Raw genomic sequence first — 56,956 nt, 5'->3', positions numbered from 1 at the left:
TGTACGTCTTTCTCACCCGCACGTACCTGGGCCGCAGTTTCCGCGCCTGTGCGATGAATCCGCAGGCCGCGGCGCTGATGGGCATTCCCTCGTCGGTGATGCGCGGCCTGGGTTTCTTCCTGTCGGGCGCGGTCGGCGCCATCGCCGGCATCATCATCGCGCCCATCGCGCTGATGCAGTACGACAGCGGCGCGGCGCTGGGCATCAAGGGCTTCGTCGCCTGCATCATGGGCGGCTTCGGCAACCCGGTGGGCGCGGCCGCCGGCGGCCTGCTGCTGGGGCTGCTGGAAACCTTCTCGGCCGGCTACATCAGTTCGGGGTTCAAGAACGCCATCGCGTTCGTCCTGCTGCTGGCCTTCCTGCTGGTGCGCCCCGGCGGACTGTTCGGCGAATTCGACAAGGTGAAGCGATGAAGAAACTTCCACTGCTGCTCACGCTGGCCCTGCTGGCCGCGGTCTACGCCACCGGCAACGCCTATCTGATCAACCTGTTCGTCGTCTGCGCGATCTATGCGCTGCCGGCCATCGGCCTGTCGCTGCTGGTCGGGCATTGCGGACAGATCTCGCTGGGACACGCCGCCTTCGTGGGCATAGGCGCCTACGCCGCCGCCATCGCCTCGCAGCGCTGGGACATGGACCCATGGCTGGCCGTGCTGTTCGCCGCGGCGCTGGCCTGCGCGGCCGCCTGGGCGGTGGGCAAGCTGGTGTTCCGGCTGCGCGGCCACCACCTGGCCATGGCGACGCTGGCGCTGGGCATGATCGTCCACACCGTGCTGGTCGAATGGCATGACGTCACCGGCGGCCCCGACGGCATCAGCGTAGCGGGCGTGCTCAAGGTGGGCAGCCTGGAGCTTGCCTCGGACCCGGCCTTTTTCGTGTTGGGCTGGCTGGCCGTCATCGTCGCGCTGATCCTGGCCGACAACCTGATCCGCTCGCCCTTCGGGCTGGCCCTGCGCGTGGTCGGCGAAAGCGAGCTGGTGGCCGGCTCCATCGGCATCGCGCCGGCGCGCGTCAAGCAGCTAATCATGATGGCCAGCGGCGCGCTGGCCGGACTGTCGGGCGGCCTCTACACATTCTGGATGGGCTACATCAGTCCGGACCCGTTCAACGTGGCGTTCTCGATCAAGCTGCTGCTGATCGTGGCCCTGAGTGGCTTCACGGGCACCTGGCGCACGCTGATCGGCGTGTTCTTCGTGGTGCTGGTCAGCGAGGGCATGAAATCGTTCGGCCACCTGGACGTCATCCTGTACGGCCTGCTGCTGATCCTGACCATGCTGTTCCCGGTGCAAAGACTGGGCGACCCGCTGCGCCACCTGCTCGCCCGCCGGGCCAACCGCGCCAAGGCGCCCGTCATCAAGGCCAATGTCCTATGAATAGCTCCGCAATCATGCTGGACGTCCAGCGCGTGGGAATCCGGTTCGGCGGGCTGCAGGCCCTGGACGATGTGTCGTTCCAGGTCCGCCGCGGCGAAATCCTCGCCCTGATCGGCCCCAACGGCGCCGGCAAGTCGACCTTGCTGAACATCGTCTCGGGCGCGCTCGCGCCCGGCCAGGGCAAGGTCTGTTTCGAGAACGAGGACGTGACCGGCCTGCCCGCCCATGAAGTGAACCTGCGCGGCCTGGCGCGCACCTTCCAGGCCGCCGAGATCCTGACCGCGTTGACGGTGCGCGAGAACGTCATGGCCGCCGGCGTGCGCCGCAGCGGCAGCGGTTTCCTGGCCGGGCTGGCCGGCCTGGGCTGGAAGACGGGCACGGCGCAGACGCTGTCCGACCAGGCCATGACGCACCTGAAGACGGTGGGCATGGCGGCGCTGGCCGATACCTCGGCCGCCCAGCTGACGGCCGGCCAGCAACGCCTGCTGGCCGCCGCGCGCGCCCTGGCCTCGGGCGCCCGGCTGCTGTATCTGGACGAACCCGGCGCGGGCCTGAACAGCGTCGAGAAAGACATGCTGGCCGGCGCGATCGAGCAGATCCGCGCCAACGGCGCCACGGTCGTTTTCGTCGAACATGATCTCGCCTTCGTGGGCCGGCTGGCCGACCGCATCGTGGTCCTGAACCACGGCCGCATCCTGGCTCAGGGCGAGGCCGCGGCGGTGCGCGCCGATCCCGCCGTCATCGCCGCCTACCTGGGCAATACCGAGATCCGCCCGGGCCTGCGTCCCGAGGCCGCCAATGCCCAGGCCGCCTCGGTGCTGGAGATCGACCGGCTGTCGGTGCGCTATGGCGCCCTGCAGGCGCTGTCCGACGTATCGCTGCAGGTGCGCCAGGGCGAGATCGTGTCGCTGATTGGCGCCAACGGCGCCGGCAAGTCGACCCTGCTCAAGGCGGTCGCCGGGCTGCTGCGCCCGCAAGCGGGCCGGATCGCCTTCAACGGCACCGACCTGGCCGGCGTGCCGGCCGAAGCCCGCACCGGCGCAGGCATCGCGCTGGCCCCCGAGGGGCGCTCGCTGTTTCCCAGCCTCACGGTGCGCGAGAACCTGATGATGGGCCACTACGCCTGCGTGCGGCGCGGCGGCGTCATGCAGTTGCTGGCCCCGCGGCGCGAGACCGTGGCGGCGATGAACCAGGTCATGGAGGAAATCACCGCGCTGTTCCCGCGCCTGGCCGAACGCATGCACCAGCAGGCCGGCACGCTGTCCGGCGGCGAGGGTCAGATGCTGGCGATCGGCCGCGCGCTCATGAGCCGCCCGAAGCTGCTGATGCTGGACGAGCCGTCGTTCGGCCTGGCGCCGCAGATCGCGCGCGAAATCCTCGAATCGCTGCCGCGCCTGACCGAGCGCGGCCTGACGGTGCTGCTGATCGAACAGAACGCGCGCGCCGCGCTGCAGGTGTCCGACCGCGGCTATGTGCTGGTCAACGGCCGGCTGGTGGCGCAGGACACCAGCGCCAGCCTGCTGGCGCGCAGTGACATCGGCGAAGCCTTCCTGGGCTGGGAAGGCGCCGACACCCCGACCCGGAGACAGGCATGAATTCCCTCGACACCCTCGATCCGCGCGACGCGGCCGCCTGGCGCGCCGTGACGGCGGTGCGCCCCGTGCTGGCGGGGCTGCTGCCGGCGTGCGAGGCTTTCGCGTACCCGGCGCGCACGTTGCTGCACGCCGGCCCGCCCCTTCCCGGCGACGGCGAGATACCGTGGCCGATGCTCAACTCCATCGTCAACGCGGCGCTGTACGAAGGCTGGGCCGTCGACCGCGCCGACGCGCTGTACGGCGTGCGCACCGGCGCCATCCGACTGGCGCCGGCGCAGGACCACCGCTGCGTCGTGCCGCTGGCGGCCATCCTGTCGCCCAGCCAGCACGTCCAGGTGGTGCGCGACGCGGCCGGCCGCGCCGGGCCGTGCCATGCCGCCCTCAACGGCGGCAACCAGTGGCCGATCCGGCTGGGCCGTCCGGAGGCGGAAGTGGCCGAACACCTGCGCTGGCTCAACGGGCCCTTCGCCGAACAGTTGCGTGCCGGCTGCGAGGCCGGCATCGACCTGATCGAGCTGGCCGACCAGGCCCTGGCCGCGGGCGACGACTGCCATGGGCGCACCCTGGCCGGCACGCAGGCGCTGGCGGCACGGCTGCGCGCGCTCGGCCATGCGCCCGAGGACTCGGCGGTGGCCGTCTACCTGGCGCAAGCGCCGGGCTTTTTCCTCAATCTGTGGATGGCCGCCTCCAAATGCATGCTGTCGGCGGCCGAAGGCATGGCCGGCAGCAGCCTGGTGACCGCGATGGGCGGCAACGGGCGCGAAGCCGGCATCCAGCTGGCCGCGCTGCCGGGACGCTGGTTCAGCCGACGCTGCGGCGCGCCGCGCGGCGCGCTGGAACCCGGCCTGTCCGGCGCGGAACCGCTGCCGGCCATCGGCGACAGCGCCGTCGTCGAGGCCCTGGGCCTGGGCGCCATGGCGATGGCGCATTCGCCGGCGCAGCAGCAGGCCCTGGGCGCCTACATGCCCGAGCCGGCCGCCGCGCTGGGCGCCGCCCTGCTCGGCCCGGCCCATCCCGCCTTCGAACGCAGCCATCCCCGCATGGGGCTGGCCGCGCGCGCCGTTGCCGCCACCGGCAAGGCGCCGGTGGTGGCGCTGGGCATGCTCGACAGCCTGGGCACGGCCGGGCGCATCGGCGGCGGCATCTGGACGGCCGACCCCGGCCTGTTCGTCCACGCACTCGAATTCATGGCGCAGCACCAACAAGGGGAATCACAATGAAACTGTGGAAAATCATGGCGATCGCGGCGCTGGCCGCCGGCCCGGCGCACATCGCGCTGGGCCAGGACATCAGGATCGGCGCGCTGCTCGAAACCTCGGGCGCCATCGCCTCGCTGGGGCAGCCCACGCTGGAAGGGGCCCAGCTGGCCATCGACCAGGCCAATGCCGCGGGCGGCATACAGGGCCGCAAGATCGTGCTGGTCAACGTCAACAGCGAAAGCGACAACACCAAGACCGTCTCGGGCGCGCGCCGGCTGCTATCGCAGGAGAAGGTGTCCGCCGTCATCGGCCCGGTCAGCTCGGGCTCCAACTTCGCCGTGGCCGACGTGATCGAGCGCGCCAAGGTGCCGATGATCGCCAACGGCGCCAGCCGCGGCATCGTGCTGCCGCCCGAAAAGCGGCGCTATACCTTCATAGCGCCGCTGACCGACGAGATCGTGCAGACGGTGATGCTGCGCGACATGCAGGCGCGCCGCATCACCAAGGTGGCGATGCTGCACTCGGACGTCGCGTTCGGCACCAACGGCCGCGATACGCTCAACCGCCTGGCCGCCCGGTACGGCGTGCAGGTGGTGGCCACCGAGACCTTCGGCCACGCGGACACCGACATGACGCCGCAGCTGACCAAGCTGCGCGGCAGCCCCGCCCAGGCCATCGTGATCTGGGCCACCGGCCCCGGGCTGGCCATCGCCACCCGCAACCATCGCGCGCTGGCCATCGATACGCCGCTGTACCTTACCCACGCCGCCAACGACTTCAACTACCTGCGGCTGGCCGGCGAGGCCGCCAACGACATCCTGCTGCCGTCGTCCAAGCTGTACGTCGCCGGCTCGTTGCCGTCCGATGACGCGCAGAAGGCCGGCCTGCAATCGTTCGTGGCCGCCTATACCAAGAAGTACGGCAAGCCGCCGGCCACCTTCTCGGGCAACGGCTACGACTCGGCCAACCTGCTGCTGCAGGCCATGCGCACGGCCGGCAGCGACCCGGCGGCGCTGCGTGCGCAATTGGAGAAAGGCGAGCGCTACGTGGGCGTGACCGCCATCTACGCCTACGGCCCCGAAGATCACTTCGGCGCCAAGGCGGAAAGCGTGCGCATGCTCACGGTCAGGAAGGGCGCGTTCGAGCTGGCCGCGGCGCCCTGAGCGCCGGCCGCGCCGGCTCAATGGGCCTGGATGACCAGTTCGTCGACCAGCTCCGAGATGTGCTCCACGATCGCGGCGGCGGCGCGCGGATAGTGATAGCGGAACGAATACGCCGCCACGATATTGGGTTGACGCACATGCGATTCGAATGCGCGCGACACGATGCCGCCCATGCCCGGCAGGGCATTGGGCGGACAGAAATTCAGGAGCGAGAAGCCATGGCCGGCCGCCACCATGCCCAGCAGCATATTGATCGACAGCACCGAATGGGCAATGCGCGGAATCGCGCCGTTGGAGCTGAAGGCCGTCAGCATGTATTCGCGCGTGCGCGGCAGGTCGAGCAGGATCAGCGGCTCGGTATTGAGGTCGCTGGTGGCCAGCGTCTCCTTGGCCGCCAGCGGATGGGAGGCGGGCAGCACCACCTGCAGCGGTGCGGCGCGCAAGGCCACCAGCTTGATGCCGGAAGGGATCTCGAAGTCGTACAGCACCGCGATGTCGAGCGTGCCCGTGCGCAAGCCTTCCAGCAGGTACTCGTGGTGGCCCTCGAACCAGGCCAGGCGCACGCCGGGCAGATGCTGTTGCACGCGCGTGAGCAAGGGGGGGATGACGAACGGCGCGAAGGTGGTGAGACAGCCCACGCGCACCTGCCCATGCGGTTCGCCGCGCCCTTGCAGGCTGCCCAGCCCCCAGGCTTCCTGGAGGATGCCCCGGCACTGCACCGCGAAGGCGCTGCCCTGCTCGGTGAGGATCAGCCCGCGCGCATGGCGGCGGCGAAACAGCTGTACGCCCAGCAAGGTTTCGAGATGGGCGATGGCGGTCGATACCGCGGGCGCCGATACATGCAATGCCTGCGCGGCCTGCTGCACGGATTCGCATTCGGCGGCCGCCAGGAAATACGACAACTGCCGCAACGAAAAATCGGGCGCCCGCAATGCCGTGTCCTGCGTGTGCGAAGCAGTCGAAGCCACGTTTCTTCCCCATTGGATTTCCGGCTGCCGTCGTGCGGCGCGTTCCGGAAAATTTGTTTGGCACAAGGTATAGAGGAAGCGCGGCCATGACTATTGGTATTGCCCCGATGCCATCGCCGCGCCACCCCGCGCGGCGCCTGCGCATGCGGGTCCAGGCGTGCCTGGGCGATGCCGGCGGGCTGCGGCTGCCCGGCGTCGCGCTCATCGGCAGCGCCGGGCCGGGCGCGCGCGTCGCGGCGTTGGCCACGCAGGCAGCCGCGCCCGGCGCCGAGATCGAGATCGACCCCGGCCAGGCCTGGTCCGTGGTCGACGGGCTGGACGAGCAATCCGCCTTGCTGCTGTCCGTGCTGTGGCCCGGCGCATGGATCGCCCTGGTGGAGATCGGCGGCCTGCGGGCCGGACAACAGGTGCTGGTGCACGAAGCCGATACGCCGCTGGGCCTGCTGGCCACCGTGCTGGCGCGCCAGGCCGACGCCAGCGTGATCGCCGCCGCGCGCACCGCCGGGGGCATTGCCGCCGCCTTGCGCGCCGGCGCGGCCGAAGGCGTGCTGTACAGCGACCCGTGGCCCGAGCTGGCGCGCGAGCACGGCGGCGCCGATCTGGTTTTCGACCCCAGCGCCGGCCGTTACGCCGCCGCCTCGCTGCCGTGCGCACGGCGCCGCGCGCGCGTGCTGGCGCTGGGCATGCACGATGGCCCGGCCGGCCCGCCGATCGGCGCCGCGCAACTGCTGCGCCGCCAGGCCAGCCTGGCCGCCGCCGGCTGGGACCCCGCCCGCGACGCGCCGGCGCTGCAACGCGCCTGGCGCGCGCTGCCGCCGCACTGGCCGCGCGTCGCGGCGCTGCTGCCGCTGCGCCCACCTTCCCTTTCCACCAGCCAGGAAGCCCTTCCATGACATCCCTGCATCACACGCCGCCCCTGTCGGCGCAGGCCACCCGCGCGGCCGTCCTAGGCGGCCGCGCCAGCGCCGAACTGCTCGAACCCTGCCTGGCGGCGATCCGCGCCCACGAACCGGTGGTGCATGCCTGGCGCGAACTCGACGTCGACGCCGCCCGCGCGCAGGCGCGCCGCCTGGATGCGCACGCCGCGCGCGGGCTGCTGGCCGGCGTGCCCATCGCGGTCAAGGACATCTTCCTGACCGAACAGTTTCCCACCCGCTATGGCTCGCCGATCTACGAGCATGGCATCGCCGGCACCGACGCCGATTGCGTGGCGCGCGCGCGCGCCGCCGGCGCGCTGGTGCTGGGCAAGACGGTCACCACCGAGTTCGCCTATTTCACGCCCGGCCCCACCGCCAACCCGCGCGACCCATCGCGTACCCCCGGCGGTTCGTCCAGCGGCTCGGCCGCCGCCGTCGCGGCCGGGATGGTGCCGCTGGCCTTCGGCTCGCAGACGGCCGGGTCGCTGATCCGGCCCGCCTCCTATTGCGGGGTGTTCGCGCTCAAGCCCACGCACGGGCTGCACAGCCTGGCCGGCGCCAAGGCCATGGCGCCCTCGCTCGATACGCTGGGCTGGCTGGCGCGCGAAGCCGGCGACCTGGAGCTGATGCGCTGCGCGCTGGCCGGCGAGGACTACCGGCCGCTACCGGACGCCCGGCCGGACGCGCTGCGCCTGGGCGTATGCCTCACGCACGAATGGCATGCCATCGAACCCGACGGCGCCCAGGCCTTCGCGCAGGCGCAAGCGCTGTGCACGGCGGCCGGCGCGCAGGTCGCGCCGCTGGTGCTGCCCGATACGCTGCAAGGCCTGATGCAGGCCCAGCAGACCATCATGGCCTACGAAGCCGCGCGCAGCCTGGCCGCCGAATGGCGCGACGCCCGCGCCCGGCTGAGCCCGGCCATGCAGGCCCTGATCGAAACCGGCCTGGGCTGCGACGCGCGGGCCTATGCGCAGGCGCTTGCGCTGGCCGCGCGCGGCCGCGCCCATCTCGAACACGCCATGCGCGACCTGGACGCCGTGATCGCCCCGGCCGCCCCCGGCGAGGCGCCGCCCGGCCTGGCGCGCACCGGCGACCCGGTCTTCAGCCGCGTCTGGACCCTGCTGGGCCTGCCCTGCGTCAACGTCCCAGGCCTGAGCGGCCCCAACGGCATGCCCATCGGCGTGCAACTGGTCGGCCGGCCGACCGACGAGCGCCGCCTGCTGTCCGTCGCCGCCGCCCTGCACCGCGTGTTCCATCCGACAGGAGCCCAACAATGAAACTCGTCGTCCGTGCCGTCACCCCGCTGACCGCCGAAATCCGCCACTTCGAACTGGCCGCGCCCGACGGCGCCGCCCTGCCCGCCTATACCCCCGGCGCCCACCTGAGCGTGCATGTCGTGCTGCCCGACGGCACGCCCGCGCGGCGCGAGTATTCGCTGCTGGGCGACGGCTCGGCCACCGCCAGCTATGACATCGCCGTGCAATGCCGCGAGCCCGCGGCCGGATCGGCCTGGATGCACCGGCTGGCGGTCGGCGACCGGATCGAGGCCGAACCGCCCGTCAATGCCTTCGCGCTGGCGGCCGACGCCGCCGAACACGTGCTGATCGCCGGCGGCATCGGCATCACCCCCATCCTGAGCATGGCGCGCCATCTGCGCGGCGCGGGCGCCGCTTTCACGCTGCATTACGCCGGCCGCGCCCGCGCGGCCATGGCCTTCGCCGAGGAGGCCGCGGCCATGGGCGCCGCCTGCCGCCTGTACCACGACGACGGCGCGCCGCTACAGGAGGCGCTACCGGCCATCCTGGCCGCGCCGGCGCCGGGCCGCCACCTGTATGTGTGCGGCCCGCGCGCGCTGATTGCCGATACCGTGGACGGCGCGGCCGCGGCGGGCTGGCCGCCCGCCAGCGTGCACTACGAACTGTTCCAGGGCGCCCTGGCCCTGCGCGGCGACCAGCCCTTCGACCTGGTGCTGCGCCAATCCGGCATCACCGTGAACGTGCCGGCCGGCCAGACCATGCTCGACGCCTTGCTGCAGGCGGGCGTCGAGCCCCTTTATGACTGCCGGCGCGGCGAATGCGGCATGTGCCTGACCCCGGTGCTGGAGGGCAAGCCGGACCACCGCGACCACTACCTGTCGCCGCGCGAACGCGAGGCCGGCGACGCGGTGTGCGTATGCGTCTCGCGCGCCTGCGGCGCCAGCCTCACGCTGGACCTGTGAGCCCATCGCGCAGCCCTGTAAACTAGCGCACACGGTGGCTGCGCGCTCCAGCGCCCGGGCCTGCATGAACGAGGTGTTTCGTGATTTTCATCTTCCGCGGCGATGAACTGCTGGTGCGCGAAAGCGGCATGGACCTGCCCGACGACGATACCTGTGCGCAGGTGGGCGTGCGCTTCGAGCTGATGCAACAGATCTGGCTGACGCACGACCCGCAACTGCGCACCACGCACGTGGCGCGCGATACCGTCGCGCCGCCCGGCTACGCCTTCCGCAAGCTGCGCGCGCTGCTGTCCGAACTGGGCGAACGGGCGCCGCTGGCCGGCCGGGCCTTCCAGATCGCCGAATGGGTGCGCACCCATCGCTACTGCGGCGTCTGCGCCACCCCCATGCAACATGCCCGGCACGAACTGTGCCTGCAATGCCCCGCCTGCGGGCTGCATGCCTACCCACGCGTCTCGCCGGCCATGATGGTGCTGATCAAGCGCGGCGAGCACATCCTGCTGGCTCGCCATGCGCGCTACGCCACGGCCCGCTATACGGCGCTGGCCGGCTTCGTCGAGGCCGGCGAAAGCATCGAGGAGGCGGTGCACCGCGAAGTGGAGGAGGAAGTCGGCCTGCGCGTGCGCGACCTGCGCTATTTCGGCAGCCAGTCCTGGCCTTTCCCCCATTCGCTGATGATCGCCTTCACGGCCGAATACGCGGGCGGCGACCTGCGCATCCAGGAAGACGAGATCGCCGAGGCGCGCTGGTTCGGCCCGGGCGAGCCCCTGCCGGACATCCCCATGCGCGAGTCCATCGCCGGCCGGCTGGTGCGGGCCAACCTGCCGCCGGGCATGGCGTCCGACTGAGCGCGGCCGCCGGCGGCGCCGCCCTCAACCGCGCGTATCGGCGCGGGCGATGCCCTGGATGGCCTGGGTGGCCAGTTGCGTGGCGACGCGCTGCCGAAAGCCCGGGCTTTCGGTCTCGCGCGGCCGGTACCAGACCGTAATCCAGTTGAGGATGCCGAGGATGCCCTTGGCGGCAATCGAATGGTCCGCCTGGGCGAAGTGCCCGCTGGCCATGCCGTCGCGCACCACCTGGCTGAACAGGCCCTCGTAGACGTCGCGCATGGCGATGACTTCGGCCAGCGCCTCGCGCTCCATGGGCGTGGTGCTGACGGACTGGTGCAGCTCCACGCCCTGCACCGTCACGCGCTGGTAGTGAAGCGAATCCATCATCAGCATGGCGTGCAGGTACGCCATGCGATACAGCTTGTCGCGCGGATCCAGCGAGGCATCGAAGGCCACCGGCACCTGGGTCTTCAGGTTCATCACCATCGCGCACTTGTGGACCGCGAAGAACAGGTCGGTCTTGCTGCGATAGTGGTAGTAGACGCTGCCCTTGGTCGCGCCGATCTGGCTGGCGATCACATCGATCGATGTGGCGGCGAACCCGTAGGTCGTGAACGCCTTGGCCGCCGCATCCAGCAGCTTGCGTTGGACGGCGGGCATGTCGTCATAGTCGATGCCCACCCAGTTTTCGAGTTCGGGGGTAAGGAGCACGGCGTCTGCAGGTAGGAGTGGTCCGGACCGGGTGCACAGTATAGCGGCAAACTATCGCCGAACCGGGACGCGCCGATCCCGCCCTTATTACGAAAAAGAAAAATACTACCAAGTATCACGTTGTCATTCCGACCTATCGATAACCATTAGATCGAACATCGAGATGCAGCAATTTTGATTATAAGCATATGATTTTAAAGAATTAATTTCAAATACGCCGGCACCATTCCGCACTCTTGCAAAAAATACCCGGAACTAGAATACTAAGTAGTATGTTGATTTTGCCAGGCCGAAACCGGCCCTGGCGGCCGGAGAGAGGCAGAGGAATGGACGGACCGTTGAGCGGCGTACGGGTGCTGGACATGACGGCGGCGCTGTCAGGCCCGGTGGCCACCCAGATCCTGGGGGACATGGGCGCCGAGGTGATCAAGATCGAGCCGCCCGAGGGCGACAGCATCCGCGACCTGGGCCCGGCCCGGCATCGCGGCATGGGCGCCATGTTCCTGCACACCAACCGCAGCAAGCGCAGCATCGTGCTGGACCTCAAGCTGGAAGCCGGGCGCGAGGCGTTCAGGCGCCTGGCCGGCACGGCCGACGTATTCGTCTGCAATACCCGCCCCAAGGCCATGGCGCGCCTGGGGCTGGCCTATGCGGATATCGCCGCCACCAACCCCGGGCTGGTGTACCTGAACATCGTCGGCTACGGCAGCGCGGGCACCCATGCCGACAAGCCGGCCTACGACGATCTGATCCAGGCCGCCGCGGGCATCGCCTCGCTGCGCGCCGACGGCGATCCAGCGCGCTACGCCCCCATCGCCCTGGCCGACCGGGTCACCGGCATCCTGGCGGCCAACGCGGTGCTGGGCGCGCTGTACCACCGCGCCCGGACGGGCGCCGGCCAGCACATCGAAGTCCCGATGTTCGAATCGATCGCCTCGCTGGTGCTGGCCGACCATATGGCGGGGCTCAGCTTCGAGCCGCCGATCGGACCGCCGGTATTCGACCGCTACGCGTCCATACGCCGGCCGTTCCAGACCCGCGACGGCTTTCTCTGCATGATGGTGCTGACCGATAGGCAGTGGCGCGAATTCTTCCGCGCCGTCGGCCGGCCCGAAGTCATGGACGACGCGCGCTTCGGCACCATGGCCCAGCGCACCCGCAACCTGGAAGCCCTGTACGCCATCGTCTCGGCAATCATGGCCACGCGCGACACCGACGACTGGGTGGCCCACCTGGAAGCGGCCGACATCCCGGTGGCGCGGATCGAGAGCGTGGCGTCGCTTGCCGCGCACCCCCACCTGGCGCAGGCCGGCTTCTTCCGGACCGTGGAACACCCGACGGAAGGGCCGATACGCAGCATGGCGTGCGCCAGCACCTGGTCGGCCACCCAGCCGGCGGCGACCCGGCCCGCGCCGCGGCTGGGCGAGCACAGCCTGGAGATATTGCGGGAAGCCGGTTTCACCGAGGAACAGACGCAGGCGATGTTCGCCAGCGGCGCGGCAAGAGGATACGAATCATGAAGGCAGTCGTGTGCAGGGAGTACGGCGGTCCGGACATCGCCGCATACGAGGAAGTGCCGGCGCCGGCGCTCGCGCCGGGCGCGGTGCGCATCCAGGTGCGGGCGTGCAGCGCCAGCTTCGCCAGCCTGCTGGTGATGGAGGGCAAGCACCAGAACCGCGCGCCGCTGCCCCTGATACCGGGCACCGAAGTCGCCGGGGTGGTCACCGAGCTCGGCGCGGGCGCCACGCGCTTTCGCGTCGGCGACCGGGTGATCGCCGGCGTGCAATCCGGCGGCTACGCCCAGGAAGTGGTGGCCCCCGAAGCCACGGTGTTCGATCTGCCCGCCGACGTGCCGTTCGAAACCGGCGCCCAGTTCCCCACCATCTACGGCACCGCCTATGGCGCCCTGCAATGGCGCGCCCGGGTGGAACCCGGCGAGGTCGTGCTGGTGCATGGCGCGGCCGGCGGCAGCGGGCTGGCCGCGGTGGAAGTGGCCAAGGCGCTGGGCGCCACCGTCATCGCCACGGTGGGCTCGGACGCCAAGCAGGCCATCGTGCGCGAGCATGGCGCCGACCATGCCATCAACTACCGCACGCAGGACTGGCGCGCCGAAGTGCTGCGCCTGACGGGACAGCGCGGCGCCGACGTCATCTACGACCCGGTCGGCGGCGAGACCTTCGACGCCTCGCTGCGGTGCATCGCGCCGGACGGACGCATCATCCCGATGGGGTTCGCCAGCGGCGCCATCCCGACCGTGCCGGCCAACATCGTGCTGGTGAAGAACATCAGCATCCTGGGCGTGTATTGGGGCTATTACTTCGGCTGGGGACGCCACCCGGTCAAGCCCGGCAACGACGCCCGGATGCGGGCCGCCTACGCCCAGCTCTTCGAATGGACCCGCCAGGGCAGGATCCGGCCGCGCGCGCACGCGGTCATGCCCCTGGCGCAGTTCCGCGCCGCACTGCGCATGATCGCCTCCCGCGAAGCGATCGGCAGGATCGTCATGCAACCGCAGCAATAGCGCCCGCGGCCACTCGCCGGCCGCGGCGCCCACAAGACCAGAGGAGACAAACATGTTCACACGCATCGCCCTGATGGGCGTGGCCGCCATGCTGGCTGCCGCTCCCGCCGCCCACGCGCAGGACAAGTACCCGAGCCGGCCGATCACGCTGGTCTCGCCCTACCAGGCCGGCGGCACCACGGAAACCTTCGCCCGCCTCATCATCGACGACGTGGCGGCCATCCTGGGCCAGCCCATCGTGGTCGAGCAAAAGCCCGGCGCCGCCGGCACCATCGGCGCGCGCTTCGTGGCCACCAGCAAGGGCGACGGCTATACGCTGCTGGCCAACACGTCCCAGCACGTCATGTACGAAGGCATGTTCAAGAACCTGCCGTTCCGGCCCATGGAGGATTTCCGCCCGGTCGGCGTGCTGGGGTCGGCGCCCATCATCGTGGTGACGGGCGAGAACTCGCCGTACAAGACCTTCAAGGACGTGCTCGACGCCGCCAGGACGCGCAACCTCACCTTCGCCTCCGGCGCCCAGGGCTCGCTGCCGCACCTGACCGGCGAGCGCGTCGCCGTGCAGGGCAAGCTGAACATGACCCACGTCCCGTTCAGCGGCACCGCGCCCGCGCTGACCAACGTCATGGGCGGCCACGTGGACCTGCTGTATTCCACCGCGGCCAGCGTGATGTCGCAGATCCGCGCCGGCAAGCTGCGGGCGCTGGCCGTCTCGACCAAGGAGCGCATGCCGGAACTGCCCGACGTGCCCAGCATCGCCGAGATGGGCATGCCCGGCTTCGACGTGACCGCGTGGTACGCCGTGTGGGCGCCCAAGGACACCAGCCCCGAGGTCGCGGACGCCATCAACCAGGCCATGCGCGAAGCCTCGGCGCGCCCGGAGGCGAAGAAACGCATGGCCGCGCTCAGCGTCACCCCCAGCACGCTGACCGCCGCGCAGTTCGCCGCGTTCGCCGAGAGCGAGCGCAAGACCTGGCTCGACGTCATGCGCCGCGCCAACATGCAGCCGGCCAACTGACATGGAGCAGGCGGACGAAATCGATGTGCGCGTGGCCGACCAGGTGGCCTGGGTCACCATCAACCGGCCGCGGCGCATGAACGCGCTGGCCCGCGCCACCTTCGCGCGGCTGGTCGAGGTCTCGCTCGAGCTGGACCAGGACCCCGGCGTCAAGGTGGTGGTCTATACCGGCGCGGGCGAGCGCGCCTTCTCGGCCGGCGTGGACCTGAAAGAGCTGGACGCGGCCGGCCGCATGACCCACCCCATGGGCGGCCCGGCGCGCAACCTCAACGAGGTCGTGCTGGAAATGGCCACCCCCACCATCGCGGCCATCAATGGCGTGGCCGCCGGCGGCGGGTGCGAGCTGGCCCTGGCCTGCGACATCCGCGTGGCCGCATCCACCGCGCGCATCGGCCTGCCGGAAGCCCGGGTCGGCATGGGCGCCAATTTCGGCAGCGTGGTGCTGCCCCAGCTGATCCCGCGCGGCGTGGCGCTGGAGCTGCTCTACACCGGCGACCTGATCGACATGGCGCTGGCGCACCGGCTGGGGCTGGTCAACCACGTGTTCGAGCCCGCCGAGCTGATGGCGCGGACCGCCTGCCTGGCGCGCCGCATCGCCGACAACGCCCCGCTGTCGGTGCAGCGCATGAAGGCCGTGGCCTTCAAGAGCATCGGCCTGCCCACCACCGCGGCCCTGCGGCTGTCGGTCGGCCCCGACCCCTACAACAGCGCAGACAGGCTGGAAGGCGCGCGCGCCTTCGTGGAAAAGCGCAAGCCGCGCTTCCAGGGCCGATAGCCTCCCGGCGCGGACGACCACAGCGTCGTCCGCGCCCCGCGCCCCGGCCGGACACGCCTCTTCTCCCCCGGCAATGCCAGCCCTTTGCAGGGCCCGTCCCCATCCCGATACGCGGGTGTCTGTCCCGCACGGGCACTGACATCCGCGGCAGGGCGCGCCTGTCCCCGCCGGGACAGGCGCCCGCCGTACGCATCGGACACCTGCCGCGCATCGACGGGATGCCCGGCCGCCGGACGTGCCGGCCCGTTTCTTCGGGTAAATACTATATAGGAGCATAGTGCACGCCCGCACTAAACTATATAGGACTAGAGTAGCACCCGGCCAAACCCCGCTCGCTTCGGCGTCATCAAGGACGACCCCATGAATGCTCAAGTAAACACCTTCACGCCCTTGTCATGCTCGGAACCCGGCAAGCCCGGCGCTCCGCCCAGGCCAGGCGCCAGCCTCGACAACCAGGTCAAGATCTCGTTCCAGGGCGTCAGCAAGACCTATGGCGGCCGGGGCCGTTCGGGCAACCGGACGCTGGCGCTGGACCGCATGGACGTGGACATCAAGGCCGCCGAGATCGTCACCGTGCTCGGCCCCACCGGTTGCGGCAAGTCCTCCACGCTCAACCTGATCGCGGGCTTCGAGCAGACCAGCACCGGCTCGCTGCTCATCGACGGCAAGCCCATCGACGGCCCCGGCCCCGACCGGGCCGTGGTGTTCCAGCAGCCTTCGCTGTTCCCGTGGCTGACGGTCATGGAGAACATCACGCTGGGCGTGAAATGCCGCGGCATCCCCAAGGACACCTACGAGCCGCGCGCCCGGATGCTGCTGCGCGAAGTGGGCCTGTCGGGCTTCGAGAAACACTATCCCTACCAATTGTCGGGCGGGATGCAGCAGCGCGTGCAGATCGCCCGCGCGCTGATCTCGGAACCCAAGGTACTGCTGCTGGACGAGCCGTTCGGCGCGCTGGACTACCAGACCCGCATCCTGATGCAGGAACTGCTGCTGCAGCTGTGGCAGGAGCACAAGCCCACGATTTTCTTCATTACCCACGACGTGTCCGAAGCCATCTTCGTGGCCGACCGGGTGCTGGTCATGAGCCATCGCCCGGGGCGGATCAAGCTGGCGGTCAATGTCGACGCCGACAAGCCGCGCAATGCCGACTTCCTCTCCACGCCCGAGTTCATCAGCCTGCAGCGCGACCTGCTGCATGCCGTGCAGGAAGAGGTGCACGCCAACAAGAACCGTCCTCCCATGGCCAAGGCCGCCTGACTTCCTCCGCAGAAGGAGTACGACCATGCAATCCTGTCTACGCCTGGCGGCGTCCCTGCTGTCCGCCGCCCTGCTCTGCCTGCCCGCGCCCGGCGCCGCGCAGACCGCCACCCCCGCCAAGAAGGAACTGCTCAAGTTCAACTGGGGCGCCCCCACGGCGGACTACTACGCCCTGTACGTCGCCAAGGACCAGAAGCTGTTCGAGGAAGTGGGCCTGGAGCCCAACTTCTACTTCTTCCCGTCCGGCGCCCCCCTGCTGGCCGGCTTGAAAAGCAAAAGCCTGGACGTGATCACGACCGGCCTGGCCACCGTATTCGCGCTGGGGCAGAACGTCCCCCTGAAGCTGATCTACTGGGAACTGGACCATGCCGCGGCCGAAGGCCTGGTGGTCGACCCGGACGCCGGCATCAAGAGCTACAAGGACATCGCGAAGGCCAAGGCGATCGGCGCGCCTTCGGGCACCTGCGCCCAGGTTTCGCTGGTGCTGATGGCCAAGGAGCTGAACCTCAAGTATTCGGACCTCAACATCATCAACATCGCGCCGCCGCTGTACGGCAATGCCTTCAAGAGCAAATCGATCCAGGCCGCCGTGGCCTGGTCGCCCTACTCCAGCATTCTCAACGCCGACAAGCTGCCGGTGGTCAACTGGGCCAGCGACTACACGCCGGACCAGGGTGTGTGCCCCGGCCTGACCGGCGTGCGCACCGAGTTCATGCGGCAGCATCCGGACATCGGCCTGAAGCTGGTGCAGGTGCAGGCCAAGGCCATGGACATGATCCGCAAGGACCCCGAACTGGGCATCGGCGTGCTGATGAAATACCTGTCGGTCTCGCGCGAAGTGGCCAGGCACATCTACGACCGCGAGTTTTCGCGCATCCCGTCCTACGCGCAACAGATCGACCCCGCCTCGCCCTACTCGCTGGCCGCCAAGAACGCGGGCCTGGCGCGCAAGCTGCTGATCGCCAGCCAGGCGCTGGCCGAAGTGGGCACCATTCCCGCGCCCCTGACGCCGCAGGCCATCGACGAAGCGATCGATCCGAGCGCGATTCAACGCTACATGAAAGGAGAGCGCAAATGAGCGAGCGCGTTGCCGTGGAAGGCCGCCAGCCGGCCATTTCCCCCACTGTTTTCTCGGTGGCTTCGGTCGTCGGCCTGCTGGCCATCTGGACCCTGGTCACCAACCTGGGCCTCGTGGGGCCGGGCTACCTGCCCAGTCCGCAGGCCATGTTCGCCCAGCTCGTCACCCTGGTCGAGCAGGGCTACGGCGGCAAGCCGCTGTGGGACCACGTCGGCGCCAGCCTGTTCCGCGCGCTGGTCGGATTCGCGATCGGCGTGCTGGCGGGCGTGCCGTTCGGGCTGTTCAGCGGCTACCACAAGGCCGTCGGCGCCATGATGTCGCCCATCATGGCGTTCATCCGCCCCATTCCGCCGATCGCCTTCATCCCCATGGCGGTGCTGTATTTCGGCCTGGGCGAAACGGGCAAGGTGGTGCTGATCGTCTTCACCGCCTTCAACTACTCGTTCGTCAGCGCCCAGGCGGGCGCCCTGTCGGTGCCCATGTCGTACTACCGGGCCGCCGAGTCCATCGGCATGACCAAGCTGCAGATCTTCTGGCGCGTGGTGTTCCCGTCCTCGATCCCCCACATCTTCACCGGGCTGAAGGTGGCCATGGCCCTGAGCTGGGCGGTGGTGGTGGCCGCCGAACTGGTGGGCGCGCAGAAGGGCCTGGGTTTCATGATCTCGGACGCGGCGCAGCTGTTCCAGATTCCCGTGGTGTTCATCGGCATTGCGCTGATCGGCCTGATCGGCTTGGTGCTCAACGTGATGCTGACCGTCGCCGAGGAAAAGATCGTGCACTGGAAAGGGAGGTGACCGCGCGCATCGCCCGGCACACCCACTGTGTTGTGACGCCATGACAAGGAGCAGCAAGGCCATGGATACGGACGCCATTCGCAGCGAAATCTTCAGCCAGTTGACCCGGCCGGACAACAGCGGCATACCCAAGTATCGCCGCCTGTCCAACATCCTGGTGGAGGCCATCCGGCGCGGCGTCTGGCAGCCCGGCGACCGGCTGCCAGCCGAGGAGCAGCTCACCGAGATGACGCCGTTCAGCCTGGGCACGGTGCAGCGCGCCCTGCGCGCGCTGACCGACGAGGGATTGGTGATCCGCATGCAGGGGCACGGCAACTTCGTCGCCGACCAGCAGCGGCAGATGGCCGACCCCTGGCACTGCCGCTTTCTCGACGACGACGCCGACGGCATCGTGCCCATCTACTCGAAGGCGGTGCAGCGCGCCGTGGTCACGCCATCCGAGACCGGCCCCTGGCAGCGCTACCTGCACAGCGGCAGCGTCATGCGATTGGACCGCATCATCAACGTCAACGACGAGTTCCGGATATTCAGCCGCTTCTATGCCGACCGCGAGCTGCTGCAGCCGCTGTGGCATGTGCCGCTCGAGGACCTGGACGGCGCCAACTTCAAGGACATCATCATGCGGCAGGTCGGCCTGCCGATCACCGAGATCGACCGCAGCGTGCGCATCCGGCGCATCGATGCCCAGGCGGCCCGGCTGATCGGGGTCGCGCCGGAAGCCACGGTCCTGTTCATGCAGGCCGTCGCCCGCGCCGGCCGCGACGCGTGCATCTACTACCAGGAGTTCTACATCCCCGAGACTGGCCGGGCGCTGCAGTTGCCCGAGCAACGGCCCCGGGTCCATGGGCGCTGAAGCAGGGGCGCCCCTCATTGCAGACAGAGCCCGCAGACGGGCGGAGACAAGCATGACATCGAAGCAAGGCCGACACACCGCTTTCCTCACCAAGGCTGCCGCGGCCGCCGTACTGGCCGCGGGCAGCGCCGCCAGCCTGGCGGCCGACCCGCCCAAGCTGCTGAAGGTCAACTACGGCGCGCCGACCGCCGACTACTACACCCTGTACGTCGCCAAGGACCACGGCCTGTTCGAGAAACACGGCCTGGAGCCCAACTTCTTCTGGTTCGCCTCGGGCGCCCCCCTGCTGGCAGGCCTCAAGAGCGAAAGCCTGGATGTCTTCACCACCGGCCTGGCCTCGGCGTTCGCGCTGGGCCAGAACCTGCCCGTCAAGCTGCTGTTCTGGCAGCTCGACGACGCGCCGGGACAGGGCCTGGTGGTCTCGAAGGACTCGGGCATCGACAGCTACCGCGACCTCAAGAAGGCCAAGGCCATCGGCACGCCGTCGGGCACCTGCGCCCAGGTGGCGCTGGGCCTGATGGCGCGCAAGGCGGGCATCGCCATGAAGGAGCTGAACGTCGTCAACATCGCCCCGCCGCTGTATGCCAACGCCTTCACCAGCAACTCCATCGACGCCGGCGTGACCTGGGCGCCGTACCTGCAGTCGGTGGCCGAGCGCGGCTACAAGATCGTCAACTACGACACCGACTACGACGGGATCTGCCCCGTGATGACGGGCGCGCGCACCAAGTTCCTGCAGGAGCATCCCGACGTCGGCCTGAAGCTGGTGCAGATCTCGGCCGAAGCGCAGCAAATGGTGGCCGACAACCCGCAACTGGCCATCGACGTGCTGGAAAAATACCTGAAGGTCTCGCCGGCCGTGGCCAAGGCGACCTACGAGCGCCTGTGCTGCGGGAACTTCCCCACCTTCAGGCAGCAGGCCGACCCCGAATCGCCCTATTCGCTGGTGTCCGACAAGGGCATCGTCGCCAAGCTGCACACCGCCACGCAGATCCTGGCCGAGGCCGGCACCATCCCGCAGGCCATCTCCCGGGAAACGGTCGCCGCATCGATAGACGCCTCGTACGTGCGCCAGTACCTGGCCAAGCAGCCCGGCCGATAGCCGCCGGTCCGCGCCGCCGGGCGCAGGCCTTTTTTATTTTCCCGTTACATCCTATATAGGTATATAACACTATGCAGCCTGTCTCCCTTACCCTGCGGCGCGCGCTCGCCGCCCTGGGCCTGGCGGCCGCCGCGGCCGTGCCGGCCCAGGCGGCGCAGGACTGGCCCGACCGTCCCGTCCGGCTGATCGTGCCCTACCCCGCCGGCGGCGGCGTCGACTTCGCCGCCCGGCTGATTGCATCGGACCTGAGCAAGCAGACCGGACAGAATTTCATCGTGGAAAACCGCACCGGCGCGGCCGGCACCATAGGCGCGCAGGCCGTGGTGCAAAGCACCGCCGACGGCAACACCGTGCTGTTCGCCTCGCCCGCCGAAGTCCTGGTCAGCCGCATCGCCGGCCAGAAAACCTCGTACGACGCCAGCAAGGACCTGCAACCGGTCACGCTGGCCGGCGAAACGCCGCTGGCCGTGGCGGTCAACCCGGCGGTGCCGGCCCGCACGCTGGCCGAACTGATCGCGCTGGCCAGGAAAGACCCGTCCGCGATCTCGTACGGCACGCCGGGCACCGGCAGCACCATGCAGTTCGCCGGCGAGGCCCTGAACCTCGCGGCCGGCATCAGGATGCTGCATGTCCCCTACCGGGGCGCGGCGCCCGCCATCGCCGACCTGCTGGGCAACCAGATTCCGGTGGCCGTCGTCGGCGTCCCGCCGCTGGTGGCGCATCACAAGAGCGGCAAGCTGAGGATTCTCGCGGTCACCGGCAGCCAGCGCATCGCCGCCTTGCCGGACGTGCCCACCGTGGCCGAGGAGCTGGGCGTGGCCGACTACCGCTACACCAACTGGTTCGGCGTCTATGTGCCCGGCAATACGCCCGCGGCGGTCGGAGGCAGGCTCGCGGCGCTGATCCACGACTCGGTGCACCGCGACGCCATCAAGGCCCAGCTGGCCGAACAGGGCGTGGAGCCGATCGGCAACAGCACGCCCGAGTTCGTCCAGTTCCTGGCCGGCGAAAAGGCGCGCTACGAGGCCGTGCAGCGCAAGAGCGGCATACGGATGGACTGAGCGCGCCGGTGCTCAGTCGGTCAGCTGGTCGGGGATGCTGAGCACCCGCTTGGTCGGCGGGATGAAGAACTTCTGGTAGTAGATGCAGCGCTCCTGCCCCATGCAGGCCACCACTTGCAAGGCGATGCCGGCCGCGTAGGGCGGCGTCTTGGTGTAGCCCGCCACGGCGGGATCGAACGGCTCCATCGCGACGAAGTGGTCGATCTTGGTGACCGGGACGTTCAGTTCCTGCGTGATCTGCTTCTTGAAGTTCAGGCCGTTGAGCTTCTCCATCGGCGTATCCCACAGCGACGGGAATACATTGCGGTCGACGTAGAAGCGCGTGAAGACCTCGAATTCATTGCCGACGTTGATGGTGCGCTCGATCAGGATCACCCGCGCGCCGGCCGCGGTATCGAAATAACGCTGCCATTCGCCCTCGCCGCTGGCATGGTCGCGGCTGATGATGGTGGAATACACGGGCAGGAAGCTGACGCCGTCGTCGGCCAGGAAGCGGCAATGCCAGGGGTCCTGGATGCGCAGCTGCTGCTGCGCGACGAAGGTTCCCAGGCCGTGTTCGCGCACCACCAGGCCCTGGTCGACCAGGATGCGCAGCGCGCGCTGCACCGTTCCCAGGCTGTAGGAGGTCATCTGGACCAGGTCGTCCTCGGTGGGCAGGCGCTCGCCCGGCTTCCAGTGGCCGGATTCGATGCCTTCGGCAATCGCATTCAGGACCAGGCGGTACTTGGGAATGCCGCTGTAGTTGGGGCGGTGCAGCTGGTCGAACACCGCGGGCCGCTCGGCATTCACCACGATCTGCCCGCCGGCCGGCGTAGAACGTCGAAGACTCGTATTCATAAGCACATATCTGGATATCCCCGACGAAAGGGCGTCGGACGGCTAGCCCCCATATTATCTTATGCGCCCGCGCGCGCGCCGCGGCGCGGCCTCAGAACGCCGCGACGGCCACCTCGCCGTTGAGCAGCCCGCGCACCGTCGCGCCCACCAGCAGGGCCAGGACGGCGCTGAGCACCGCCGCCAGGAAGCCGGCCAGGGCGTGGAACACGAGGGCATGCCCGCCGTGCTCGGCGAACGAGAACGTGGCCAGCGTAATCGCGGCCAGCGGAAAGGAATACGACCAGGCCGCCAGGCTGAAAGGCAGGCGCGCGAAGCGAGGCGCCGCGGTAGACAGCAGCAGCGTCCAGAACAGCGAGATGTAATACAGCACCCGGGCAAACCCGTCCAGCGACCCGGTCAACGCCATGTACGCCAGGAACGCCACCGCCGGCGGCGCGATCATGATGAACAGCGTGGGCGTGAGCGCGCGGGCCAGCGGCGCGCCGAACATCAGGCGGTGCAGGATGATGGCCTTGAGCACGATCCAGAAGACGATGCCCAGGCTGAAGAAGAACCATGCGCACTCGGCCGGCGCGAAACGCACGCCCGCGATCGGGATGACGATGTTGCCGACCACCGGCACGAACCACGATGGATTGACGTGCTCGAGCTGGTAGTGGGTATGGAAGATCCAGCTGCGCACGATGATCAGCGTGAACCCCAGGTGCGCGATCGCGCCCAGCCACCACAGCGCCGCGGCGGCGCGCGGCGCGTCGTCCGCCCAGGCCGTGCCGATCAGCACCACGCCCAGCGAGATCGCCGAGAAGAACGCCAGCTGCACGGGATGGGCCCATTCGCGCGCGACCTCGCCCGGATGGCGCAGCAGCCGCAGCAGGAACAGCGCCAGCAGCACGCCGTACACCGCCGCCACGGCCACCTGGACGGCCAGCGCCGCCTGCAAGGGCAGGCCCCAGACCTGGTGCGCCTTGCGCCACACCATGCCCAGACCCGACAGGCCCAGCACGGAGGCGAACATGGAAACCGGAAAGCCGGCCAGGAACGTGGCGCCTGCGCCTGCCGGCGGCAACGCCATCGGCAGGCCCCGCTGCGTCTGCATGGAGTGTCCGGCCGGCGCGGCCGCCCGGTCGCGCGGCCGGGCCATGGATGCCATCAATCGAACTTGTGCACCGCCCCGGGCGCGGGGCTGAAACCCAGGTCGCCGCGCGCGATCACCGCCTCGCGCCCGCCGTTGTGCTCCAGCAGTTCGGCCTGGCGCGCGCGGGCGCGCCGGTCGACCTCGACCGGATCGCACAGTTGCCACAGCTTCTGCTTGCACAGCGCCGCCACGTCCGCGTACTCGGGACGGCCGGCCAGGTCTTCCAGCTCCTCGGGGTCGGCCTCCAGGTCGAACAGCTGGTGCGGATAATGCACGTAGAAGATGTACTTGTACCTGCCTTCGCGGATCATGAAAGCGCCGGTCGCCGAACCCATGCCGTGGTACTCGGCCATGACGTTGCGCTGCGGCGTCTCGCCGCGCGCCAGCTGGAACAGCGACACGCCGGGCAAGCCTTCCTTCAGCCCCGGGCTGGTCTCGCCCACGGCATCGTAGATGAAGGGCGCGACATCGACATGGCTGACCGGCGTATTGACGGTGACGCCGGACGGAATGTCCTTGCCGGCGATGATCAGCGGCACCGCGGCCGCCTCCTCGAACATGTTCGACTTGCCCCACATGCCGCGCGCGCCCAGGTTGTCGCCGTGGTCGGAGGTATAGACCACGCGCGTGCTGTCCAGGATGCCCAGGTCGTCCAGCGTGCCGAGCAGCTTGCCGATGTTCTCGTCCAGGAACGAGCACAGGCCGTAGTAGCCCGCCTGCGCCTTTTTGACCAGGCCGGGATCGAAGTAATCGTCATAATTGAAGCTGCCGCGGTAATCCCGCTGGTACGGATGGTCCGGGCGCTGGCTCTTGTCGTACAGCTTGGGCAGGGGCAGATCGCGGTTGTAGTAGCGGTAGTAGTGCTCGGGCGGCGCGGTCAGCGGGAAGTGCGGGCTGACGAACGAGACGAACAGCACCCAGGGCTTGTCGGCGTGGCGCGGCGCCTGCTCGCGCAGCCAGATCTGCGCGCGCGAGACGATCTCGCGGTCGTAGAAGGTGTACTGGCTCTCGCCCGGGCCGGCCATCTGCGCCATCTTGTAGGCGCCCTTGCGCACCGGCAAGTCGCTGCGCACCAGTCCCATCAGATCGCCCTTGCCGCCCACGATATGCATGGGAATGATCTCTTCGCTGAAGCCGTGGTCGCCGCCGTAGTCGCGGAAATGCAGCTTGCCGATCGACACCACCTGGTGGTCGCGGTCGCGCAGCATGTGGTGCCAGCTGGGCACCGAGCCATCGTAGGCGTCGGCGTTGTCCCAGAAGCCGATCTGGTTGATGTACTTGCCCGTGGCGAACGAGGCCCGCGCCGGAATGCACACCGGACTGGTGCAATAGGCCGAGGCGAATCGCGTGCCGCGCGCGGCCAGCGCGTCGAGGTTGGGCGTCTGGACGAACTCGTGTCCGTAGCAGCCCAGGGCCCTGGACTGGTGCTCGTCCGACATGATGACGACCATGTTCTGTGGAGTGACTTTCATGCTCTTCCTCTCTGCATCGATACGGCTTGCGCTTGCGGCCGCCGGTGGCGGCGCCCGTCCCGGCTGGGCGGACGCCTGGTGTCTGTGGCTGGCCCGTCGGGCGCGCCGGTGGCGGCGCCTGTCCCGGCGGGAACTGCCGCCTAAGTCCTTGCTTGCGTGATCAGGTCCGCCGCCTTCTCGCCGATCATGATGGCCCCGGCGTTGGTGTTGCCCGACAGCAGCAGCGGCATGATCGACGCATCGGCCACGCGCAACCCCTGCACGCCGCGCACGCGCAGGCTGGGGTCCACCACCGAGGCCTCGTCGCCGCCCATGCGGCAGGTGCCGACCGGGTGGAAAATCGTGGTGCCGCTTTCGCGCACGAAGCGCACCATGTCCTCTTCCGTTTCCATCCGCGGGCCGGGGTGGTACTCCTCGGCGATATAGGCCGCCAGCGGCCTGGAGCGCGTCAGGCGACGCGTCAGCCGCAGGCCGGCCACCATGGTGTCGCGGTCTTCCTGCGCGGAGAAGTAATTGGGCTGGATGCGCGGCGCCTCCAGCGGATCGGCCGACTTCAGGCTGACCTGGCCGCGGCTCCTGGGGCGCAGCTGGCACATCGAGATCGTGAAACCGGAGAAATCGTGCGGCTTGCCGGCCGCCATGTCGGCGCTGATGGTGCCGAAATGGAACTGCACGTCCGGGCGCGTGGCGTCGGGGCAGGCGCGTGCGAACATGGCGCCCAGCTGGATGCCGGCCGCCACCGGCCCGGAGCGGCGGAAGATCCAGCGCATGCCGATGGCCGCGCGGCCCCATAGCGTGCGCAGCTGGTCATTGGTCGTGATGGGGCGCGTGCATTTGTAGATGAGGCGGACCTGCAGGTGATCCTGCAGGTTCATGCCCACCTCGGGCAGATGGTGCAGCACCGGAATGCCGTGGGCCTGCAATTGCGCGCCGTCGCCGATGCCGGCCAGCATCAGCAGCTGCGGCGACTGGAACGCGCCCGCCGCGAGGATGACCTCCTTGGCGGCGCGCGCCTCGAAGGCGGCGCCGCGCTGGCGATAGCGCACGCCGGTGGCGCGGCGGCCCTCGAAAACCAGGCCGGTGGCCTGCGCATCGGTCTCGATGGTGAGGTTGGCGTCGCCCTTGAGCGGCCCCAGATATCCCTTGGCCGACGAACAGCGCAGGCCGCCGCGCGTGGTCAGCTGGAAATACCCCACGCCCTCCTGGCTCGCGCCGTTGAAATCGTTGGTGCGGGCGATCCCGTTCTCCTGCCCCGCCTCGATGAACGCCTCGACCAGTTCGTGCCTGCCGCGTATGTCCGATACGCCCAGGCGTCCCGCGCCGCCGTGGAATTCGCTGTCGCCGCGCTCGTTGCGTTCGGCGCGCTTGAACAGGGGCAGCACGTCCCGCCAGGCCCAGCCGGGGTTGCCCAGCCGCGCCCAGTCGTCGAAGTCCTCGGCCTGCCCGCGGATGTAGACCAGCCCGTTGATCGAGCTCGATCCGCCCAGCGTCTTGCCGCGCGGCTGGTAGATCTTGCGCCCGTTGAGCTCCGGCTCCGGCTCGGAATAGAACTGCCAGTTGTTGCGCGGATCGAACATGGTCTTGCCATAGCCGATCGGAATATGGATCCACATGTTGCGGTCGGGCGGGCCGGCCTCCAGCAGCAGCACCGAACCGGCCTTTCTTTCCACCAGCCGCGCGGCCAGCGCGCAACCGGCGGAACCCGCCCCCACCACGATGTAGTCGAAAGTACGCATGTCCATATCCGAATGTGTTCTACAGATCGAGCAGCAGGGCCTGCGGCCCCGCGCCCGCGCAACAGACCAGCACGAATTCCGCGCGCTCCTGGTCCGATAGCACGTAGTCGTTGTGCTCCGGCTGGCCGCTGAAATACCGCACCTTGCACGTGCCGCACACGCCCGACTCGCACGACGACTCGCAGGCCACGCCCGCCTCGCGGATAGCCTGCAGCAGCGTCTGGCCGGGCCGCACCGTGAGGACCTTGTCCGACTTGGCCAGGCGCACCTCGCCGGCGGCCTGGCCGTTGCCGGCCAGTTTTTCCGTCAGCGCCGGGTCGACGCCGAAATACTCGTAATGCACCGAGCCTTGCGGCCAGTGCGCCGAGGCCGCCTGCACCGCTTTCATGAATCCCGGCGGGCCGCAGAAGTACAGCTGGCTGCCCGGCTCGGGCCGCGCCAGCAAGGCGGCGATGTCCAGGCCGCGCGCGGGATCGCCCATGTCGTGGTAGAAGAACGCCTTGCCTTGCGCCGCCAGCGTCTGCAGACGGTCGCGAAACGCCGTGCGCTCGGGCGAACGCGTGCAGTAATGCAGCTCGAAGCCATGCCCGGCGCGCTGCAGCGCCTCGGCCATGGCCAGCACCGGCGTGATGCCGATGCCGCCGGCCAGCAGCACCTTGTGGCCGGCGCCGCCGTCCAGGGGAAAGAGATTGCGCGGCTCGGAGACTTCGATCATGTCGCCGGCGCGCAGCGCCGTGTGCAGCGCCACCGAGCCGCCGCGCCCGCCGCGATCCTCCAGCACCGCGATGCGGTAGTGCTTGCGCTGCCAGGAGGGATCGCACAGGGAATACTGCCGCGTGAAGCCGCCGGGAATGCTGACATCGATATGCGCGCCGGCTTCGAAGGGAGGCAGATCCTTGCCAAGCGGATGCACCAGCTCGAAAGAGCGGATGCCCTCGGCCTCATAGGTAATCGATCGGACGCACAGGTTCAGCATGGCGTGCTCCCGTTTCAGGCTTCCATCGCCAGCGCCTGGGCGACGATCTGCTTGCCCACGCCGTCGTCGATCCCGTCGAGCTCGGCGCGCACGAACGCGTCGCGCTCGGCGGCCGGCAGGCCGTCGGCCGCGCGCATGATGTCCAGCACCTTCCTGCCCAGCTCGTTGATCAGCTTGCGGTCTTCGGCCGTGTCCTCGCGCTGCTTCGCATACAGCACCGAGTCCTGCGCATAGAGCGGCAGCGACTGGCCGCTCGCCAGCAGCTTCGCGTAGACGGCGTCGGGCTGGGTCTTGCCGTGCAGGGCGTCGCGCAGCAGCTTGCGGAACATGTACACGCCCACGTCCGAGGCGCCCGGGTTCTCCAGCGCGTGCACGGCGATGGGGCGCTGGCTGGTGAGGGCTTCCCAGTCGCCCGGGGCGCGCTGCGCCTCGTCGTAGCTGCGGTTGCCGGTCTGGCCGACCAGAAAGTCGATCTTGTCGACGCCGCAATCCGCCTCGCAGCCCATGCCGTCCGGATCCACCTCGGCGTTGAAATGGCGCCAGCCGAAGATGATCATGTTGGTGTCGTCCACCGGCACGTGCCAGCGCGTGCAGCCCGAGGTCGAATGGCGCTCGCGGGCGGCCGTGGGCACCAGCGAGCCGATCTGCAGGTAGTTGGGCAGGTTCATCTCGGTGATGCGCACCCAGACGCGATCCTCGGGCAGGCGGCGGCCCGCCACGAACACGATGCCGTTGCCGCTGCGCGTGGGATGCCACTGCATCACCGGCATGTCGCCGAAGCCCTCCAGCGTCACGCCGGCCGAGACCTCGGCGTCCACGCCCTCGACCACCATGTGGTTGTGCAGCACCGCGGTGTGCATGTGGTCCATGATGTTTTCATGGACCTGCAGCCAGTTGCACGGGTATACGTTGGAGAACGGCACCAGCTTCGTGCCCTCGGGCAGGGTATAGCTGTCGTATTCGGGGAACGGCGGCTGGCTTTCCGGCGGCCCCATGTAGGCGAACACCAGGCCATCGCGCTCGAAGGCCGGGTAAGCGCCCTGGCAGACCGTCTGCCGCAGCCGCGTGTCGTCATGCTCGCAAGGCGCCTCCAGCAGCGTGCCGTCCACCCCGTAGTGCCAGCCGTGGTAGCAGCAGCGGATGCCATGCTGCTGGATCACGCCGAACTCCAGCGACGCGCCGCGATGCGCGCAATGGCGGTGCATCACGCCGATGCTGCCGCTCTTGTCGCGAAAGGCCACCAGGTTCTCGCCCAGGATCCGGATCGCCTTGGGCACGTCCCGGAGCTCCTCGGACAGACAGACCGGCTGCCAGTACTGGCGCATGTATTCGCCCATCGGCGTGCCCGGCATGGTGCTGGTCAGTTCGGCATCGTGGGCCGGCACGTCGCGCTTGCGGTAGCCGGCGAATTTCAGGGGCTGTTCCGTGGACGCGGCATTGGTGGTGCTCATGTTGATCTCCTCCGGTGTAGGTTCCGATTTGCGTCACTACCACTTCGAATGGCGCGCGCGCCGCTAGACCTCGACGTTCAGCTGGCTGACGAAGCGCGCATGCAGATAGGCGTCCAGCCCTTCGGGCCCGCCTTCGTAGCCCAGGCCGCTGTCCTTCATGCCGCCGATGGGCGCGTCGGCCAGCGCGGGCACGAAATTGTTGATGCCGATCCAGCCCGCCTCGATACGCTCGGCGAACTCGGCCGAGGTCGCCATGCGGTTGGTGAAGGCATAGGCCGCCAGGCCCAGGCTGGGATGGTTGGCGCGGCCGATGACCTCGTCCATCGATCCGAAACGCATGATGGGCGCCACCGGACAGAACGGCTCTTCGGCCAGGATGTCGGCGCCGTCCGGCACGCCCTCCAGCACCGTGGGCGGATAGAAATAGCCGCGCTGGCCGATGCGGCGGCCGCCCAGCGCCAGGCTGGCGCCGGCGTCCACCGCCTGCTCGACCAGCCGCTCGGCGGCCTGCAGGCGGCGGACGTTGTTCAGCGGCCCCATCTGCACCCCCTCCTCCATGCCGTCGCCCACGCGCAGCTGGCCCGCATGGCGGACGAAGGATTCGGCAAACCGCCCGGCGATGCGTTCGTGCACGTAGAAGCGGCTGGGCGACAGGCACACCTGGCCGGCATTGCGATACTTGAACCCCACGCACAGCCTGGCCACGCGGTCGGCGTCGACGTCGTCGAACACCACCACCGGCGCATGCCCGCCCAGCTCCATGGTGGCCGGCTTGAGATGCTTGGCGGCCATCGACGCCAGCAGCCGTCCCACGGCAACGGAGCCGGTGAACGAAACCTTGCGGATGATGGGCGAGGCGATGAGGCATTCGGACACCTGCGCGGGCACGCCGTACAGCAGGTTGACCACGCCGGCCGGCGTGCCGGCGTCGACGAAGGCGCGCACCAGCTCGATACAGATGGCCGGCGTCTCCTCGGCGGGCTTGAGCACGACCGTACAGCCGGCCGCCAGCGCGGCCGCCAGCTTGCGGGCCGCCAGGACGGCGGGGAAGTTCCACGGCACGAACGCGGCCACCGGCCCGACCGGGCGCTTGATGGACGCTTGCACCAGGCGCTGCGCCCGCGCGGGAAGCAGGCGGCCGTACGCCCGCTTGCCCTCTTCGGCGCACCACAGGATGGTCTCTACCACGCGGTCCAGTTCGCCGTGCGAGTCGGCCAGCGGCTTGCCGTTCTCCAGGGTCAGCACCACGGCCAGGCGGTCGCGCCGCGCTTCGATGAGCGCCGCGGCGCGTTGCAGGATGGCCGCCCGCTCCCAGGCCGTGGTTCGCGCCCAGTCGCCAAAAGCCTGGTCGGCGGCGGCCAGCGCGTCGTCGATGTCGGCTACCGAGGCCAGCGGCAGCACGCCCAGCGGCTGCTCGGTCGACGGGTTGACGACCACCTGCGTCTGGCGGCCTTCGACGCCGCGCCATTGGCCGGCGACATAGAGCTCCAACCGAGCGGGATATCCCAGATTTTCCATGACCCAAAACCCTTGTTAGGACCTGCCATGGCAATAACTATAGTCCTATATAGAACTAGAGTCAACGCGAAGTTTTAGGCCAATTTTGAAACTAAATGTTTCTATATTGGCGGTTTTTGGGTGTTTTCGTCGCCAGCCGATGGCCGATCGCCACACAACCTATAGTCCTATATATTTTGTTAGAGGCGTGGCGACACGCGCCGGCGCGCATCGAGCATGCGCGCGGCGGCGGTTTCGACAGGCAAGGGAATGACCGGCCCGCCCGGCCCAGGCGGACAGGCCGGCGCGGCCGCAACGCACGCAGCGATCCGGCCGGCGCAGGACGCGGCAGGCTAGCCGCGGAACAAGCCTTCTGTTTTCAGGAAGGCAATCACCCGGTCCAGCCCGTCGCCGGTCTTCAGGTTGCACATCACGAAGGGCTTGTCGCCGCGCATGCGGCGGGTATCGGCCTCCATCACCGCGAGGTCCGCGCCCACGTACGGCGCCAGGTCCGTCTTGTTGATGATGAACAGGTCCGACTTGGTGATGCCCGGCCCGCCCTTGCGGGGAATCTTCTCCCCGCTGGCGACGTCGATGATGTAAAGCGTCAGGTCCGAGAGTTCGGGGCTGAAGGTCGCGGCCAGGTTGTCGCCGCCGGACTCGACGAACACGATATCGGCATCCGGAAACTGCTCCAGCATCTGGTCGATGGCGATCAGGTTGATCGATGCGTCCTCGCGGATCGCCGTGTGCGGACAGCCGCCGGTCTCCACCCCCAGGATGCGCTCGGGCGGCAAGGCCCCCGACAGCGTCAGCAGGCGCTGGTCTTCCTTGGTGTAGATGTCGTTGGTGATCGCGATCAGGTCGAACTGCGGGTACATCGCCTTGCACAGCATTTCGAGCAAGGTGGTTTTGCCGGACCCCACCGGGCCGCCCACGCCGACGCGCAGGGGTGGCAGGGCCTTGGTACGGGTGGTCAATGAAGAGATGTCATGCATGGCGTCTACACCAATCAGGCAAGGTCAGGAACGGAAAAGACGGGAGAACTGGGTTTCATGGCGCGCCGAGACCATGGCGTACTGCGGCGCGAACGTATCGAGCCGCGGCGGCGTCGCGCCGGCGCGCGCCTGGGCGTCGGCCAGCACGGCCGGCAGCCCCGCGCGCAGCCGCTCCAGGATGCGCTGGCCCGCCATCTGCCCCAGCGGCACGCCCTTGATGGCCGCCGCCACCTGGTTCTCCAGCCACGAAAACAGATAGGCGGCGAGGCCGGCCTCGCGCGGCAGCGCCCACATCGCGCAGGCGCAGGCATGCACGGCGGGCAGCGTGGCCGGCCGCAGCGCCGCCATGGCCTGCCTCGCCGCCGCGGCGCCCCAGCCGAGCTCCAGGGCCAGCCGGGCCAGCGAGCGGCCCATCTGCTCGGTCTCCTGGCGCAGCTCGCGGGTCTCGCGCGAGGCGAGGAACCACTGGTTCCAGGCATGCGCCGCCTCGCCGTCGCCGGCGCGCCAGGCCTCGAACAGCAGGCACCACAGCGGCGCCTCGGCGCGCGTCATGACCGTGGCGAGCTGGCTCTCTATCCACGCCAGGGTGCTGGCCTCGTCGCGCACCAAGCCCAGCTCGATGGCCGCCTCCAGGCCCTGCGAATAGCTGAAGCCGCCGATCGGCAGCGCCGGCGACGACAGATGCAACAGCGCGGCCAGCTGTCCGGCGTCAAGACTCGGGGTCATGCTCGCCGTGCTTGCCGCCATGGCCGTGGGCGGCATGAACGTGTCCGTGTCCGCCGGCATGGGAGTGCGCATGGGAGTGTGCCTCGTGTGCGTGGTAAGCCGCCTGCGCCAGCGCGTAGTCGTCGTCGAAACTCTCGTCGTGGCCATGGCGATGGCCGCCGCCATAGGCGCCGACGTCCGGCTCGAACACCGCGCGCAGCCGCGCCGCGGTCACGCCGCCCAGCTGCGCCAGCATGTCGACCAGCACGGCGTCGTACTCGAACTGCAGATGCTGTTCGGCGATCTCCAGCAGCACGTGGCGGTTGCCCAGGTGGTAGGCCGCCCGCGCCAGTTGCCAGGGCGTGGCGGCCGTGACGCGGGCCACGTCTTCCAGCGCGGCCCGCACCACCACGTAGGTTCCGTCATCGGCAACCAGGACGTCGCCGTCGCGCAAGGTCTGGCCGCGTTCGATCGCCATGCCGAGCTCGCCGCGGCCCTCGTCCAGGTCCAGGCGCTGGCGGCTGCGGCGGCGCTCGGCCAGGGTCAGCGTCACGCCGGGCGCCTGGCCCAGGTCCAGTCCGCCGGCGGCGTCGCGTTTGATGAAAGTACTGGCGATTTTCATGGTCAGAACAGGAAATAGCGTTGCGCCATGGGCAGCTCGGCAAGCGCCTCGCACTTGAGCAATTGCCCGTCGGCATAGACTTGGTAGGTCTGCGGGTCGACCGAGATCGCCGGCAGCCAGTTGTTGCGCACCATGTCGCGCTTGGTCACGCCGCGGCATCCGCGCACCGCCTCCAGGCGCTTGTTCAGCCCCAGCTCGCTGACCGCCGGATTGCTCAGGCTGACCTGCGAGACGAAGGCCACCGAGGTGCGCAGCGCCTTGCCGTAGCTGCCCCACATGGGGCGGATCTGTACCGGCTGCGGCGTCGAGATGGAGGCGCCCATGTCGCCGATGCTGGCGCTTACGGCCATGCCGCTCTTGAGCACCATGTTGACCTTGACGCCGAAAAAGGCGGGCTTCCACAGCACCAGGTCGGCCAGCTTGCCCACTTCCACCGAGCCCACCAGGTGCGCGATGCCATGCGCCACGGCCGGGTTGATGGTGTACTTGGCGATGTAGCGCTTGATGCGCTCGTTGTCCGAGCGGTCGCTGTCGCCTTGCAGCGGGCCGCGCTGCAGCTTCATCTTGTGCGCGGTCTGCCAGGTGCGCAGGACGATCTCGCCCACGCGCCCCATGGCCTGCGAGTCCGAACTCATGATGGAGAACGCCCCCAGGTCGTGCAGGATGTCCTCGGCCGCGATGGTCTCGCGCCGGATCCGGCTTTCGGCGAAAGCCAGGTCCTCGGCGATCGATGGGTCCAGGTGATGGCACACCATGACCATGTCCAGGTGCTCGTCGATCGTGTTGCGCGTGAACGGCATGGTCGGGTTGGTCGAGGCCGGCAGCACGTTGGGCATGCCGGCGGCCCGGATGATGTCCGGCGCGTGGCCGCCGCCGGCGCCTTCCGTATGGAACGAATGGATGGTGCGCCCCTTGAACGCGGCGAACGTGTCCTCCACGAAACCCGACTCGTTGAGCGTGTCGCTGTGGATCGCGACCTGGATGTCCGTTTCCTCGGCCACGTTCAGGCAGGTATCGATGGAGGCCGGCGTGCTGGCCCAGTCCTCGTGGATCTTCAGGCCCATGGCGCCGGCCCGCACCTGCTCCAGCAGCGCGCCGTGCGAGCTCGAACTGCCCTTGCCGAACAGGCCCACGTTCACCGGAAAGGCGTCCAGCGCCTGCAGCATGGCGGCCATGTGCCAGGGGCCGGAGGTGCTGGTGGTGGCCAGCGACCCGGTGGCCGGCCCGGTGCCGCCGCCTATCATGGTGGTCGTGCCGGTGGCCAGGGCCTCCTCGATCTGCTGCGGACAGATGAAGTGGATGTGCGTATCGATGGCGCCGGCCGTCACGATCAGCCCCTCGCCGGCCACCACTTCGGTCGACGCGCCGATGATGATGGTCACGCCCGGCTGGGTGTCCGGGTTGCCCGCCTTGCCGATGCCGCTGATCAGCCCGTCCTTGATGCCGATGTCGGCCTTGACGATGCCGGTCACCGCGTCGATGATCAGCGCGTTGGTGATCACCGTGTCGACGCAATCGGTGGCCAGGCGCTGGCTCTGCCCCATGCCGTCGCGGATGACCTTGCCGCCGCCGAACTTCACCTCCTCGCCGAAGATGGTGTGGTCCTTCTCGACCTCGGCCAGCAGCAGCGTGTCGGCCAGGCGCACCCGGTCGCCGACGCCGCCGACCACGGTCGGCCCGTAAATCTCGGCATACGCCGAACGCGAAATCCTGGTCATTTCAGCGCCCCCATCACCTTGCCCTGGAAACCGAAGATGCGACGCTCGCCGCCGACCGCCACCAGCTCGACGGTGCGGCGCATGCCCGGCTCGAAACGCACCGCGTTGCCGGCCGGAATGTTCAGCCGGTAGCCGGTCGCCAGCTCGCGGTCGAAGACCAGGGCGTTGTTCGCCTCGGCGAAGTGATAGTGCGAACCCACCTGGATCGGCCGGTCGCCCTCGTTGACCACGGCGATCGTCAACGTCGGCCGGCCCACGTTGATCTCGATCTGGCCCGGTTCGGTCAGTATTTCTCCCGGAATCATGATGACATCTCCCTGGTCAGACCTGAGCGCCGACGAACAGCAGCGCGCCATAGCCGGCGATGCCCACGCCCAGCGCCCGCGACAGCCACAGGTTCCAGTGCTTGAGGCGGAACCCCGCGAACAGGCCGGCCAGGTGCAGCGCCAGGGTGGCGAGCATGAAACCCGCCACGAAGCCCAGCGCGCCCTCGCTGCCGGGCAGCTCCATCCCGTGGGCCAGGCCATGGAACAGGGCGAATCCCCCCACCAGCGCGAACCCCGGCCAGCCCTGCACGGCCTTGCGGCTGGCCACCAGCAGGCCCAGCACCAGCAGCGAGACCATGATGACCGGCTCGACGGCCGGCAGGCGCACGCCGGCCATGCCCATCATCGCGCCGGCGAACAGCAGCACGAGAAACATGATCGGCAGCCACACCGCCTGGCGCGCCGTGTGGTGCGTCAACGCGCTCCACATGCCGACCGCCAGCATCGCCAGCAGGTGGTCGAACCCGGTCAGCGGATGCCAGAAACCCGCCGCGAACATGCTGCCCGGCAGCTCGTGGCCGATATGGCCCGGGTGCGCCAGGGCGGCGCCCGAGAACAGCATCAGGGCGGCCACGCCCGAGCCCAGCATCGCGCGCTTAGACATTGCTTTCATGCGAATCTCCAAATTCATGAATGACGAAAATCCCGACCCGGTGCTCAGACGACCGGGTTGTGGACGGTAATCAGCTTGGTGCCATCGGGAAACGTGACTTCCACCTGGATGTTGGAAATCATCTCCGGCACCCCTTCCATGACCTCATCGCGCGTCAGGATCCGCGTGCCCTCGCTCATCAGCTCGGCGACGGTCTTGCCGTCGCGCGCGCCTTCCATCAGCGCGGCCGTGATCAGCGCCACCGTCTCCGGATAGTTCAGCTTCAGGCCGCGCGCGCGCCGGCGCTCGGCAAGCAGGGCCGCGGTAAAGATCAGCAGCTTGTCTTTTTCCCGTGGAGTCAGTTCCATGGCGGTTCTTCCTTTGTGTATGCATACCAGGGGCGGTTCATGCCCGGCCGGCGCGCAAGCGCCCGCCGCATGGCCGGTCCGCGGCCCCTCGCGCGGCGTATCAGGTGGCCCAGAGCCGGGGCACGACGGCGGGTGTATCGAGCACGCGCGGGCGCAGGTAGGCCCACGCCTCGGTCATCACAGACCTGACATCCTCCATGTGCACGCCCAGGCAGCGCACCAGGCACAGCGACTGCGTCGCGTCGTACGGCAGCGTGGTGGCCGCGCCGCGCACCGTGTCGCTCCACGGCATCAGGCCGGCCAGCTCCTCGTTCTGCCCCGCGTCCAGGCGGGGGCCGAAGCACCACAGCGCGGCATGGACCGGAAAGCCCGCCAGGGCCGAGACCTGGCGCCGGACGTCGTCCTGCGCGCCGACCAGCCCCTGGTCCACCCATAGCAGCCGGTCGTCCACGTACAGCTCGGTGGCGGTATGCAGGCGGCCCTGGCCCCAATGGCCGGGCTGGTTCACCCGCCCGAACTGGATCAGGTCCCAGCCGATGGCGGCCGCGCCCGATTCAAGCCGGATCCGGTTGCGCGACCAGGCGTCGGCCTCTTCGAAGAAGATGCTCTCCAGGGGCAGCCAATCGAGCCGGGCCCCCGCCGCCACGCGCAGCTGCACGTCCTGCGAGGCCTGGCGGCCGTTCGACTTGTACCAGCGCGTGGCGCCGGGCGTCGTAAGCGCCGCGCGCGCGCCGCCAGCCACGTCGACGCGGATCTCGAGCGCGTCCCCGCCCGCGATGCCCGAAGGAGGATGGAGAATGGCGACGTGGCAGACCTGCGGCCCTTCCGGATACAGCGCCCGCTGCACCAGCATGGGCCCGTAGTGCGCGCGCTCGCGCAGCACGGTGCGGCCCGCGTGGCCGGGCGCGAAGCCCAGCGTCAGGCCCGCGCGCCACTGATCCAGGGTGTCAGACATGGCAGCCGTCCGCGCCCGCGGGCTGTGCCGCCGCAGGCTCGGTCATTAATGCAGAAAACAGGCAAGAACTCATCCAAGGCACAACCTGAAAAAACAACGGCCCCATAACCTTTGAATATATTCCCGCGAGCATGCAAAATGACATAATCAGCAAATGGTATCACAACATACCCCGGATTTATTTACCCGGAAATGAACACGCATTATTTGCGATTATAAAAAGCCCATTGTTTTCAGATAGATAGAAAACCCGCGGAATATGCGTGGAATACCACCGAAAAAAGACCCAATATGCAATAACACGCAATAAGATGCGTGCAAATTTCGACCGTGCGCCCTTTTTCTGGCCGCCCGCGCAACCGGCCGGCGACGGCCAGGCGCAAGCGCGACCCGCCGGCGCACAGCGCCTGTCGCGGCCCGAAGGGACGATAGCGGGCCAGGCGCGCGCGCCTGGCAATGAATACGACAAAAGTAGCCGCCACGGATCCACGGATTGCGGCAATCCTGCCCTGGCGATACGCCAGTCCGTGAATGGAGCTTGCAGAAAAAAGTTGGCGGACAGAGGGGGATTCGAACCCCCGATACGCTTATCACGTATACACGCTTTCCAGGCGTGCGCCTTCAACCACTCGGCCACCTGTCCTGATCTGGACTCGCGACTTGCCCGCGCGGCAAGGCACGCGGGAAAAGCGAATCTGCGATTCTAGCAGGATTCGGGCAGGCTTGTCCCGGCTTGTGTGGCCCCGCCGCTACGCGCGGCCGGCGCCCTTGCGCGGCGCGCGGCCCAGGGCTTCGTCGGGCGCTTCCATGGCCGTCAGGACGTAGTTGATCTGGTACTCCTCGCGGTACAGGGTTTCGCCCCACAGCAATGGCGTATCGGCCGCGTCCAGGAAGGTGTGCGTGCGCACCATGACGGGCCGGCCCTTCTCCAGCTGCAGATGCCTGGCCACGGCCGCCGGCACCAGCGCGACCCGCACCGCGTTGAGAAAGCGCGTGATCGGCATGCCGACCTCCTCGTCCAGCAGCGACTGGACCGAGCGCCGCGCCAGCATGTCGGCGGTCAGCCGCGCGCCCACCAGCGCGGGCAGGTAGCGCAACTCGAAGGCGATCGGCTTGCCCGACAGCAGGCGCAGGCGCTGCAGCCGGTAGACCGGCTCGCCGCGCCCCAGCCGCAGCGTATCGCGCACGTGGTCTTCGACCACCGCCTTGCCGTAGCCGATCACCTCATAGGTGAGATCGCGCGCGAAGGCGTCCTGCTCGAAATAGGCCACCCGGTGCGTGTCCACCGTGGACGACAGCTTGGGCTGCGCGACGAAACTGCCGACGCCGCGCTTGCGCTCGACCAGCCCCTCGAACACCAGTTGCTGGATCGCGTGCACCACCGTCGCGCGCGTCGTGGCGTAGCGCTTGGCGAGCTCGGTTTCCGATGGCAGCAGGTCGCCCGGCGCGTAGGCGGCGTTGCTGATCGCATCGCGGATGGCGTTGCGGATCTTGAGATAGACGGGCACGGCGGGCCGACGCCCGGCGCTTGACGCAGGTTGCATAGTCAACTAGTCTTTGTACTGAAAACGATTCATAAGCGTATCACTAGGCCGACGGCCTGAACCGCCGCCGCCCCTTCCCAGCCCCTTCCCTTACGCAGGATGCAATGAAACCCATGCAGCAGGACGTTCCCCCCATCCGTATCGAAGCCGTGCGCGTGACGGCGGGCATAGGCGGCCACTGGATCAACGACCAGATGGCGGTGCAGACCGGCGCCACGGCCGACGGCTATTTCTTCGAGGGTCCGACCAGCTCGCCGGCCTTTCCGGCGGTGCGCTCGCCCAGCGTGGCCTATCTGGTCAGCCTGGACCTCGCCGATGGGCAAACGGCCCATGGCGACTGCACTACGGTGGCCAACGCCGGCTATGCCGGGCGCCCCCTGCCCCTGCGGCGCGAGGATGCCCAGGCCGTACAGGCCGTGCTGCAGGAAAACCTGGCCGGACGCACCTTCGCCGGCTTTCGCGAAGCCGCCGGCGCCCTGGATGCGGTGCCGTTGGCCGACACGCTGCGCCTGCCGGTCGAGTACGGCGTGACCCAGGCGCTGCTGGGCGCGGCGGCGCTGGCCAGCCGCACCCGGATGGTGGACGTGCTGTGCCGCGAATTCGGCCGCCCCGCCCCCACCCGGGGCCCGGGCTTTGCCGGATCGTGCGGCGGCGCCTGGGAGGCCAACGTGGAAAAGGCCATCGTGCGCGGCCTGGACATGTTCCCGCAATCGGCCATCCAGAGCCGCGCCGAATGCGAACGCCTGCCGGAGTACGCCGCCTGGATCGCCGGACGCATCCGCAAGCTGGGCGGCCCGGGCTACCGGCCGGACCTGCATTTCGATTTCCATTCCTCGCTGGGACGGATGCTGGACAACGACGAGGACCGCGTCCTCGACTATCTGGCCACCATCTGCGAGCGCGCCGCCGGGCTGACCGTCTTCTTCGAGGATCCGATGCTGTCGGGCAGCGCCGGCGAGGCCCGCGAACGGATGGGCTCGCTGCGCGCCAAGCTGGACGCGCGCCTGCCCAACGCCCGCCTGATCGCCGACGAATGGGCCAACGGGCCGGGCAACGTGCGGGCGTTCGCCGCATCCGGCGCGGCCCACGCCGTGCAGATCAAGATGCCGGACAACGGCTCGCTGCTGACCACCATCGACGCCATCCAGGGCTGCCAGGAGCACGGCACGCTGGCCTACCTGGGCGGCAGCTGCAACGAAACCGACATCTCGTCGCGCGCCTCCATCCACGTGGGCCTGGCGTTCGGCGCCTGGCGCATGCTGACCAAGCCGGGCCTGGGCTTTGACGAAGGCCTGATGATCATGACCAACGAAATCAACCGCACCTTGAGCAAACGCTGAGCCGCGCTCCGTCCCGGCGCCGGGACGGCCAGGACCATGGACCACCACAGGGGAAGACCAAGACCATGCATACACGACTACACTCCCGAGGCGCCCGCCTCGCCGCCGGGCTGGCGCTCGCCGCCCTGACCGCCGGCGCGGCCGCGCTGCCGCAGGCGGCCAGCGCCGCCGACGCCGCCTCCTTCCCGGACCGCCCGGTCAGCATGGTGGTGCCGTTCCCGCCCGGCGCGGCCACCGACATCATCGCCCGCACCGTGGCCCAGAAACTGAGCGAAAAATGGGGGCAGTCGGTGGTGGTCGAGAACCGCGCCGGCGCCACCGGCTCGATCGGATCCACCTACGTCGCGCGCTCGGCGCCGGACGGCCACACGCTGCTGGTCGCCACCACCAGCAGCCACACCATGGGACCCAATCTTTCCTCCAGGCTGCCCTGGGATCCGGTGAACAGCTTCACGCCGGTGACCTTGCTGGCCTGGGCGCCCAACGTCCTGGAAGTCAATCCCTCGGTGCCGGCGAAGTCGGTCCAGGAGCTCATCGCCCTGCTGAAGAAGAACCCGGGCAAGTACACCTTCGCCTCATCGGGCACCGGCAGCTCCATCCACCTGGCCGGCGAAATGTTCAAGGAGCAGGCGGGCGTGGACATGGTGCACGTGCCCTACAAGGGCGCCGCGCCGGCGGTGGCCGACCTGCTCGGCGGCCAGGTCGACATCATGTTCGACACCGTGGCGCTGTCGCTGCCGCACCTGAAGGCCGGCAAGCTGCGCCCGCTGGCGGTCACCACCACCCGGCGCTCCTCGTCCCTGCCGGACGTGCCCACCATGCGCGAGGCCGGCCTGCCCGGCTACGAGATGGCGGCCTGGATCGGCCTGCTGGCGCCCGCCGGCACGCCGGAAGCGGTGGTGGCCAGGATCCAGGCCGATGTCGGCGAGGTGCTGAAGATGCCCGACGTCCAGGAAAAGCTGCAGGCGCAAGGCACCGACATCTCCGGCATGCCCGGCGCCGAGTTCGCCGCGCTCATCAAGGACGAACTGGGCCGCTATGGCCAGGTCATGAAACAGGCCGGCATCCAGCCCGGCGATTGAGAAGGACCCTCCATGCCCGCAGCCCACGCCACCGGCCAGCCGCCAGCCACCCGCTGGCTGGCCGAACACGCCCTGGGGTTCCACTACGAGATGCTGCCCGCCGATGCGCGGCGCATCGTCCGCCACTGCATCCTCGACTGGTATGCGGTCACGCTGGCGGCCTGCCGCGAGCCCGCCGTCACCGCGCTGCTCGACGACGCGCTCGAGGAAGGCGCGGGCGGCGCCGCGCCGGTGATCGGCCACGCCGCGGCCGTCTCGCAAGGCGCTGCGGCGCTGATCCAGGGCACCGCGGCGCACTGGCTGGACTACGACGACGTCAACCTGGCCATCACCGGCCATCCAAGCGCGGTCGTGTACTCGGCGCTGCTGCCGCTGGCGCAGGCGCGCGGCAGCACGGCGCGCGAAGTCATGGCGGCCTTCGCGGCCGGCTACGAAACGGCCTGCCGCGTGGGACGCTGGCTGGGCGACGCCCACTACCGCCATGGCTATCACGCCACCGCCACGGCCGGCGCCGTGGCCGCGGCCGCGGCGTGCGCCACGCTGATGCGCCTGTCCACGGCGCAGACGGCCTCCGCGCTGTGCCTGGCCGGCACGCAGGCCGGCGGCCTGAAAGCCATGTTCGGCACCATGGCCAAGCCGCTGCATGCCGGCCTGGCCGCGCGCAACGGCCTGATGGCTGCCCGGCTGGCCGCGCGCGGGCTGGACGCGGGCCAGCAGGGCCTGGAGGCCACGCAGGGTTTCGCGGCCGTGCTCAGCCCGGCGCCGGACTGGTCCGCGGCCATCGCCACGCCGCCCGGCGGACTCTTCCTCGGCGGGCGCCTCTTCAAGTACCATGCATCCTGCTATGGCACCCACGCCGTGATCGAATGCGGCCGGATGCTGCGTGAACGTGGCGCACGCGTGCAGGATATCGCCCGGGTCACCCTGCATGCCCATCCCGGCAGCGAGAACATGTGCAATATCGCCACGCCCCGCACCGCCAGCGAAGCCCGCTTCAGCCTGCGCATGAACGCCGCGTTCGGCCTGCTCGGGCTGGACGCCAGCGCCATCGACGCCTATACGCCGGCCCGCCTGGCCGACCCCGCCATCGCCGGCCTGCGCGACCGCATGCGGGTCGAATTCCACGACGACCTCGCCATGATGGAATCGCGCATGCTGATCGAGCACCGCGATGGCTCGACCATGCAGGCGCGCCATGACGCGGGCGTGCCGGCCGGCAGCATCGACGACGAAGCCGCGCGCCTGCAGGCCAAGTTCCGCGCCCTGGCCGCGCCGGTGATCGGCGCGGGCGCGGCCGAGCGGCTGCGCGACGCCATCCTGGACCTGGACACGGCGCCCGACCTGGGCGTACTGGCCGTGACGGTGCCCGCCCGGGCGCCGGCGCGGCCGGCCACCGGCGGCGCGGCGTGAGCACAACGCGTCCGCGGCGCATCCTGCCCATCATCGTACTGGCGCAGTTCTGCGGCACCTCGCTCTGGTTCGCCGGCAACGCCGCCAGCGCCGACCTGGGCATGGGCGACAGCGTGGCGTACGTGGCCAGCGCGGTTCAGCTGGGCTTCATCGTCGGCACGCTTTGCTCGGCCTGGCTGCGCATCGCCGACCGCTACGCGGCCTCCCGGCTGTTCTTCGGCTCGTGCCTGCTGGGCGCGGCCTGCAACTATCCGCTGACCATGCTCGCCCTGGCGACGCTGCCGCAACCCGACGCGGCGGTGCTGATCCTGCGGTTCTTCGTGGGCGTGGCGCTGGCCGGCATCTATCCGGTGGGCATCCGTGCCGCGGCCGGCTGGTTCCAGGCCGGGCTGGGGCATGCGCTGGGTTTCCTGACCGGCGCGCTGGTGCTGGGCACTTCCTTTCCCCATCTGATGCGGGCCCTGGGCGCACGGATCGACGGCGGCCTGGTGCTGGCCAGCGCCTCGGCCATCGCGGTGCTGGGCGGCGCGGCCATGCTGGCCTGGGTGCCCGACGGCCCGTACGCGCGGCGCGCGCCGTCGACGGGCGGCGGCACGCTGGCGCAGGCCTGGCGCCTGCCCGGCCTGCGCGCGGCCGCCATCGGCTACTTCGGGCATATGTGGGAGCTCTACGCGTTCTGGACCTTCGTGCCCTTCTACGTGGCCGCGCACGCCGCGGCCCTGGGCGCGCCCATGGCGGCGCCGACGGTTTCCCTGTGGGCGTTCGCCGTCATCGGCCTGGGCGCGCTGGGCTGCGTGGGCGGCGGCTTCGTGTCGCGCCGGCTGGGCAGCCGGCCGGTGGCGCTGACCCAACTGTCATTGTCGGGCGCATGCTGCGTGCTTTCGCCGCTGTGCTTTGCCCTGCCCACGCCCGCCTTCCTGGCCTTCCTGCTGTTCTGGGGCATCGTGGTGGTGGGCGATTCGCCGCAGTTCGCGGCCCTGGTGGCGCAGGAGTCGCCGCCGGCGCAAGTCGGCAGCATCGTCACCCTGGTCAACGCCATCGGCTTTGCCATCACGGTGGTCAGCATCCAGCTGCTGGACGCGCTGGCCGGCGCCCTGCCGGCGCCATACGTGATGGCCGTGCTGGCGGCGGGGCCCGTCATCGGCGTGGCCTGGGCCGGCGCCGGCGGTTGGCGCGCCGCCCCGCGCTAGGGCTCGATCTGGCGGTACGACAGCACCGTGCCGTCGGGCGCCGCCTCTTCCAGGCGCACCCGGAAACCCCACAGCCTGGCCAGGTGCTTCATGACCTTGTCGGCGTCCTCGCCCGCCAGCGGGCGGCCGCGGCTTTGCTGGTGGCGCAGCACCAGCGCGCGGTCGGACTCGCGGAAGTAGCGCACCACCTGGATATCCGGCACCTGGTTGTCACGGTTGTGCTGGGCCGCCAGCAGCTTGCGGATCTGCCGGTAACCCTCGTCGTCGTGAATGGCGGCGACCTCCAGCTTGGGATTGGCCTGGTGGTCGGCGATCGCGAAGAAGCGGAACTCGCGGATCAGCCGCGGCGACAGGTACTGCGAAATGAAGGACTCGTCCTTGAAGTTGCGCATGGCGAAGTCCAGCGTCGTCAGCCAGTCGCTGCCGGCGATGTCCGGAAACCAGCGGCGGTCTTCCTCGTCCGGCCGCTCGCAGATGCGGCGGATATCCTGCATCATCGAAAACCCCAGCGCATACGGGTTGACGCCGCCATAGCCGCGCTCGTCGAAGCCCCGCTGGCTGACCACGTTGGTGTGGCTTTGCAGCACCTCGATCATGAAGCCGTCGGTGACCCGCCCTTTCTGGTGCAGCCGGTTGAGCAGGGTGTAGTGCCAGAACGTGGCCCAGCCCTCGTTCATGACCTTGGTCTGGCCCTGCGGATAGAAGTACTGGGCGATCTTGCGCACGATGCGCACCAGTTCCTTCTGCCACGGCTCCAGCTTGGGCGCGTACTTCTCGATGAAGTACAGCAGGTTTTCCTCGGGTTCGGGCGGGAACACGGCGCGCCGCTCGCCGGCGCCGGCCGGCGCCTCCTGGCGCGGCACGGTGCGCCACAGATCGTTGTACTGCCGGCGCGCATGCTCCGCGCGCTCGGCCTGGCGCTGCGCCTCTTCGCGGTACGAGATGGGCGCAGGCCGCTTGTAGCGGTCCACGCCGTGCGCCGCCAGCGCATGACAGGAATCCAGCACCGCCTCGACGGCCTCGATGCCGTAGCGGTCTTCGCAGTCCATCACGTATTTGCGCGCGAAAACCAGGTAGTCGAGGATGCTGTCGGCGTCGGTCCATTGCCGGAACAGGTAATTGCCCTTGAAGAAGGAGTTGTGGCCATAGCAGGCGTGCGCGATCACCAGCGCCTGCATCGCCATGGAGTTTTCCTCCATCAGGTAGGCGATGCAGGGGCTGGAATTGATGACGATCTCGTACGCCAGGCCCTGCATGCCCTTGCGGTAGTACTGTTCGTTGCGGATGAACTCCTTGCCGTACGACCAGTGCGGATAGCCGATGGGCAGCCCGGCCGACGCATAGGCATCGAGCATCTGCTCGGAGGTGATGACTTCGATCTGGTTGGGATAGGTGTCCAGGCGGTACTCGCGGGCGATCTCCGAGATCGCCTCGTCGTAGCGCTGGATCAGCTCGAAGGTCCATTCCGAGCCTTCCGAAATGGGTTGCGCGCGGCCGACCGCATGCAGTTCGCCGCCACCGGTGATCGCATTCATACGGTTTCCTTCTTGAACAGGTCATGGAACACCGGGAAGATCTCCCCGCGTTCGCATATGCGCCGCATCACGAAATGCGACGCCGACTCTTGTTCGTATTCGGCCCACAGGCTGCTCTTGCGCGCCTCCTGCGAGTCGGGAACTTCGATATAGGCGAAATAGCGCGTGGCCGGCAGCAGGTTCTCGGCCAGAAAGCGCGCGCTCTTGCCCGCATCGGCGCCAAACGAGTCGCCGTCGCTGGCCTGTGCCGCGTAGATGTTCCAGGTCGCCGGCGAATAGCGCTTCTGCACGATCTCGTGCATCAGCTCGAGGGCGGACAGCACGATGGTGCCGCCGCTCTTGGGATCGTAGAAGAACGTCTGCTCGTCCACCTCCTCGGCGTTGTCGGTATGGCGGATGAAGATCACGTCCACATGCTCGTACTTGCGCGACAGGAACATGTACAGCAGCGTGAAGAAGCGCTTGGCCAGGTCCTTCTTCATTTCGTCCATCGACCCGGACACGTCCATCAGGCAGAACATGACGGCGCGCGCCATGGGCACCGCCACCGCCACGCGGTTGCGATAGCGCAGGTCGAGGTCATCCAGGAAGGGCACGCGCGCCACCCGCGCGGCGCACTTCTCGACTTCGGCCAGCAGCCGGTCCAGTTCGGCCTGCGGCGCGCCGGCTTCGCGCGCCGCTTCCAGCTCCTGTTCGGCCGCGTCCAGCGCCGCGCGCGCGCCCACTCCCAGCGCCACCCGCCGCGACAGGGACGCCTTCAGCGTGCGGTTGACGCTGAGCATGCTGGGCGAGCCGGTAGTGGTGTAGCCGGCGCGATGCCAGCGTTGCTGCTTGACGTCGCCCAGCTGCGTGCGCGCCAGATGCGGCAGCTCCAGGTCCTCGAAGAACAGGTTCAGGAATTCGGCGCGCGACAGGCTGAAGGTGAACTGGTCCACCGATTCGCCCTCGCCGGGCTGCGAGCCGGAGCCGTCGTCGCCGCCTTGCGGGCGATCGAAGGTATCGCCCTTGGCGAACTCGCGGTTGCCGGGATGGACGATCTCGCGATTGCCCCCCTCCCCGTGCCGGAAGCTCGGCTCGGAGATATCGCGCGCGGGGAGGTTGATTTCCCCGCCCTGGTCCATGTCCGAGATGGACCGTTCGCGGATCAGATCCTGTACTGCCTTGCGGATCTGATCCTTGTACCGCCTTAGAAAGCGCTCGCGGTTGACAGCGCTTTTGTTGCGGCCGTTGAGCCGCCGGTCAATGAGCGAATTCATGATTCACCTCGCTCAGGAAGACTTCCTCACTCTAAGATACCACTCGCACAGAAGCCGAACCTGTTTTTCGGTGTAGCCCTTATCCACCATACGATCTACGAAGCTCTGGTGCTTGCTGCGGTCTTCGGCCGACGCCTTGGCGTTGAACGAGATCACGGGCAACAGGTCTTCGGTGTTCGAGAACATCTTCTTCTCGATGACTTCGCGCAACTTTTCGTAGCTGGTCCAGTTGGGATTGCGCCCGGCGTTGTTGGCCCGCGCGCGCAGCACGAAATTGACGATCTCGTTGCGGAAGTCCTTCGGATTGGCGATGCCGGCCGGTTTCTCGATTTTCTCCAGCTCGTCGTTGAGCGCGGAGCGATCGAAGCTCTCGCCGGTTTCCGGGTCGCGGAACTCTTCGTCCTGGATCCAGCAATCGGCAAATGTTACGTACCGGTCGAAAATGTTCTGTCCGTATTCCGAATACGACTCCAGGTAGGCCGTCTGGATTTCCTTGCCGATGAATTCGGCGTAGCGCGGAGCCAGATAGCCCTTGATGAATTCCAGGTAGCGCCGGCGGGTTTCCTCGGGGAAGTCTTCGCGGGCGATGCGTTGCTCAAGCACGTACATCAGGTGCACGGGGTTGGCCGCCACCTCGGTCTGGTCATAGTTGAAGACGCTGGACAGGATCTTGTACGCGAACCGGGTGGACACGCCGGTCATGCCCTCGTCGGTGCCGGCATAATCCTTGTACTCCTGCAGGGCCTTGGCCTTGGGGTCCACGTCCTTGAGGCTTTCGCCGTCGTAGACCCGCAGCTTGGAGTAGATGCTGGAGTTCTCGGGCTCCTTCAGGCGCGTCAGCACCGAGAACTGCGCCATCATGTCCAGCGTTCCCGGCGCGCACGGCGCCTGCGCCAGCGAACTGTGGCGCAGCAGCTTTTCGTAGATGCACACCTCTTCCGACACCTGCAGGCAGTACGGCACCTTGACGATGTAGATACGGTCGAGGAAAGCCTCGTTGTGCTTGTTGTTGCGGAATGTCTGCCACTCGGATTCGTTCGAGTGCGCCAGGATCATGCCGTTGAACGGAATGGCCGAAAAGCCCTCGGTGCCCTTGAAGTTGCCTTCCTGCGTGGCGGTCAGCAAGGGGTGCAGCATCTTGATCGGCGCCTTGAACATCTCGACGAATTCCAGCAGGCCCTGGTTGGCCAGGCACAGGCCGCCCGAGTAGCTGTAGGCGTCGGGGTCGTCCTGGGCGTAGCGCTCCAGCTTGCGGATGTCCACCTTGCCCACCAGCGAGGAAATGTCCTGGTTGTTCTCGTCGCCCGGCTCGGTCTTGGCGATGGCCACCTGGCGCAGCACGGAAGGATTGAGCCGCACGACGCGGAACTGCGAGATGTCGCCGTCGAATTCACGCAGGCGCTTGACCGCCCAGGGCGACATGATGCCGCTCAGGTAGCGGCGCGCGATGCCGTACTCCTGCTCCAGCGTATCGCCGAAGCGCTCGGGATGGAACAGGCCCAGCGGCGATTCGTTGACGGGCGAACCCTTCAGCGCATAGATGGGATAGGCCTCCATCAGCACCTTCAGCCGCTCGGCGATCGAGGACTTGCCGCCGCCCACCGGCCCCAGCAGATAGAGAATCTGCTTGCGCTCCTCCAGCCCCTGCGCGGCGTGCTTGAAGAACGCGACGATCTGATCGATCACGTCCTCCAGGCCGTAGAACTCCTTGAACGCCGGATAGCGCCGGACCAGGCGGTTGGAGAACAACCGCGAAAGCCGGGGATCGTTGCGGGTATCGATGAGTTCCGGCTCGCCGATGGCCGCCAGCATGCGTTCGGCGGGGCTGGCGTAAGCCATGGGGTCTTGCTTGGCCAGCGAGAGATACTCTTCCAGGGAAAGTTCGGTTTCCTGGTCCCTCGCGTAGTGCGACTTGAAGCCTTCGAGGATGCTTTGCACGGCTAACCCTCCTACAGTGCCTGACGTACTACTAAACAGGTCGGGTTGGTTCATTGTGTGCCCGGCGACGCGCACATGCCAGAATTTCTTGCAAATCGCGTGACCACAGCATATTGACGTAGTACTTTCGCCACACACAATAGACGGGATACCAGACCCTGTAAGGTTTAGGCTTGCATCGCCGCGCACAAGTTCCGCATATCGCCAAATTTCCACCCCGCCATATGCTCTAGCCATCAATGGCGAGCCTGGCAGCGACCTGCGTCGAGTGCTAACAACCTATCGGATAGACGCGCACCACGCGCATGGCGTTCCGATTGCGCAACGCCTTTGCACATTTGGACAATTCATTGCGCCCGCCATGATGGGCGCATGGTTTATCCACGCTGTCGCGACGCGGCGCTCACGCTGTCCTGCAGCGCGCGCCAGCGCGACGCCACACGGGCTCGCAGGCGCACGTCCGCGCCCACCGCAGCCAGTTCGGCGAATTCGAAGCGGCGCGCCCCATCGAGATGTTCGAGCAAGGGCAGTCGTACCATGCCCGCCGCGTCGCCCAGCAAAACGGGCGCCAGATACACCAGCAACTCGTCCACGCAATCCTCAGCAAGCAGCGCGCCTGACAATCCGGCCCCCGCTTCCACGTGCACTTCGTTGATTTCCTGGCCGGCCAGCCAACGCATTACGGCGGGCAGGTCGACGCGATCCGGGCGGGCGCCCGGCAGTTCGATCACACGCGCATTGCGCTCGACCATGCGGCGCGCCTTGGCCGCATCGGAACGGGCCGTGAAAATCAGTACCTGCGCCTCGTCGTCGAACAGGCGCGCGTCCTCGGGAATTTCGAAGCGCCCATCGATGACCGCCTTGCGCGGCGGATGGCTGGTCTGCACCGCGCGCACGTTCAATTGCGGATCGTCCTTGAGCACCGTACCCATGCCGGTCAGCACCACGCCGCTGCGGGCGCGCCAATGGTGGCCGTCGGCGCGCGCTGCTTCGCCGGTGATCCACTGCGACACGCCGTTGTGCAGGGCGCTGCGCCCATCCAGCGAAGCGGCCAGCTTCAGCCAGACCCACGGCAGGCCGCGGCTCATGCGCGCCGCGAAGCCCGCGTTCAATTCCAGCGCCTCGTCGCGGCACACATCCTCGGCCACGGCGATGCCGGCGGCGCGCAGCCGCGCCAGGCCCTGGCCGTTGACGCGCGGGTTGGGATCGCCCATGGCGACCACCACGCGCGCCGGCGCCGCCGCCACCAGGGCATCGACGCACGGCGGCGTACGGCCGAAATGGCTGCATGGCTCCAGCGTCACGTACACCGTGGCGCCCGCCAGCGAGGCGCCGCGCGCGGCGGCCTCGCGCAGCGCGCGCACCTCGGCGTGCGGGCCGCCTGGCGGCTGCGTGGCGCCCTCGCCCAGCACCTGCCCGTCGCGCACGATGACGCAGCCCACGCGCGGGTTGGGGGCCGTGCTGTACATGACCGAACGCGCCAGGGCCAGGGCGCGCCGCATCCAGGAAACGTCGTCGGTGGGCTGGGAGGTATTCACGATCGAGATTGTATGCGCGGGCAGGCGCGCTTCCGGCTACAGTAGCACGCAACGTATGACAATGTCCGTATTGGTCCGATGATGGTCCATGACGGATCTCGCCCGGCCTCGCGCCGGCGCGCAGAATAGCGCTTCAGCAACCTAAAAACCGCCACCCGGGAGCCTACGCCATGAAACAAGCGCTGATCGTCATCGATGTCCAGGAATCCTTCCGTCACCGTCCGTTTTGGGACGATAGCGAACTGCCGGCGTTCCTGGCGCAAGTCCAGGCGCTGATCGACGGCTGCCGCCAGCGCGATATTCCCGTGCTGCAAGTGTTCCATGTCAACGCCGCCAACGACCCGGCCTCGCCGTTCGCGCTGGCCTCGGGACATGTGGTCGCCCTGCGCGGACTGCGCATCGCCCCGACCGCCGTGTTCCACAAGACGGTGCACTCGTCCCTGTACGCCCGGGACGAGGCCGGCCACAGCCTGCACGACTGGCTGCTCGCGCACGACATCGGCGAGGTCATCGTCTGCGGCATCCGCACCGAGCAGTGCTGCGAAACCACCACCCGCCACGCCTCGGACGCCGGCTTCAAGGTCCGCTTCGCGCTCGACGCCACCCTGACCTTCGCCATGCGCGCCGCCTCGGGCAAGACCTATACGCCGGCAGAGATCCGGGAACGCACCGAGCTGGTGCTGCAGGACCGCTTCGCGCAAGTCCTGCCGGCCGCCGCCGCGCTGGCCGCCTGAGCGCGGCGCGCCATGGTCCCAGTCTATTTCGTGGTGCCTCCGGGCCTGGTCCTGCTGGACCTGGCCGGGCCCGCCGAAGCATTTCGCATCGCCAGCAAGCTGCGTCCGGGCTCGTTCGCGCTGCACTACTGCGGCCCCGAACCCGAGGTCGAATGCGGACTGGCCGGGCTGCACCTGAGCCGGCTCGCCCCCCTGCCGGCCAGCCTGCCGGCCCAGGCGCTGGTGGTGGTGCCCGGCGTCATCGACGCGGCGTTCCAGCTCGATCGCCCGCCGCTGCGCGCCGTGGTGGACTGGCTGGCGCGATGCCGCGCGCGGGGCCGCTTCGACCTGATGTCGGTCTGCTCGGGCGCGCTGCTGGCCGCCGCGGCCGGGCTGCTGGCCCACCGCGAGTGCACCAGCCACCACGATTGCCTGCCCGGCCTGGCGCGGCTGGAACCCACCGCGCGCATTCACGACAATCGCATTTTCGTGGAGGATGACGGCATCTGGACCAGCGCCGGCGTCACCGCCGGCATCGACCTGGCGCTCTACCTGGTAAGCCGGACGTGCGGGCCGCGCGTGGCCAGCGCGGTGGCGCGCGACCTGGTGGTCTACCTGCGCCGCGCCGGCACCGATCCGGCCATCTCGCCCTGGCTGGACGGCCGCAACCACATGCACCCCGGCGTGCACCGGGTGCAGGACGCCATCGTGCACAACCCGGCGGCGGCCTGGACGCCGCAAACCCTGGCCGCGCAGGCGCACACCAGCGCGCGCCATCTCAGCCGCCTGTTTGCCGAGCACGCGGGCTGCACGCCCATGGATTACCTGTACCGGGTGCGGCTGGCGCTGGCGCGCGAACTGATCCGCGAAACGCGGCTGGATCTCGAACACGTGGCCGAGCGCGCCGGATTCGGCTCGGCCCACCATATGCGGCGGGTCTGGCGGCGCCACGAATCGGGCTCGCCCAGCACCGCCCGCCACCCCGCCTGAAACCGGGGCGCCCTAGTCCTTGCGCAGTTTCTTGCCCGGCAGCAAGGGCCCCTGCATCTCGCGGATCGCCTCGACGAACTCGCCGATGTCCTCGAAGCTCTTGTAGACCGAGGCGTAGCGTACGTAGGCCACCTTGTCCAGGCGCTTGAGTTCGCCCATGACCAGTTCGCCGATCTGCTCGCTGGGCACTTCGCGCATGCCGCTGGCCAGCAGGGTTTCCTCGATGCGCGCCACGGCGCTGTCGACCTCGTCGGTGCTGACCGGGCGCTTGCGCAAGGCCAGGGACAGGCTGCCGCGCACCTTGCCGGCGTCATACTCGGTGCGGCTGCCGTCGCGCTTGACCACCGACGGCATGGCCAGTTCGACGCGTTCGTAGGTGGTGAAGCGTTTGTCGCAGGACAGGCAACGGCGGCGACGCCGGATAGTGTCACCCTCTTCCGAAACCCTGCTGTCGACAACCTGGGTATCGGCGTTGCCGCAGAATGGACACCTCATGCGCGCTCCCCGTACGGATGATGCGGATATTGTAATAACGCGCGGCCCGCATCGGGCGCACCGGCGCCAAAACCGTGGTAATTCCGCCCATCAACGAAAAAAAGACAGGCCCTGGCGGGCCTGTCTTGCCGGCGGCGGGCGACCTGCGCCCGGCCGCATCAGTTGCCGTAGACGGGCAGGCGGGCGGTCAGTTCATTGACCCGCGCGCGCACCGCGGCGATGTTCGCTTCGTCGCGGGGATTGTCCAGCACGTCGGCGATCAGGTTGGCGGTCAGCTCGGCCTCGGCCTCCTTGAAGCCGCGGGTGGTCATGGCCGGGGTGCCCAGGCGGATGCCGCTGGTCACGAAGGGCTTTTCCGGGTCGTTGGGAATGGCGTTCTTGTTGACCGTGATGTGGGCCTGGCCCAGCACCGCTTCCGCTTCCTTGCCGGTGATGCCCTTGGGACGCAAGTCCACCAGCATGACGTGGCTTTCGGTCTTGCCCGACACGATGCGCAGGCCGCGCTTGACCAGCGTATCGGCCAGCACCTTGGCGTTCTTGACGACCTGCTGCGCGTAGTCCTGGAACTCGGGCGACAGCGCTTCCTTGAAGGCCACGGCCTTGGCCGCGATGACATGCATCAGCGGGCCGCCCTGGATGCCCGGGAAGATGGCCGAATTGACGGCCTTCTCGAACTCGGACTTCATCATGATGACGCCGCCGCGCGGGCCGCGCAGCGACTTGTGCGTGGTGGAGGTGACGAAATCGGCGTGCGGCACCGGGTTGGGATAGGCGCCGCCGGCCACCAGGCCGGCATAGTGGGCGATGTCCACCATGAACAACGCGCCGTTGTCATGGGCGATACGCGCCATGCGCTCGAAGTCGATGTGCAGCGCGTACGCGGAAGCGCCGGCCACGATCAGCTTGGGCTTGTGCTCCTTGGCCAGCCGCTCGACCTGCGCGTAGTCCAGCACCTCGTTGGCGTCCAGGCCGTAGGGCACGAAGTTGTACAGCTTGCCCGAGGCGTTGACCGACGCGCCGTGCGTCAGGTGGCCGCCTTCGGCCAGGCTCATGCCCAGCACGGTATCGCCCGGCTTGAGCACCGCCATGTACACGCCCTGGTTGGCCTGCGAGCCGGAGTTCGGCTGCACGTTGGCGGCCTCGGCGCCGAAGATCTGCTTCAGGCGGTCGATGGCCAGCTGCTCGACCACGTCGACGTACTCGCAGCCGCCGTAGTAGCGCTTGCCCGGGTAGCCTTCCGCATACTTGTTGGTCAGTTGCGTGCCCTGGGCCTGCATCACGGCCGGGCTGGCGTAGTTCTCGGACGCGATCAGCTCGATGTGCTGTTCCTGGCGTACGTCTTCTTTCTGGATGGCGGCCCAGACGTCGGGATCCACCTGGTCGAGGGGCAGGTTGCGGTTGAACATGGAGTTCCTGGTGCGGGTAGGTAGGGAAAACAAGGGCAGCAATGATGCTGCGACTGCGCTAGTGTACAGCGACAGCGGCCCCCCGCCGGGGCGCGGGCGCCCCGAAACAGGCCAAATTCGCGCTTCGGAACGCAAAAACCGCGCAAGCTCCCGTCTACCGCAAAAATGCCTCAAATCGGCATGAGCCAGGCTCATGCAAGCCCGGCCGCCGCGGTCACGAACTGGTGGTGGCGCCGATCTGGCGCGGCGCCAGGTCCGGATTGAGGGTATAGGTGCCGGTCAGCGACGCCTGGGCCAGCACGTGCCCCTGCATGGCCTTGAGCGCGTCCAGGCCGGTGAACGACCCCTGCAGGTTCAGCGACGGGACGTCCAGCGCGTACAGCGTGAACACATAATGGTGCACGCGCTCGTCGTTCCAGGGCGGGCACGGGCCGTCGTAGCCGAAGTAGTCGCCGTTCATGTCGCGGTCGGCGGCAAACCAGCCGGTGTAGTCGTTGACCCCCTGGCGCGCGTTGTTGGGCGCCAGCGGCCCGCCCTTGCCGCGCGGCGTGATGCCATCGGAAAAGGCGCCTTCCTGGATTTCGCGCATGTCCGCCGCCAGGTCGACCAGCACCCAGTGGAAGAAATCGACGCGCGGCAGGTCGGCGGGCACCGTGCGGCCCTCCTGGTTGACGTCGTCGGGCTTGGAAGGCACGTCCGGGTCGTGGCAGATCAGCGCGAACGACTGGGTGCCCTCGGGCACGTCGTCCCACGAAAACTGGGGGTTGAAGTTGTCAGCCAGCGCGACGTGCGATTGCGCGTCGATCCTGCCGAATGCGTAACGCTCGGGGATCGACTCGTTATCGGAAAAGGACAGACTCGATAAGTTCATGTCGTGCTCCTGAAAGTGAGACCCTCGATAAGAGGCTACCCCACCAACTTAACACGCGCAAACTTGCGCTTGCCCACCTGCACGACATAGGTACCGGCGGACAATTGCAACGATTTGTCTTCGACCCGGTCGCCGTTGACCCGCACCCCGCCCTGCTCGACGTTGCGCTGGGCTTCGGAACCGGAGGCGACCAGCCCGGCCTCGCGCAGGATGCGCAGAATTCCCTGGGGCGCGCCGCCCACGGTCACCTCGGGCATGTCCTCGGGAATGGCGCCGTCGCGAAAGCGCGCCTCGAACGCGGCCAGCGCCGCCTCGGCGGCCTGCGGCGAATGAAAGCGCGCCACGATCTCCTGCGCCAGCGCCACCTTGGCGTCGCGCGGATTGCGGCCGCCGTCGATCTCGGCCTTCAGCGCCGCGATGTCGGCCAGCGAACGGAACGACAGCAGCTCGTAGTAGCGCCACATGAGCGTGTCGGAAATCGACATCAGCTTGCCGAACATCGATTCGGGCGTTTCCGAGATGCCAATGTAGTTGCCCTTGGACTTGGACATCTTCTCGACGCCGTCGGTGCCCACCAGCAGCGGCATGGTCAGGATGCACTGCTGCTCCTGGCCGTATTCCTTCTGCAGCTCGCGGCCCACCAGCAGGTTGAACTTCTGGTCGGTGCCGCCCAGCTCCAGGTCGGACTTCAGGGCGACCGAGTCATAGCCCTGCAGCAGCGGGTACAGGAATTCGTGCACCGCGATCGGCACGCCGCCCTTGAAGCGCTTGGTGAAATCCTCGCGCTCCATCATGCGGGCCACGGTATAGCGCGAGGCCAGCTGGATCATGCCGCGCGCGCCCAGCGGATCGCACCATTCCGAGTTGTAGCGGATCTCGGTGCGGGCCGGGTCCAGCACCAGGCTGGCCTGGGCGTAGTAGGTCTTGGCGTTGGTCTCGATCTGTTCGCGCGTCAGCGGCGGACGGGTCGAGTTGCGGCCGCTGGGGTCGCCGATCGTCGAGGTGAAATCGCCGATCAGGAAGATGACGTTGTGGCCCAGGTCCTGCAGCTGACGCATCTTGTTGAGCACCACCGTGTGCCCCAGGTGGATGTCCGGCGCGGTGGGGTCCAGCCCCAGCTTGATGCGCAGCGGCACTCCGGTCGCGCGGCTGCGGGCCAGCTTGCGGGCAAACTCGGATTCCACCAGCAATTCGTCGCAGCCGCGGCGTGCGATGGCCAGGTCGGCCTCGACTTCAGGAGTGATTGGGGCTTCGGGGTGAGACATGTCAATGGGCCAAATGGATGAATCTTGGCTAAAAAAAGGTGTAAAAACTACTGAAATAAGTCGAAAATTTTAGCCGAATCCGCTAGGATACTGCCCTAATCATACGCAACTGTCACCGTACGGTTGCTGTCCCGGCTAAATCCACCCGTTTGTTTCACGAAATACGCTAGCAGGCGTATGCCCCTCGCACCGGAACGTGCCGGAGGGCGCGCACGCGCAGCGTTTGCTTGAATCTCACGCAGGCTGAAAGGTTTTTTCACGATGAATCGTGGCCCCAACAGTTTGGTGCGCAGCTTCAAACGCAAAGTTGCCGCCCTGTTCGCCCCTCCTGTCGAACCTACCTCCCGTGGCGGCGCCCTGCTCCGCCGCACCCTGACAGTCTCCGCGCTCGGCCTGTTCGCCGGCGCCGCCGCGCTGGGCATGGTTCAACAGCCCGACCGCTCCGAACTCCCCCCCTTGCGCCTGGTCGACAGCGTCCTGCCGCTCGAGGCGGGCCAGGTGCAGGTCAGCGACGCCAGCAACGCCCCCTATATCAGCGAAACCCGCATCCGCGCCGGCGACACCCTGGCCGCCGTGCTGCAGCGCCTGGACATCGACAGCCCCCGGCTGCAGAACTTCCTGACCCACGACCCCAGCGCGCGCAGCATCTACAAGCTGTACCCGGGCCGCTCGGTGCAGGCCGCCACCAACGAGGACGGCGACCTGGTCTGGCTGCGCTACATCCACACCCCCGGCAACGAATCCGGCGGGCAGGTGGTCACGCGGCTGCTGCACGTGGCGCCCGACGACGCCAAGGGCTACAAGGCCGAGGAAGTCACCCAGGGCACCGAGCAGCAGACGCGCGTCGCGGTCGGCACCATCCGCTCCTCGCTGTTCGGCGCCACCGACGCGGCGGGCATCCCCGACTCGGTCACCATGCAGATGGCCGATATCCTCAGCTCCAAGATCGACTTCCTGCGCGACCTGCGCCAGGGCGACCAGTTCCGCGTGGTGTACGAAGTCCGCACCCACGAAGGCCGCTATGCGGGCGCCGGGCGCGTGCAGGCGCTGGAATTCATCAACGGCGACAAGACCTATAACGCCGTCTGGTTCAGCCCCGACGGCAAGAGCGGTTCGTACTACGACTTCGACGGAACCAGCCTGCGCGGCGCCTTCCTGCGCACCGCCCTGAAGTTCAGCCGCATCAGCTCGACCTTCGGCATGCGCATGCATCCCATCCACAAGACCTGGACCGGCCACAAGGGCGTCGATTACGCGGCCCCGACGGGCACCCCGATCCACGCCACTGCCGACGGCACGGTCGAGTTCGCGGGCTGGCAGAACGGCTACGGCAACGTGGTCATCGTCAAGCACCACGGCAAGTACTCGACGCTGTACGCCCACCAGAGCCGCATCGCCGCCGGCCTGAAGAAAGGCCAGAAGATCGCCCAGGGCGAACTGGTCGGCTACGTCGGCTCGACCGGCTGGGCCACCGGCCCGCACCTGCACTACGAGTTCCGCGTCAATAACCAGCCGATCGATCCGCTCGCGGTCGACCTGCCGGTGGCCCGCAAGCTGGAG

The 56,956-nt window shown here is 68.4% G+C and carries 52 protein-coding genes and 1 tRNA gene (2 of these 53 running past the window's edge); 26 read left to right on the top strand and 27 right to left on the bottom strand.

Features of this window, described 5'->3' with window-relative positions:
* The 5 genes in view from CAL11_RS03475 to CAL11_RS03455 are tightly spaced (each overlapping or abutting the next) and all read left to right on the top strand, a layout consistent with a single transcriptional unit that may run on beyond the window.
* Nucleotides 1-413, top strand: partial view of a branched-chain amino acid ABC transporter permease gene (locus CAL11_RS03475; RefSeq protein WP_080699816.1) — the end only. The gene continues 457 nt to the left of window position 1, outside the view; the window shows 413 of its 870 coding nt (coding positions 458-870); the start codon falls outside the window, past its left edge; its stop codon occupies nt 411-413.
* Nucleotides 410-1,372, top strand: coding sequence for a branched-chain amino acid ABC transporter permease (locus CAL11_RS03470; protein WP_086092167.1), 963 nt, complete (start codon nt 410-412; stop codon nt 1,370-1,372). The genes CAL11_RS03475 and CAL11_RS03470 overlap by 4 nt, the downstream gene beginning before the upstream one ends.
* Nucleotides 1,369-2,967: an ATP-binding cassette domain-containing protein gene (locus CAL11_RS03465; RefSeq protein WP_086092166.1), complete on the top strand. Its 1,599-nt coding sequence runs from the start codon at nt 1,369-1,371 to the stop codon at nt 2,965-2,967. Before CAL11_RS03470 ends, CAL11_RS03465 begins: the two co-directional genes overlap by 4 nt.
* Nucleotides 2,964-4,187: a DUF1116 domain-containing protein gene (locus CAL11_RS03460; protein ID WP_086092165.1), complete on the top strand. Its 1,224-nt coding sequence runs from the start codon at nt 2,964-2,966 to the stop codon at nt 4,185-4,187. The genes CAL11_RS03465 and CAL11_RS03460 overlap by 4 nt, the downstream gene beginning before the upstream one ends.
* On the top strand, nt 4,184-5,329 hold the full coding sequence (locus CAL11_RS03455) for an ABC transporter substrate-binding protein (protein ID WP_086092164.1): 1,146 nt from the start codon (nt 4,184-4,186) through the stop codon (nt 5,327-5,329). The genes CAL11_RS03460 and CAL11_RS03455 overlap by 4 nt, the downstream gene beginning before the upstream one ends.
* 17 nt (nt 5,330-5,346) lie before the next feature.
* On the opposite strand, the gene CAL11_RS03450 is transcribed toward CAL11_RS03455, so the two are convergent.
* Nucleotides 5,347-6,261: a LysR family transcriptional regulator gene (locus CAL11_RS03450; RefSeq protein ID WP_086092163.1), complete on the bottom strand. Its 915-nt coding sequence runs from the start codon at nt 6,259-6,261 to the stop codon at nt 5,347-5,349.
* 122 nt (nt 6,262-6,383) lie between these two features.
* Between CAL11_RS03450 and CAL11_RS03445 the strand changes: the two genes are divergently transcribed.
* The 4 genes from CAL11_RS03445 (at nt 6,384) to nudC (ending at nt 10,280) form a co-directional block, all read left to right on the top strand.
* Nucleotides 6,384-7,190: a zinc-binding dehydrogenase gene (locus CAL11_RS03445; RefSeq protein ID WP_086092162.1), complete on the top strand. Its 807-nt coding sequence runs from the start codon at nt 6,384-6,386 to the stop codon at nt 7,188-7,190.
* Nucleotides 7,187-8,491 carry an amidase gene (locus CAL11_RS03440; protein WP_086092161.1) on the top strand — a complete coding sequence of 435 codons (1,305 nt, stop codon included), beginning with the start codon at nt 7,187-7,189 and terminating at the stop codon, nt 8,489-8,491. The genes CAL11_RS03445 and CAL11_RS03440 overlap by 4 nt, the downstream gene beginning before the upstream one ends.
* Nucleotides 8,488-9,432, top strand: coding sequence for a PDR/VanB family oxidoreductase (locus tag CAL11_RS03435; RefSeq protein ID WP_086092160.1), 945 nt, complete (start codon nt 8,488-8,490; stop codon nt 9,430-9,432). The genes CAL11_RS03440 and CAL11_RS03435 overlap by 4 nt, the downstream gene beginning before the upstream one ends.
* A gap of 80 nt (nt 9,433-9,512) precedes the next feature.
* Nucleotides 9,513-10,280 (top strand): NAD(+) diphosphatase, encoded by a 768-nt coding sequence (gene nudC, locus CAL11_RS03430; protein WP_167382445.1) that lies wholly within the window; start codon nt 9,513-9,515, stop codon nt 10,278-10,280.
* 24 nt (nt 10,281-10,304) lie between these two features.
* On the opposite strand, the gene CAL11_RS03425 is transcribed toward nudC, so the two are convergent.
* Nucleotides 10,305-10,973: a TetR/AcrR family transcriptional regulator gene (locus CAL11_RS03425; protein WP_086092159.1), complete on the bottom strand. Its 669-nt coding sequence runs from the start codon at nt 10,971-10,973 to the stop codon at nt 10,305-10,307.
* A 326-nt stretch (nt 10,974-11,299) separates the two neighbouring features.
* Between CAL11_RS03425 and CAL11_RS03420 the strand changes: the two genes are divergently transcribed.
* The 10 genes from CAL11_RS03420 to CAL11_RS03375 all read left to right on the top strand — a co-directional run bounded on the left by CAL11_RS03420 (nt 11,300) and on the right by CAL11_RS03375 (nt 21,435).
* Entirely contained in the window at nt 11,300-12,493 is a 1,194-nt protein-coding gene (locus CAL11_RS03420; protein ID WP_086092158.1) for a CaiB/BaiF CoA transferase family protein, read from the top strand.
* Entirely contained in the window at nt 12,490-13,494 is a 1,005-nt protein-coding gene (locus tag CAL11_RS03415) for an NADPH:quinone oxidoreductase family protein (RefSeq protein ID WP_086092157.1), read from the top strand. The genes CAL11_RS03420 and CAL11_RS03415 overlap by 4 nt, the downstream gene beginning before the upstream one ends.
* A 52-nt stretch (nt 13,495-13,546) precedes the next feature.
* Nucleotides 13,547-14,512, top strand: coding sequence for a Bug family tripartite tricarboxylate transporter substrate binding protein (locus tag CAL11_RS03410; protein WP_086092156.1), 966 nt, complete (start codon nt 13,547-13,549; stop codon nt 14,510-14,512).
* A 1-nt stretch (nt 14,513) separates the two neighbouring features.
* The gene (locus CAL11_RS03405; RefSeq protein ID WP_086092155.1) at nt 14,514-15,287 is read left to right on the top strand and encodes an enoyl-CoA hydratase/isomerase family protein; all 774 of its coding nucleotides are present in this window, start codon (nt 14,514-14,516) and stop codon (nt 15,285-15,287) included.
* A gap of 360 nt (nt 15,288-15,647) precedes the next feature.
* Nucleotides 15,648-16,547: an ABC transporter ATP-binding protein gene (locus CAL11_RS03400; protein ID WP_033460493.1), complete on the top strand. Its 900-nt coding sequence runs from the start codon at nt 15,648-15,650 to the stop codon at nt 16,545-16,547.
* A 25-nt stretch (nt 16,548-16,572) separates the two neighbouring features.
* Complete coding sequence (locus CAL11_RS03395; protein ID WP_086092154.1) at nt 16,573-17,625, top strand: ABC transporter substrate-binding protein; 1,053 nt, start codon at nt 16,573-16,575, stop codon at nt 17,623-17,625.
* A complete protein-coding gene (locus CAL11_RS03390) occupies nt 17,622-18,419 on the top strand; it encodes an ABC transporter permease (protein ID WP_086092153.1) in 798 nt (265 codons plus the stop codon). The genes CAL11_RS03395 and CAL11_RS03390 overlap by 4 nt, the downstream gene beginning before the upstream one ends.
* 61 nt (nt 18,420-18,480) lie before the next feature.
* A complete protein-coding gene (locus CAL11_RS03385) occupies nt 18,481-19,272 on the top strand; it encodes a GntR family transcriptional regulator (protein ID WP_033460504.1) in 792 nt (263 codons plus the stop codon).
* 52 nt (nt 19,273-19,324) lie between these two features.
* On the top strand, nt 19,325-20,374 hold the full coding sequence (locus CAL11_RS03380; RefSeq protein WP_033460507.1) for an ABC transporter substrate-binding protein: 1,050 nt from the start codon (nt 19,325-19,327) through the stop codon (nt 20,372-20,374).
* Nucleotides 20,375-20,445: 71 nt separating this feature from the next.
* Entirely contained in the window at nt 20,446-21,435 is a 990-nt protein-coding gene (locus tag CAL11_RS03375; RefSeq protein WP_086092152.1) for a Bug family tripartite tricarboxylate transporter substrate binding protein, read from the top strand.
* Nucleotides 21,436-21,447: 12 nt separating this feature from the next.
* Here CAL11_RS03375 and CAL11_RS03370 read toward each other — a convergent pair whose 3' ends face one another.
* From CAL11_RS03370 to CAL11_RS03290, 17 genes are all read right to left on the bottom strand, one after another.
* Complete coding sequence (locus tag CAL11_RS03370) at nt 21,448-22,278, bottom strand: GntR family transcriptional regulator (RefSeq protein WP_086092151.1); 831 nt, start codon at nt 22,276-22,278, stop codon at nt 21,448-21,450.
* An 85-nt stretch (nt 22,279-22,363) separates the two neighbouring features.
* Complete coding sequence (locus tag CAL11_RS03365) at nt 22,364-23,368, bottom strand: SLAC1 anion channel family protein (protein WP_244172902.1); 1,005 nt, start codon at nt 23,366-23,368, stop codon at nt 22,364-22,366.
* A gap of 53 nt (nt 23,369-23,421) precedes the next feature.
* The gene (locus CAL11_RS03360; RefSeq protein ID WP_086092149.1) at nt 23,422-24,879 is read right to left on the bottom strand and encodes a sulfatase-like hydrolase/transferase; all 1,458 of its coding nucleotides are present in this window, start codon (nt 24,877-24,879) and stop codon (nt 23,422-23,424) included.
* Nucleotides 24,880-25,019: 140 nt separating this feature from the next.
* The gene (locus CAL11_RS03355) at nt 25,020-26,621 is read right to left on the bottom strand and encodes a GMC family oxidoreductase (protein WP_086092148.1); all 1,602 of its coding nucleotides are present in this window, start codon (nt 26,619-26,621) and stop codon (nt 25,020-25,022) included.
* Nucleotides 26,622-26,634: 13 nt separating this feature from the next.
* A complete protein-coding gene (locus tag CAL11_RS03350; RefSeq protein WP_086092147.1) occupies nt 26,635-27,591 on the bottom strand; it encodes a PDR/VanB family oxidoreductase in 957 nt (318 codons plus the stop codon).
* Between the two features lie 14 nt (nt 27,592-27,605).
* On the bottom strand, nt 27,606-29,042 hold the full coding sequence (locus tag CAL11_RS03345; RefSeq protein WP_086092146.1) for a Rieske 2Fe-2S domain-containing protein: 1,437 nt from the start codon (nt 29,040-29,042) through the stop codon (nt 27,606-27,608).
* A 63-nt stretch (nt 29,043-29,105) separates the two neighbouring features.
* Nucleotides 29,106-30,560 carry an NAD-dependent succinate-semialdehyde dehydrogenase gene (locus CAL11_RS03340; protein WP_086092145.1) on the bottom strand — a complete coding sequence of 485 codons (1,455 nt, stop codon included), beginning with the start codon at nt 30,558-30,560 and terminating at the stop codon, nt 29,106-29,108.
* Between the two features lie 332 nt (nt 30,561-30,892).
* Nucleotides 30,893-31,537, bottom strand: a complete 645-nt coding sequence (gene ureG, locus CAL11_RS03335; RefSeq protein ID WP_033460532.1) for an urease accessory protein UreG — start codon at nt 31,535-31,537, stop codon at nt 30,893-30,895.
* Nucleotides 31,538-31,561: 24 nt separating this feature from the next.
* On the bottom strand, nt 31,562-32,263 hold the full coding sequence (locus CAL11_RS03330) for an urease accessory protein UreF (protein WP_167382444.1): 702 nt from the start codon (nt 32,261-32,263) through the stop codon (nt 31,562-31,564).
* Nucleotides 32,247-32,864, bottom strand: a complete 618-nt coding sequence (ureE, locus tag CAL11_RS03325) for an urease accessory protein UreE (protein ID WP_086092143.1) — start codon at nt 32,862-32,864, stop codon at nt 32,247-32,249. The genes CAL11_RS03330 and ureE overlap by 17 nt, the downstream gene beginning before the upstream one ends.
* Before the next feature lie 2 nt (nt 32,865-32,866).
* Nucleotides 32,867-34,582, bottom strand: coding sequence for an urease subunit alpha (gene ureC, locus CAL11_RS03320; protein ID WP_033460541.1), 1,716 nt, complete (start codon nt 34,580-34,582; stop codon nt 32,867-32,869).
* Nucleotides 34,579-34,887: an urease subunit beta gene (locus CAL11_RS03315; protein WP_033460543.1), complete on the bottom strand. Its 309-nt coding sequence runs from the start codon at nt 34,885-34,887 to the stop codon at nt 34,579-34,581. Before CAL11_RS03315 ends, ureC begins: the two co-directional genes overlap by 4 nt.
* A 16-nt stretch (nt 34,888-34,903) precedes the next feature.
* Nucleotides 34,904-35,521, bottom strand: coding sequence for a HupE/UreJ family protein (locus CAL11_RS03310; RefSeq protein ID WP_167382443.1), 618 nt, complete (start codon nt 35,519-35,521; stop codon nt 34,904-34,906).
* A 44-nt stretch (nt 35,522-35,565) separates the two neighbouring features.
* Nucleotides 35,566-35,868 carry an urease subunit gamma gene (locus CAL11_RS03305; protein ID WP_033460548.1) on the bottom strand — a complete coding sequence of 101 codons (303 nt, stop codon included), beginning with the start codon at nt 35,866-35,868 and terminating at the stop codon, nt 35,566-35,568.
* A 100-nt stretch (nt 35,869-35,968) separates the two neighbouring features.
* A complete protein-coding gene (locus tag CAL11_RS03300; protein ID WP_086092141.1) occupies nt 35,969-36,823 on the bottom strand; it encodes an urease accessory protein UreD in 855 nt (284 codons plus the stop codon).
* 552 nt (nt 36,824-37,375) lie between these two features.
* A tRNA-Ser gene (locus tag CAL11_RS03295) sits at nt 37,376-37,466 on the bottom strand.
* A gap of 106 nt (nt 37,467-37,572) precedes the next feature.
* A complete protein-coding gene (locus CAL11_RS03290; protein WP_086092140.1) occupies nt 37,573-38,367 on the bottom strand; it encodes a GntR family transcriptional regulator in 795 nt (264 codons plus the stop codon).
* Nucleotides 38,368-38,471: 104 nt separating this feature from the next.
* Here CAL11_RS03290 and CAL11_RS03285 point away from each other — a divergent pair, with 104 nt between their 5' ends.
* From CAL11_RS03285 to CAL11_RS03270, 4 genes are all read left to right on the top strand, one after another.
* On the top strand, nt 38,472-39,707 hold the full coding sequence (locus CAL11_RS03285; protein ID WP_086092139.1) for a methylaspartate ammonia-lyase: 1,236 nt from the start codon (nt 38,472-38,474) through the stop codon (nt 39,705-39,707).
* Nucleotides 39,708-39,772: 65 nt separating this feature from the next.
* Nucleotides 39,773-40,789 (top strand): Bug family tripartite tricarboxylate transporter substrate binding protein, encoded by a 1,017-nt coding sequence (locus tag CAL11_RS03280; protein ID WP_086092138.1) that lies wholly within the window; start codon nt 39,773-39,775, stop codon nt 40,787-40,789.
* A gap of 12 nt (nt 40,790-40,801) precedes the next feature.
* Nucleotides 40,802-42,199: an MmgE/PrpD family protein gene (locus CAL11_RS03275; protein WP_086092137.1), complete on the top strand. Its 1,398-nt coding sequence runs from the start codon at nt 40,802-40,804 to the stop codon at nt 42,197-42,199.
* Nucleotides 42,196-43,389 carry an MFS transporter gene (locus tag CAL11_RS03270; RefSeq protein ID WP_086092136.1) on the top strand — a complete coding sequence of 398 codons (1,194 nt, stop codon included), beginning with the start codon at nt 42,196-42,198 and terminating at the stop codon, nt 43,387-43,389. Before CAL11_RS03275 ends, CAL11_RS03270 begins: the two co-directional genes overlap by 4 nt.
* Here the strand turns inward: CAL11_RS03270 and CAL11_RS03265 are convergent.
* The 4 genes from CAL11_RS03265 to ribD form a co-directional block, all read right to left on the bottom strand.
* Nucleotides 43,386-44,924: a SpoVR family protein gene (locus CAL11_RS03265; RefSeq protein WP_033460562.1), complete on the bottom strand. Its 1,539-nt coding sequence runs from the start codon at nt 44,922-44,924 to the stop codon at nt 43,386-43,388. The two genes, CAL11_RS03270 and CAL11_RS03265, sit on opposite strands and share 4 nt — an antisense overlap.
* Nucleotides 44,921-46,180, bottom strand: coding sequence for a YeaH/YhbH family protein (locus CAL11_RS03260; RefSeq protein ID WP_086092135.1), 1,260 nt, complete (start codon nt 46,178-46,180; stop codon nt 44,921-44,923). Before CAL11_RS03260 ends, CAL11_RS03265 begins: the two co-directional genes overlap by 4 nt.
* 12 nt (nt 46,181-46,192) lie before the next feature.
* Nucleotides 46,193-48,118, bottom strand: coding sequence for a PrkA family serine protein kinase (locus CAL11_RS03255; protein WP_033460565.1), 1,926 nt, complete (start codon nt 48,116-48,118; stop codon nt 46,193-46,195).
* A gap of 377 nt (nt 48,119-48,495) precedes the next feature.
* Nucleotides 48,496-49,620 carry a bifunctional diaminohydroxyphosphoribosylaminopyrimidine deaminase/5-amino-6-(5-phosphoribosylamino)uracil reductase RibD gene (gene ribD / locus CAL11_RS03250; protein WP_086094504.1) on the bottom strand — a complete coding sequence of 375 codons (1,125 nt, stop codon included), beginning with the start codon at nt 49,618-49,620 and terminating at the stop codon, nt 48,496-48,498.
* Between the two features lie 206 nt (nt 49,621-49,826).
* Between ribD and CAL11_RS03245 the strand changes: the two genes are divergently transcribed.
* A complete protein-coding gene (locus tag CAL11_RS03245; RefSeq protein WP_033460569.1) occupies nt 49,827-50,390 on the top strand; it encodes a cysteine hydrolase family protein in 564 nt (187 codons plus the stop codon).
* 12 nt (nt 50,391-50,402) lie between these two features.
* Entirely contained in the window at nt 50,403-51,359 is a 957-nt protein-coding gene (locus CAL11_RS03240; RefSeq protein ID WP_086092134.1) for a GlxA family transcriptional regulator, read from the top strand.
* A gap of 12 nt (nt 51,360-51,371) precedes the next feature.
* On the opposite strand, the gene nrdR is transcribed toward CAL11_RS03240, so the two are convergent.
* The 4 genes from nrdR to tyrS all read right to left on the bottom strand — a co-directional run bounded on the left by nrdR (nt 51,372) and on the right by tyrS (nt 55,396).
* Nucleotides 51,372-51,854 carry a transcriptional regulator NrdR gene (nrdR, locus tag CAL11_RS03235; protein ID WP_003814871.1) on the bottom strand — a complete coding sequence of 161 codons (483 nt, stop codon included), beginning with the start codon at nt 51,852-51,854 and terminating at the stop codon, nt 51,372-51,374.
* Nucleotides 51,855-52,012: 158 nt separating this feature from the next.
* Nucleotides 52,013-53,260, bottom strand: coding sequence for a serine hydroxymethyltransferase (glyA, locus tag CAL11_RS03230; RefSeq protein ID WP_086092133.1), 1,248 nt, complete (start codon nt 53,258-53,260; stop codon nt 52,013-52,015).
* Nucleotides 53,261-53,474: 214 nt separating this feature from the next.
* Nucleotides 53,475-54,131 carry a YbhB/YbcL family Raf kinase inhibitor-like protein gene (locus CAL11_RS03225; RefSeq protein ID WP_033460579.1) on the bottom strand — a complete coding sequence of 219 codons (657 nt, stop codon included), beginning with the start codon at nt 54,129-54,131 and terminating at the stop codon, nt 53,475-53,477.
* 35 nt (nt 54,132-54,166) lie between these two features.
* The gene (tyrS, locus tag CAL11_RS03220; RefSeq protein WP_033460582.1) at nt 54,167-55,396 is read right to left on the bottom strand and encodes a tyrosine--tRNA ligase; all 1,230 of its coding nucleotides are present in this window, start codon (nt 55,394-55,396) and stop codon (nt 54,167-54,169) included.
* Nucleotides 55,397-55,657: 261 nt separating this feature from the next.
* Here tyrS and CAL11_RS03215 point away from each other — a divergent pair, with 261 nt between their 5' ends.
* Nucleotides 55,658-56,956: the 5' portion of a M23 family metallopeptidase gene (locus CAL11_RS03215; protein ID WP_068927193.1), read on the top strand. Its footprint extends 117 nt past the window's final position; 1,299 of the gene's 1,416 nt are visible here — the first part of the coding sequence; the start codon lies at nt 55,658-55,660; its stop codon lies off the right edge, out of view.

Origin of the sequence: Bordetella genomosp. 6, from assembly GCF_002119705.1 — a bacterium.
GTDB classification, from domain to species: Bacteria; Pseudomonadota; Gammaproteobacteria; order Burkholderiales; family Burkholderiaceae_B; genus Bordetella; species Bordetella bronchiseptica_F.
This window is presented reverse-complemented; position numbering and strand designations above follow the sequence as displayed.

Coding starts and splice junctions, on each gene's coding strand:
- CAL11_RS03470 (WP_086092167.1), top strand. CDS start 410: ATGAAGAAACTTCCACTGCTGCTCACGCTGGCCCTGCTGGCCGCGGTC.
- CAL11_RS03465 (WP_086092166.1), top strand. CDS start 1,369: ATGAATAGCTCCGCAATCATGCTGGACGTCCAGCGCGTGGGAATCCGG.
- CAL11_RS03460 (WP_086092165.1), top strand. CDS start 2,964: ATGAATTCCCTCGACACCCTCGATCCGCGCGACGCGGCCGCCTGGCGC.
- CAL11_RS03455 (WP_086092164.1), top strand. CDS start 4,184: ATGAAACTGTGGAAAATCATGGCGATCGCGGCGCTGGCCGCCGGCCCG.
- CAL11_RS03445 (WP_086092162.1), top strand. CDS start 6,384: ATGACTATTGGTATTGCCCCGATGCCATCGCCGCGCCACCCCGCGCGG.
- CAL11_RS03440 (WP_086092161.1), top strand. CDS start 7,187: ATGACATCCCTGCATCACACGCCGCCCCTGTCGGCGCAGGCCACCCGC.
- CAL11_RS03435 (WP_086092160.1), top strand. CDS start 8,488: ATGAAACTCGTCGTCCGTGCCGTCACCCCGCTGACCGCCGAAATCCGC.
- CAL11_RS03420 (WP_086092158.1), top strand. CDS start 11,300: ATGGACGGACCGTTGAGCGGCGTACGGGTGCTGGACATGACGGCGGCG.
- CAL11_RS03415 (WP_086092157.1), top strand. CDS start 12,490: ATGAAGGCAGTCGTGTGCAGGGAGTACGGCGGTCCGGACATCGCCGCA.
- CAL11_RS03410 (WP_086092156.1), top strand. CDS start 13,547: ATGTTCACACGCATCGCCCTGATGGGCGTGGCCGCCATGCTGGCTGCC.
- CAL11_RS03405 (WP_086092155.1), top strand. CDS start 14,514: ATGGAGCAGGCGGACGAAATCGATGTGCGCGTGGCCGACCAGGTGGCC.
- CAL11_RS03400 (WP_033460493.1), top strand. CDS start 15,648: ATGAATGCTCAAGTAAACACCTTCACGCCCTTGTCATGCTCGGAACCC.
- CAL11_RS03395 (WP_086092154.1), top strand. CDS start 16,573: ATGCAATCCTGTCTACGCCTGGCGGCGTCCCTGCTGTCCGCCGCCCTG.
- CAL11_RS03390 (WP_086092153.1), top strand. CDS start 17,622: ATGAGCGAGCGCGTTGCCGTGGAAGGCCGCCAGCCGGCCATTTCCCCC.
- CAL11_RS03385 (WP_033460504.1), top strand. CDS start 18,481: ATGGATACGGACGCCATTCGCAGCGAAATCTTCAGCCAGTTGACCCGG.
- CAL11_RS03380 (WP_033460507.1), top strand. CDS start 19,325: ATGACATCGAAGCAAGGCCGACACACCGCTTTCCTCACCAAGGCTGCC.
- CAL11_RS03375 (WP_086092152.1), top strand. CDS start 20,446: ATGCAGCCTGTCTCCCTTACCCTGCGGCGCGCGCTCGCCGCCCTGGGC.
- CAL11_RS03365 (WP_244172902.1), bottom strand. CDS start 23,368: ATGCAGACGCAGCGGGGCCTGCCGATGGCGTTGCCGCCGGCAGGCGCA.
- CAL11_RS03360 (WP_086092149.1), bottom strand. CDS start 24,879: ATGAAAGTCACTCCACAGAACATGGTCGTCATCATGTCGGACGAGCAC.
- CAL11_RS03355 (WP_086092148.1), bottom strand. CDS start 26,621: ATGGACATGCGTACTTTCGACTACATCGTGGTGGGGGCGGGTTCCGCC.
- CAL11_RS03350 (WP_086092147.1), bottom strand. CDS start 27,591: ATGCTGAACCTGTGCGTCCGATCGATTACCTATGAGGCCGAGGGCATC.
- CAL11_RS03345 (WP_086092146.1), bottom strand. CDS start 29,042: ATGAGCACCACCAATGCCGCGTCCACGGAACAGCCCCTGAAATTCGCC.
- CAL11_RS03340 (WP_086092145.1), bottom strand. CDS start 30,560: ATGGAAAATCTGGGATATCCCGCTCGGTTGGAGCTCTATGTCGCCGGC.
- ureG (WP_033460532.1), bottom strand. CDS start 31,537: ATGCATGACATCTCTTCATTGACCACCCGTACCAAGGCCCTGCCACCC.
- CAL11_RS03330 (WP_167382444.1), bottom strand. CDS start 32,263: ATGACCCCGAGTCTTGACGCCGGACAGCTGGCCGCGCTGTTGCATCTG.
- ureE (WP_086092143.1), bottom strand. CDS start 32,864: ATGAAAATCGCCAGTACTTTCATCAAACGCGACGCCGCCGGCGGACTG.
- ureC (WP_033460541.1), bottom strand. CDS start 34,582: ATGACCAGGATTTCGCGTTCGGCGTATGCCGAGATTTACGGGCCGACC.
- CAL11_RS03315 (WP_033460543.1), bottom strand. CDS start 34,887: ATGATTCCGGGAGAAATACTGACCGAACCGGGCCAGATCGAGATCAAC.
- CAL11_RS03310 (WP_167382443.1), bottom strand. CDS start 35,521: ATGAAAGCAATGTCTAAGCGCGCGATGCTGGGCTCGGGCGTGGCCGCC.
- CAL11_RS03305 (WP_033460548.1), bottom strand. CDS start 35,868: ATGGAACTGACTCCACGGGAAAAAGACAAGCTGCTGATCTTTACCGCG.
- CAL11_RS03300 (WP_086092141.1), bottom strand. CDS start 36,823: ATGTCTGACACCCTGGATCAGTGGCGCGCGGGCCTGACGCTGGGCTTC.
- CAL11_RS03290 (WP_086092140.1), bottom strand. CDS start 38,367: ATGCAACCTGCGTCAAGCGCCGGGCGTCGGCCCGCCGTGCCCGTCTAT.
- CAL11_RS03285 (WP_086092139.1), top strand. CDS start 38,472: ATGAAACCCATGCAGCAGGACGTTCCCCCCATCCGTATCGAAGCCGTG.
- CAL11_RS03280 (WP_086092138.1), top strand. CDS start 39,773: ATGCATACACGACTACACTCCCGAGGCGCCCGCCTCGCCGCCGGGCTG.
- CAL11_RS03275 (WP_086092137.1), top strand. CDS start 40,802: ATGCCCGCAGCCCACGCCACCGGCCAGCCGCCAGCCACCCGCTGGCTG.
- CAL11_RS03265 (WP_033460562.1), bottom strand. CDS start 44,924: ATGAATGCGATCACCGGTGGCGGCGAACTGCATGCGGTCGGCCGCGCG.
- CAL11_RS03260 (WP_086092135.1), bottom strand. CDS start 46,180: ATGAATTCGCTCATTGACCGGCGGCTCAACGGCCGCAACAAAAGCGCT.
- ribD (WP_086094504.1), bottom strand. CDS start 49,620: ATGCGGCGCGCCCTGGCCCTGGCGCGTTCGGTCATGTACAGCACGGCC.
- CAL11_RS03245 (WP_033460569.1), top strand. CDS start 49,827: ATGAAACAAGCGCTGATCGTCATCGATGTCCAGGAATCCTTCCGTCAC.
- CAL11_RS03240 (WP_086092134.1), top strand. CDS start 50,403: ATGGTCCCAGTCTATTTCGTGGTGCCTCCGGGCCTGGTCCTGCTGGAC.
- nrdR (WP_003814871.1), bottom strand. CDS start 51,854: ATGAGGTGTCCATTCTGCGGCAACGCCGATACCCAGGTTGTCGACAGC.
- glyA (WP_086092133.1), bottom strand. CDS start 53,260: ATGTTCAACCGCAACCTGCCCCTCGACCAGGTGGATCCCGACGTCTGG.
- CAL11_RS03225 (WP_033460579.1), bottom strand. CDS start 54,131: ATGAACTTATCGAGTCTGTCCTTTTCCGATAACGAGTCGATCCCCGAG.
- tyrS (WP_033460582.1), bottom strand. CDS start 55,396: ATGTCTCACCCCGAAGCCCCAATCACTCCTGAAGTCGAGGCCGACCTG.